Below are 57,671 nucleotides of genomic sequence, written 5' to 3' on the forward strand. Positions count from 1 at the left end.
CCTCGCTCACCGCCGGAGCCTCCCGCATCTTCGAAGGCGGCGCGGTCAACCAGACCGTCGTCGAGATGGAACGAGGCTTCCTGTTCATCATGTCCATCTCCGACGGCTCCTCCCTCGCCGTACTCGCCCACCCCGAGTGCGACATCGGCCTCGTCGGCTACGAGATGGCCCTGCTCGTCGACCGCACGGGCCGCGTCCTCACCCCGGACCTGCGCGCCGAACTGCAAGGCAGTCTTCTCAACTAGCAAACACAAAGATGCGTTTCGCGCCACCGCGCCGTTAGGGTGCGGTGGCGCGACCGGCAGACAGGCGAGTTGGAGGAGGAAACGTGGCAACGCCCCCCAGTGGATACCCGTACGGCCATGGGCAGCAGGCCGAGCCGCACGGAGATGCCCCGTTGAAGCGCTTCAACTTCCCCTCCACGCCAAGCCGCCAGGTCCGCTCGGCCCAGCAGCCCCCTGCGGCGCCTCAGGAGCCCGTTCAGCAGCCTCATGAGGCCCCGACCCCGCCCCTGCAAACGCAGCCCCTCCAGCAGCCGTACGCGCCCTCCTACGCGCCACAGGGCGGGCCGGCAGGGCTGTCGTCCGAGCCGCCGTCGCATCAGCCGCCCCCCAGCCGGCCCGCGCCGCCACCCGTGCGGCACACCCCGGAGCCGTCCTCCCTGGCCACCGGCCACAACCCGCTGGTGCGGCCGTACGCCATGACCGGAGGCCGGACCCGGCCTCGCTACCAGCTCGCCATCGAGGCGCTGGTGTCCACCACGGCGGACCCCGCTCAGCTCCAGGGCCAGCTGCCCGAGCACCAGCGGATCTGCCACCTGTGCCGTGAGATCAAGTCGGTCGCCGAGATCTCCGCACTCCTGACCATTCCCCTCGGCGTCTCCCGGATCCTCGTAGCCGACCTGGCCGAGGCCGGGCTCGTCGCCATTCATCAGCCCGGCGGCGACGAGTCCGCCGGCGGCCAGCCTGACGTGACATTGCTCGAAAGGGTGCTCAGTGGACTTCGCAAGCTCTAGCGGTGCAGCCCGCTCCACCACCTCCGCGAAAATCGTGGTGGCGGGCGGCTTCGGCGTGGGCAAGACCACGTTCGTCGGCGCGGTCTCGGAGATCAACCCGCTGCGCACCGAAGCCGTGATGACCTCCGCCTCCGCCGGGATCGACGATCTCACCCACGCGCCGGACAAGACCACCACCACGGTGGCCATGGACTTCGGCCGCATCACGCTCGACCAGGACCTGATCCTGTATCTGTTCGGCACGCCAGGACAGGACCGGTTCTGGTTCATGTGGGACGACCTGGTCCGCGGCGCCATCGGCGCCGTCGTCCTCGTCGACACCCGCCGTCTCTCCGACTGCTTCCCCGCGGTCGACTACTTCGAGAACTCCGGACTGCCCTTCGTCATCGCCCTCAACGGCTTCGACGGACACCAGCCCTACACTCCCGAAGAAGTCCGCGAGGCGCTGCAGATCGGCCCGGACGCGCCCATCATCATCACCGACGCCCGCCACCGCAGCGAGGCAAAGAGCGCGCTCATCACGCTCGTCGAGCACGCCCTGATGGCGCGTTTGCGATAGCGACGGACAGCGTCGGCGGCGCCCGCCGCCGAACGCACAAATCCCCCGCTCTCCGGGAGAGCGGGGGATTTGTGCGTTTCAGGCAGGCGTTTCCGGTTTCGGCTACGCAGTCTCAGCCCTGCCAGCTGTGCGGAGCGCGGAAGCCCCGCTGGCGCTCCAGCCGGCGCCAGCCCGCCGCGCTGCGGCCGGTGCGCCCCGAGGGGCGGCGGTGGCCTGCGTTGGCGGCCGCGCGGGCGAGGAGGACCGCGGTGACCGCGGCGAGCTCCTCGGCGTCGGCGTGGCCCTTCTCGACGCGGACGAGAGTGGCGGCGCCGACGGCGGCCGCGGTATCGGCGGGGGTGTCGGCGGTGTCCTGTGCGGTGCTCACGATGGCTTCGTCTCCAATACTCGCGTCAATGCTCGCGTTACTGCGGCGGGTTGCCGTGCTTGCGGGACGGCAGGTCGGCGTGCTTGTTGCGCAGCATCGCCAGGGACCGGATCAGGACCTCGCGGGTCTCCACGGGGTCGATGACGTCGTCGACCAGGCCGCGCTCGGCGGCGTAGTACGGGTGCATCAGCTCGGACTTGTACTCCTTGACCATGCGGGCGCGCATGGCCTCGGGGTCGTCGGCCCCGGCGATCTGCCGGCGGAAGATCACGTTGGCCGCGCCCTCGGCGCCCATCACCGCGATCTCGTTCGTCGGCCAGGCGTAGGTCAGGTCGGCGCCGATGGACTGGGAGTCCATGACGATGTAGGCGCCGCCGTACGCCTTGCGCAGGATGACCGAGATCCGCGGCACGGTGGCGTTGCAGTACGCGTACAGCATCTTGGCGCCGTGCCGGATGATCCCGCCGTGCTCCTGGTCCACGCCGGGCAGGAAGCCGGGCACGTCCAGCAGCGTGATCAGGGGGATGTTGAAGGCGTCGCACATCTGGATGAAGCGGGCGGACTTCTCCGACGCCTCGATGTCCAGCACCCCGGCCAGCGACTGCGGCTGGTTGGCGATGATGCCCACCACCTGGCCGTCCAACCGGCTCAGGGCGCAGATGATGTTGGTCGCCCAGCGCTCGTGGACCTCCAGGTAGTCGCCGTCGTCGACGATCTCCTCGATGACCTTGCGCATGTCGTACGGGCGGTTGCCGTCGGCCGGGACGAGGTCGAGCAGCGCCTCGCCGCGCCGCTCGGCCGGGTCGTCGGACTCGACGGTCGGCGGGTTCTCGCGGTTGTTCTGCGGGAGCAGCGACAGGAGGTAGCGCACCTCCTCCAGGCAGCTCTCCTCGTCGTCGTACGCGAAGTGGCACACGCCCGAGGTCTCGGCGTGCACATCCGCGCCGCCCAGTCCGTTCTGGGTGACCTTCTCGCCGGTAACCGCCTGGACCACGTCCGGTCCTGTGATGAACATCTGCGAGGTCTCGCGGACCATGAAGACGAAGTCGGTGAGCGCCGGGGAGTAGGCGGCCCCGCCCGCGCACGGGCCGAGCATCACGCTGATCTGCGGGATGACGCCGGACGCCTTGGTGTTGCGCTGGAAGATGCCGCCGTAGCCGGCGAGCGCCGAGACGCCCTCCTGGATACGGGCGCCGGCACCGTCGTTGAGCGACACCAGCGGCGCCCCGGCCGAGATGGCCATGTCCATGATCTTGTGGATCTTCGTGGCGTGGGCTTCCCCGAGCGCCCCGCCGAAGATCCGGAAGTCGTGTGCGTACACGAACACGGTCCGCCCGTGTACGGTCCCCCAGCCGGTGACGACACCATCGGTGTAGGGCCGCTTCGCCTCGAGCCCGAACCCGCTCGCGCGGTGCCGCCGCAGCGGCTCGACCTCGTTGAAGGACCCCTCGTCCAGGAGCAGATCGATCCGTTCGCGGGCCGTCAGCTTCCCCTTGGCCTTCTGGGCCTCGGTCGCCCGCTCGCTCGGCCCGCGCCGAGCCTGCTCGCGGATCGCGTGCAGCTCGGCGACACGCCCGCGGACGTCGCTCGCCTCAGCGGGCGCACCTTCGAGATTGGTCATGCAATGACGGTACGTTCCCGGACCCTCCGGGACGCATGTCAATTCCATACAACGTCGGGCGCGTTTTGGTGGGTAGGCAGAACAGAACTGGACAGCGGATTTCCTGCCACCGCATGGGCCACCCGGCGAACGGCGCTGTCGGCACCCCACAAACCCCGACGTGGCGCGCCCATGACCGGCGGACATGACCACCCGTATGGGCGCGCCCGGCCGGGGTCAGCAGCCGCCGCAGTTGTAGTAGACGACGTCCCAGTGGTTGCCCTCGAGGGCGTAGATGTTGCCGGAGTTGGCCTTGTACTGCTTGGCGCCGTCACTGCGAAGGCCGATGTAGGCGAAGTGGCCGGTGATGTAGTTGCTGACGCAACTGTTGAGGCCGTAGTCGAGCTTGTAGCCGTTCCAGTGACTGTAGGTGCCGCCGGCGTGCCCGGTCTCGGTGCCGCCAGTGATGTTCAGGGCGCAGCCGCTGGCGCTCTTGAGGGTCTGGGCGCCCTGTGCGGTGGCCAGGTTGAGCTGTTCGAACGAGGTGCAGGTGGCGTTGTTCCGGTCGGCGCAGCCGCCGGAGGAGGACCAGGTGACGCCGCTGGTCCGGAACATCGAGGTGGCCTGGGAGTGGCTGATCTTGGTGACCGCGAACGCCTCACCGGCGCTGCTGATCACCCCGACTCCGGGGGCGAAGAGCACACCGAGGACGAGGACGAGGGCCGTGACCGCGGCGCTGCCGACGGAGCGGAGCTTCATGGGACCTCCTGCTGTGGACCGTGGGACCGTGCTGGGAACCGTGCGGCGGTGCAGGTGGGGGGTGACAGCAGGATGATGGCGAACTTCTACGCGCGTCGGCCACCTTATTTGGTGAACCCTTGGGGCGATTATCCGGAGATTTTGTGTACGCGGGGATTGGAGTTAGGCTAAGCGACGTTGAAGATTCAACGGAACTTCGACAGGCCGGCCCCGGCGGAGCTACACCCCCCTAGGCTCCGCCGGGGCCGTGGCCACCAACCGCGCCCACAGCCCTGAGCGTCCCGGCCTACTCCTGCGGCTCCACGCCGGCCCGCAGCAGCCCGTAGACGTACGCGTCGTCCAGCGCCTGCCACGAGGCCGCGATCACATTCTCCCCGACGCCCACCGTCGACCACTCGCCCTTGCCGTCCGCCGTCGAGACCAGCACCCGCGTCGTGGACTCCGTACCGTGCTTGCCCTCCAGGATGCGCACCTTGTAGTCCACCAGCTCCATCGTGGCCAGCGGCGGGTAGATCCGCTCAAGGCCCAGCCGCAGCGCCCGGTCCAGGGCGTTGACCGGGCCGTTGCCCTCCGCCGTGGAGACGATGCGCTCGCCCTTGGCCCAGAGCTTGACCGTGGCCTCGTTGGCGTGGGTGCCGTCGGGGCGGTCCTCGACGATGGCCCGCCAGGACTCGACCTGGAAGTAGCGGCGGGGCCGCCCCTCGATCTCCTCGCGCAGCAGCAGCTCGAAGGACGCGTCGGCGGCCTCGTAGGTGTAGCCCGCGAGCTCGCGCTCCTTGACCCGCTCGACGACGCGGCCGACCAGCTCCCGGTCGCCGCCGAGGTCGACGCCCAGTTCCTTCCCCTTGAGCTCGATCGAGGCCCGGCCCGCCATGTCGGACACCAGCATGCGCATGGTGTTGCCGACCAGCTCGGGGTCGATGTGCTGGTAGAGGTCGGGGTCCACCTTGATCGCGGAGGCGTGCAGCCCGGCCTTGTGCGCGAAGGCCGAGAGGCCGACGTAGGGCTGGTGGGTCGAGGGGGTGAGGTTGACCACCTCGGCGATGGCGTGCGAGATGCGGGTCATCTCGGCGAGCGCGCCGCCCGGCAGGACCTTACGGCCGTACTTGAGCTCCAGGGCGGCGGCCACCGGGAAGAGGTTGGCGTTGCCGACCCGCTCGCCGTAGCCGTTGGCGGTGCACTGGACATGGGTGGCGCCCGCGTCCACGGCGGCCAGGGTGTTGGCGACGGCGCAGCCGGTGTCGTCCTGGGCGTGGATGCCAAGCCGGGCCCCGGTGTCGGCGAGGACGGTGCGCACCACCGCGTCGATCTGGGCCGGGAGCATGCCGCCGTTGGTGTCGCACAGCACGACGACATCGGCGCCCGCCTCGTGGGCGGCGCTGACGACCTGCTTTGCGTAGCCGGGGTTGGCGCGGTAGCCGTCGAAGAAGTGCTCGCAGTCGACGAAGACCCGGCGGCCCTGGGCGCGCAGATGGGAGACGGTGTCCCGGACCATCTCCAGGTTCTCTTCCAGCGTGGTGCGCAGGGCGAGTTCCACATGGCGGTCGTGGGACTTGGCCACCAGCGTGATCACCGGGGCGCCGGAGTCGAGAAGCGCCTGGACCTGGGGGTCGGCCGATGCCTGTACGCCCGCCTTGCGGGTGGCGCCGAACGCGACCAGCTGGGCGTGGGTGAAGTCGATCTCGGCGCGGGCCCGGGCGAAGAACTCCGTGTCGCGCGGGTTGGCGCCGGGCCAGCCGCCCTCGATGAAGCCCACGCCGAAGTCGTCGAGGTGACGGGCAATGGTCAGCTTGTCCGCGACGGTGAGGTTGATGCCCTCGCGCTGCGCGCCGTCGCGCAGCGTGGTGTCGAAGACGTGGAAGCTGTCGTCGGGTAGGTCCTTCATGGTGGTCTGGCTCCTGTGGGATCGATCTCGGTCTACCGGAATAACCGGTTCCGCGCCCTCCTATGATCCCTCGCGCTCCGCGTCCGGCGGGTGGTGGTCCGGAAAACGAAAAGACCCCTCGCGGGTGCGAGAGGTCTGCGCGCGGGTCTGGGGCACGGTGGCCGCGCCGTACTCGGGTCGTACGGGGCGGTCACTGCGGACCGGCGCGCCTGCTGCCAATAATCATGGCGAACGAGAACACGGAGGCAGTCAAGCACATCCCGCCTCCGCGCTCCCATCCGTCTCAGGATGCGAACCGCCGCGCGGATCGATATCGCAGTCACGTTCGGAGGGGCGGCTGGCACCGGTCGGATCGACCCCGTCCGGCCGTCGGTCCGTCCGTCCGGCCGGCCGTCAGCCCAGGCGGTGCATCCAGCCGTGGGTGTCCGTGGCGGCGCCCGTCTGGATGTCGAGCAGCGCCTTGCGCAGCTTCATCGTCACCTCGCCCGGCTGCCCGTCCGCCACGGTCCAGTCGGCCCGGGCGGACTTCACCGAGCCGACGGGGGTGATCACGGCGGCGGTGCCGCACGCGAAGACCTCGGTGAGGCTGCCGTCCGCGTTCCCCTCGCGCCAGTCGTCGACGCTGATACGGCCCTCGGAGACCTCATGGCCCAGGTCGGCGGCGATCCGCAGCAGCGAGGCGCGGGTGATGCCCGGCAGCAGCGAACCGGACAGCTCGGGGGTCACGATGCGGTCCCCGTACACGAAGTACAGGTTCATGCCGCCCATCTCCTCGATCCAGCGGCGCTCGATCGCGTCCAGCCAGACCACCTGGTCACAGCCCTGCTCGGCGGCCTGCGCCTGGGCGACCAGCGAAGCGGCGTAGTTGCCGCCCGTCTTGGCGGCGCCGGTGCCACCCGGGGCGGCGCGCACATACTCCTCGGAGAGCCACACGGAGACCGGCTTGACCCCGCCGGGGAAGTAGGCGCCGGCCGGGGAGGCGATGATGATGAAGAGGTATTCGTTCGCGGGCCGCACGCCGAGGCCGACCTCGGTCGCGAACATGAAGGGCCGCAGATAAAGGGACTCCTCACCGCTGCCCGGCACCCACGCCTTGTCCTGGGTGACCAGCGCGTCGCAGGCCGCGATGAAGGTCTCGACCGGCAGCTCCGGCATGCCCATGCGGCGCGCGGAGGCGCGGAAGCGCTCGGCGTTCGCCTCGGGGCGGAAGGTGGCCACGCCGCCGTCGGGCTGCCGGTACGCCTTGAGCCCTTCGAAGATCGTCTGGGCGTAGTGGAGGGTCATGTTCGCCGGGTCGAGCGAGAGGGGCGCGTACGGCACGAGCTGGGCGTCGTGCCAACCGCGGCCCTCGGTCCACTTGATGGTCACCATGTGGTCGGTGAAGTGGCGGCCGAAGCCGGGGTTGGCCAGGATCCGCTCCCGCTCCTCGTCGGAGAGGGGATGGGAGGAGGGCTTGAGCTCGATCGTGGGCGTCGTCATGAGTGGTAGTCCTTCACCGTTGGTTGTAGCGGACCGCGCCCGCGCCGTCCCGGCCCCCGAGGGGTACTAGGACGTCCGAGCTTCCTCTCATACGACGGCCCCACGTCCGATTATCGCTCGGAGTGGGGCCGGGGTAGAGATGCGTGCGTGCGCTTACGCGGCCCAGGTCGATGGTCGCACCCAGCCGCGCGTCGGCACAGGCTGGGGTCAGCCGGATACTCGCGCCGCGAGCGCGTCGCCGATCTCGTCGGTGGTGCGCGGCGTGTCGCCGCTGCGCTCCGCGAGGTCCTGGGCGACGGCGGTCTCGACACGGGCCGCCTCGGCCTCGTATCCCAGGTGCCGAAGCAGCAGGGCCACCGACAGCACGGTCGCGGTCGGGTCGGCCTTGCCGGTGCCCGCGATGTCCGGCGCGGAGCCGTGGACCGGCTCGAACATCGACGGGAAGGTGCCGGAGGGGTTGATGTTGCCGCTCGCGGCGAGCCCGATGCCACCGGTGACGGCGGCGGCCAGGTCCGTGAGGATGTCACCGAAGAGGTTGTCGGTGACGATGACGTCGAACCGCTCGGGCTGGGTGACGAAGAAGATCGTCGCGGCGTCGACATGCAGATAGTCGGTGGTGACCTCGGGGAACTCCGCGCCGACCCGGTCGAAGATGTTCTTCCACAGGTGGCCCGCGTACGCCAGGACGTTGGTCTTGTGCACGAGGGTGAGCTTCTTGCGCGGCCGGGCGGCGGCCCGGGCGTACGCGTCGCGCACCACGCGCTCGACGCCGTACGCGGTGTTCACGCTGACCTCGGTGGCCACCTCGGCCGGGGTGCCGGTGCGCAGCGATCCGCCGTTGCCCGTGTACGGGCCCTCGGTGCCCTCGCGGACGACGACGAAGTCGATGTCGGGGCGGCCGGCCAGCGGGGTGGCGGTGTTCGGGAACAGCTTCGACGGACGCAGGTTGACGTAGTGGTCGAAGACGAAGCGCAGCTTGAGCAGCAGCCCGCGCTCCAGCACGCCCGAGGGCACGGACGGGTCGCCGATGGCGCCGAGCAGGATCGCGTCGTGGTTCTTCAGCGCCTCCAGCTCCGCGTCCGGCAGGGTCTCGCCGGTCGCGTGCCAGCGCCGGGCGCCGAGGTCGTATTCCTGGGTCTCGAGCTTCACGTCCTGCGGAAGGACGGCCGAGAGGACCTTGAGACCCTGCGGCACGACTTCCTGGCCGATACCGTCACCGGGGATCACTGCGAGACGAATGCTGCGAGACATACCGGGACCCTACCCCTCGTCCCACTGAATGACATTCGCCGTCCGACATATGGACGGACGCTCATCCGGATGGCTCACGTTCACCCGGAGTACCGCGTGAAGTCGCCTTCTGGGGGCAGATTCCGGCACATGGCTGACTTCTCCCGGGGCACGCCCCGCGGCTCCTCCGATGTCCCACGAGTCGGCATTCCCGAGCGCCTGGCGCACCGGATGACCATGGCCGAGCAGCACGAGTATCTGCGGACGAAGCTCTCCCGGCGCGGGGTGCTGCGCGGCGGCGCCGCGGGGGTGGGGACGGTGGCGGGGGCCGGCCTGCTCACCGGTTCGGCGAGCGCCGTGGCGGCGAGCCCGTCCCCGGCGCTGTTCACCGGGCCGTCGCCGACGCTGCTCACCGCTCCGGCCTCGCGGAAGGTGGACGGCGCGCTGGTCGCGCCCTTCGGCCGCCATCTCGCCTTCGGCGCCGACCCCAGCACCCAGATGCGGATCTCCTGGCAGGTCTCCTTCGCCGTCAAGGCGCCGTATGTGCGGATCGGCCTCAAGCCCTGGGAGCTGAGCCGGAAGATCGAGGCCGAGGTCCGCCATCTGCACACGCCCGCGCTCAGCGACAAGCTCCCGGCCGTCGACCAGTACTACCTGCACGCCGCACTCGACGGGCTGACCCCCGGCGTCACCTATTACTACGGCGTCGGCCACGACGGCTTCGACCCGGCCGACCCGCGCCACTTCGCCGCCCTTGGCACGTTCCGTACGGCGCCCCAAAAGGCCGAGTCCTTCGTCTTCACGGCCTTCGGCGACCAGGGCGTCAGCTATGACGCGCTCGCCAACGACCAGTTGCTGCTCGGCCAGCACCCCGCCTTCCATCTGCACGCCGGGGATCTGTGCTACGCCGACACCACCGGCCACGGCCAGAAGACGGACGTCTTCGACGCCCGGGTGTGGGACTCCTTCCTCGCCCAGACCGCCTCGGTCGCGGCGAGCGTGCCGTGGATGGTGACCACCGGCAACCACGACATGGAGGCCTGGTACTCCCCCGACGGCTACGGTGGCCAGCTGGCCCGCTGGTCCCTCCCCGGCAACGGCCCCGATCCGCGCAAGGCGCCCGGCGTCTACTCCTTCACCTACGCCAATGTGGCGGTCGTCGCGCTGGATGCCAACGACGTCAGCTACGAGATCACCGCCAACACCGGATACACCGGCGGGGAGCAGACGCGCTGGCTGGACCGGCGCCTCGGACAGCTGCGCGCCCAGCCCGGCATCGACTTCGTCGTGGTCTTCTTCCACCACTGCGCCTTCTCGACCACCAGCGCCCACGCCTCGGACGGCGGGGTGCGCGACGCCTGGGTGCCGCTGTTCGAGAAGCACCAGGTGGACCTGGTCATCAACGGCCACAACCACGTCTACGAGCGCACCGACGCCATCCGGGGCGGCCGGGTCGCCAAGCGGGTGCCGGTCGGCGGCAGCGCCGACGCGGTGCGCGACGGCATCGTCTACGCGACGGCGGGCGGGGCCGGGGCGCATCTGTACGAGTTCCCGGTGCCCGACAGCTACGAGGGCCATGTGAAGGACCTCGACGAGGTGAAGACCTTCCACTGGGCGAAGGACGGATCGAAGAACAAGGACACGGTGGAGTGGTCGAGGGTGCGCTACACCGGCTTCTCGTTCCTCGCGGTGGAGGTGCGGCCGGGCCCGAGCCCGAAGCTGACGGTCACGACGCTGGCCGAATCGGGCGAGCGCGTGGATTACTTCGAGGTGGTGCGCACGCCCGGGAGCTGACCGGCGCCTCTTTTGCTGGTGTCAGTGGCCCGTCGCGCCGCCGTTGTCGCGGCGGTCGAGGGCGCGCTGCAGCGCGGCGGCGGCGTTCTTGCGGTCGGTGTTGTCGGTCTTGCGGCGGGTCCTGCGGACAACCGTCTCAGCCATGATCGCGTCTCCCTGTGTCCCGAGAGGTGCTGCGGAAGATGCCGGAGGGGCGGGGGCCTCAAGTGCGGCAGGGGTCACCTGCGCATGCGCACCGGCCGCGGCCGCCGTCGCTCGATCGAGCGAGACGTTCGGCTTCCACAAAAATAAGGCCTCGGAGCCGGACTGTCCGCACAATTACTCGGACGTCCTACTATCTGAGACGCAGAAACGCGCATGGGCTGGTCGAGGCCAACCCCCGTTCGGCCCCGACCAACCAGTATTCGCGCCGTTCAGAAGGTGCTTACTCGTTGGTTAGCTTCGTAAACTGCCGTGAATAACGGCTACTTGGCTGTCAGACGCTAGCACCGCCGCGCCTCCGCCGTCCACGACTTTTCGGCTTGCCACACGCGCCCCGCATACGGCAACGGCCGCCGTACGTGCCTTGGCACATACGGCGGCCGTAGGGGGCCGTCTGGGGGTCTCAGCCCATATGCGGATACCGGTAGTCGGTCGGCGGGACCAGGGTCTCCTTGATGGAGCGGGTGGAGGTCCAGCGCATCAGGTTCTGCTTGGCGCCCGCCTTGTCGTTGGTGCCGGAGGCCCGCCCGCCGCCGAACGGCTGCTGGCCGACGACGGCCCCGGTCGGCTTGTCGTTGATGTAGAAGTTGCCGGCCGCGAAGCGCAGCGCCTCGCAGGTGGCGGCGGCCGCGGCGCGGTCCTGGGCGATGACGCAGCCGGTGAGGCCGTACGGCGACGCCGACTCCATCTGCTGCAGCATCGCGTCGTACTCGGCGTCCTCGTACACGAACACCCCGAGGATCGGGCCGAAGTACTCGTCCTTGAAGATCTCGTTGTCCGCGTCGGTGGAGACGAGGACCGTCGGGCGGACGAAGTAGCCCTCGCTGTCGTCGTACGTGCCGCCGGCCACGATCTCGATGGTCGGATCGGACTTCGCCCGGTCGATGGCCGCCTTGGACTTGGCGAAGGCGCGCTCGTCGATGACGGCGCCGATGAAGTGCGACAGGTCCGTCACATCGCCCATCGCCAGGCCCTCCACCTCGGCGGCGAACTCCTCCTTGAAGCCGCTCTCCCACAGCGAGCGCGGGACATAGGCGCGCGAGGCGGCGGAGCACTTCTGGCCCTGGTATTCGAAGGCGCCGCGGGTCATCGCCGTCTTCAGCACCTTGGGGTCGGCCGACGGGTGGGCGACGATGAAGTCCTTGCCGCCGGTCTCGCCGACCAGCCGCGGGTAGGTCTTGTACGTCTCGATGTTGGCGCCGACCGTCTTCCACAGGTACTGGAAGGTGCGGGTCGAACCGGTGAAGTGGATGCCCGCGAGGTCCGGGTGGGCCAGGGCCACCTCGGAGACGTCCTTGCCGTCGCCCGTGACCAGGTTGATCACGCCCTTGGGCAGCCCCGCCTCCTCCAGCAGCGCCATCAGCAGCACGGCGGCGTGGGTCTGCGTCGGGGACGGCTTCCAGACCACCACATTGCCCATCAGGGCCGGGGCGGTCGGGAGGTTGCCCGCGATGGCGGTGAAGTTGAAGGGCGTGATCGCGTAGACGAACCCCTCAAGCGGCCGGTGGTCGCTGCGGTTCCAGACCCCAGGGGAGTTCGTCATCGGCTGCTCGGCCAGGATCTGGCGGGCGAAGTGGACATTGAAGCGCCAGAAGTCGACCAGCTCACAGGGGGTGTCGATCTCCGCCTGCTGCACGGTCTTGGACTGGCCGAGCATGGTCGAGGCGGCCAGCGTCTCGCGCCACGGGCCGGAGAGCAGATCGGCGGCCTTGAGGATGATCGCGGCCCGGTCGTCGAAGCTGAGCGCGCGCCATGCCGGGGCGGCGGCCAGGGCGGCGTCGATCGCGTCCCGCGCATCGGCCTGGGTGGCGTTGGCGTAGGTGCCCAGGCACGCCGCGTGGTTATGCGGCTGCACCACGTCGAAGCGCGTCCCCCCGCCCATCCGCTTCTCGCCGCCGATGGTCATCGGCAGGTCGACGGGGTTCTGGGCGAGCTCCTTGAGCTTGGTCTCGAGGCGTGCGCGCTCGGGGGTGCCGGGGGCGTAGGTGTGCACCGGCTCGTTCACCGGCACGGGGACCTGGGTCACGGCGTCCATAGTGGCCTTGTCTCCTTCGAGCGTCGGGGTCGATCGTCGTGTACGCGAGGGGGTGGGGGAGGTTGCCGCTGGTCAGCCGCGGCCGACCAGCGAGCGCAGGAAGAACGCCAGGTTCGCGGGGCGCTCCGCGAGGCGCCGCATGAAGTACCCGTACCAGTCTGTTCCATACGGGACATAAACCCGCATACGGTGCCCCTCGGCGGCAAGCCGCTCCTGCTCGGCCGGGCGGATCCCGTACAGCATCTGGAACTCGTACTCGTCGAGCTTGCGGCCGAAGCGGCGCGCCAGCTCCTGGGCGATGGCGACCATCCGGGGGTCGTGGGAGCCGATCATCGGGTAGCCCTCGCCCGCCATGAGGATCTTCAAGCAGCGCACATAGGCCAGATCGACCTCGCGCTTGTCCTGGTACGCGACGCTCACCGGCTCCTTGTACGCGCCCTTCACCAGCCGCACCCGCGAGCCTTCCCCGGCCAGCGCCCGGCAGTCGTCCTCGGTGCGGAAGAGATACGACTGGAGGACCGCGCCGGTCCTCGGGAACCGCCGGCGCAGCTCGGCCAGGATCGCGAGGGTGGAGTCCACGGTGGTGTGGTCCTCCATGTCCAGGGTGACGGTGGTGCCCGCCGCGTCCGCCGCCTCCACCACCGGGGTCACATGGGCCAGGGCCAGATCGTGGCCGCCGGGCAGCGCCTGCCCGAAGGCCGACAGCTTCACCGACATCTCCGCCCGCCCGGCCAGGCCCCCGGCGGCCAGCGCCTCGGTCAGGGCGAGATAGGCGTCCCGGTTGCGCAGCGCCTCGGCCGGGTCGGTGATGTCCTCGCCCAAGTGGTCGAGCGTGACCTCCAGGCCGCGCTCGGTCAGGGCGCGGACGGCCGGGATCGCCTCGGCCAGGCGCTCGCCGGCGACGAACCGGTCCACCGTCGGGCGGGTCACCGGGGCGGCCGAGACGATACGGCGGATGGCGGCACTGCGGGAAGCAGCGAGCAGCACGGGACCCAGCACGGGGCACCTCCACGATGACGGCCGTCGGACGGCTTTGTTGACTCACCGTGAAATTTAAGGATCGCTCGCATCCCCGGCCATCGACAGCTGTCACGCATCCGTGTCCGGGATCTCAGACATATGTATGAGAATGGGAGCCGTGGAGGCCTTGGAAAGGAGGCGGGCCGGTGCTCGACGACTATCAGCAGCTTGTGGACGAGATCTCGGCGGCGCTCGGCGCGCCCGCGACGCTGGAGAACCGTGACTTCGAGCTGATCGCCTTCGGCGCCCATGACAGCGGGGGCGACCCCGACAAGGGTGACGAGGCCGACGAGCTGGCGCTCGACCCGGTGCGGACCCGCTCCATCCTGCGCCGCCGGTCCACGGCGGCGGTGCGCGCCTGGTTCGAGGGCTTCGGCATCGCCCGGGCCCAGGCCCCGCTGCGGATCCCGCCGGACCCGGGAGCCGGGGTCTTCATGGGCCGGATCTGTCTGCCGGTGCGCCACCGGGGCGTGGTGCACGGCTATGTGTGGCTGCTCGACGACGGCCATCTGTCCGACCTGGAGCTCGGCGGACCGTCCGGCCCGCCCGACCCCCGGCTCGCCCGCGCGATGGAGACGGCGGCCCGGATCGGGGCGCTGCTGGCGGCGGAGGTGCAGGCCGACGAGGAGCTGGGCGGGCAGCTGCGCGAGCTGCTGACCGGGCCGCCGGGCGGCCGCGACACCGCGCGTACGGCCCTGCGCGCCGCGCTGCGCGGGGCGGCCGACGGGCCGCTGGCGCTTGTCGCGGTGACCCCGTGGACCCCAGGGGACGCCGCGAACGCCGAGGCCTACCCCCCTACCCGGCTGCCCAGCCCGCCCGGGGTGGCCGCCGTCTGCGTAATCCCGGTGCCACCCGGACCGGGCCCGGCGGCGGGTCCGGCGGACGGGCGCTCCCCGGCGGCGGGCCTGGCCGCGCTGGTCCGGCTGCGCGCCTCGACGGCCCTGGACCCGGCCCGCACCGCGGCCGAACAGCTGCTGCGCTCCGCGGGGGCCGGTCCGGGCGGCACAGTCAGCGCGCGGGCCGACGCCGCCCGCGCTCCGGAGCGCCCCGGGACCGTACGGGACGGGGGATCCGCGGGCGTCAGCGCACCGCGCCGCGGCCTGGACGACCTGCCCGCCGCCTGGTCCGAGGCGCTGGCCGCCGCGCGGGCCGCTCGGGCGGACGCGCGGCTGGGGCCGGTCGCGGAGTGGTCGGCCATCGGCCCGTACCGGCTGCTGACCGAGCTGCCCGCGCAGACCGGCCCCGACCCCGTCGTACAGGCCCTGCTGAAGCCCCCGCACGCCGAACTCGCCCGCACCGCCGAGGCGTTCCTGGACTGCGCGGGGCAGGCGAGCCGCACCGCCCAGGCGCTCGGCATCCACCGGCAGACGCTCTACTACCGGCTCTCCCGCGTCGAGCAGCTGACCGGACTCGACCTCGACTCGGGCGAGGACCGGCTGCTGCTGCACATGGCGCTGAAGTCCGCGCGGCTGTGAGCGGCGCCCGCACCCTGGGCGCGGCCCGTTGTCGGTGGCGGGTGGCACAGTGGGCACCACCGGTCGGGAAGGCGATCGGGGACCCGACGACGATGAGCGACAGGGGGCGGCCATGGGCGACTACTTTCAGCGGATCGTGGACGTGGAGGCGGACGAGCGGGAGGCCGGGCCGCTCGCCGAGCGGATGGTCGACCGGCTGGTCTCCGAAGGCGTGATCACGCGCGAGACGTCCGGCGAAGGGGTGTACAGCCAGACCGCCGATGAGGGATTTGTGCCGGGCCCCCGCTGGGACCGGGCCGTGGTGGGTTCGGCGGAGACGACGTGGCAGCCCGGCCCGGTGGCGGTCATGGTCGGGCGGGACTACTACGTCGGGGGCCAGGGCCAGGACGAGGCGGACTCGGCGAGCTGTCCGCGCTGCGCCGCCACGACCGTGATCATCGACTATCCGGAGAAGTTCGAGGCGGACGACGAGGTCTGGCGGCCGTACCGGGAAGCCATCGCCGCCTGGAAGGAGACAGGCGAGGGAGGAAGCGTGGCCTGCTCCGCGTGCGCGGCGGCCGTCCCGGTCACCGAGTGGCGGTTCGGCTCCGGCTTCGCTCTCGGGGGGCTCGCATTCGACTTCTGGGGGTGGCCGCCGCTCGACGACGCCTTCCTCGAGGAGTTCTCCAAGCAGTTGGGGCACCGCACCGAGGAGCAGATGGGCAAGTTCTGAATCGCCGTTCGCCGGGTCGGCCGCTGTCGGCGGGCAGCTGTTGCTGAGCAGGCCGGCGGGCGCGTCTGGGCCCTCGCGGAGGCGGCCCGGCAGCGGTCCATGGCGCTGGACCCGCCGGCCGAGGTCACCCTCGCTCCGCAGGCAGCCCACGGTCTGCGGTCGCTGGTGGACCTGGCCATGCACCGCAGCAGCTGACCGGCCGGCGTCGGCCGGACCACCGACCGGCGCCCGCCCCACGACGCCCGTCGGCGCCGACCACCGCAGCCCGCGGAGCGGCCCAAGGGTGACGCGGGGTCAGTCGGCCGGGGCGGGGGTCGGCCCGGTGAGGATGCGGCGCATCGCCTCGGTCAGATCCCCGGCCACGGGTGTGGCGTCGGGGTCGATGGCCATCTGGACGGCCATCCCGCCCACCAGGGTCATATAGAACGAGCCGAGGACCCGGGCGCTCTCCTCATCGACCTCGTCCTCCGGGATCCCGTGGAAGAGGGCCACCAGCCCCTTCCGCCCCTCCGGCTGCGCCTGCCCGAACGCCGCGCGCAGCTCCGGGTCGCCCTCGACCCGCATGACCGCCTCCAACTGCACCCGCCACAGCGCCTGGTGCTTGCCGAACAGTTCGAGCATCCGGGTCCACCCCGCCTCGAACCGCGCCGCCTGGCCGGCCTCGGAACGCTCCACGGCGGAACCGGCTGCCGCACCCGAGCCCTCGCGGCTCCGGGCCTCTTCCCTCAGGGACCGCTCGACGTCATCCGCCCATTCGCCCATGGCCGCGAACAGGGCCTCTCTCATCAGGGCGTCCTTGGAGCCGTAGTGGTAGCCGATGGACGCCAGATTGGCGCCCGAGGCCGCCACGATGTCCCGCGCGGTGGTGCGCGACCAGCCCTTTTCCAGCAGGCAGCGCTTGGCGCCCGCCAACAGATCCTCGCGATGTCCCATGGCGTCAGCCTATCCCGACACCCGTACAACCGTCCAAGACGCTCGTCTCACACACCCGTCTTACACGGTCGTACTAGACAAGCGTTTAAGACGCTCGTATATTCCTCGACATGACTTCGACTCCCGCCAATTCCCGTGCCGGCCGCAGGGAATGGACCGCCTTCGCGGTCCTGATGCTTCCGCTGCTCCTGGTGTCCATGGACGTATCGGTGCTGTACTTCGCGCTCCCGGAGATCAGCGCGGAGCTGCGTCCCAGTTCCACCCAGCAGCTGTGGATCTTCGACATCTACGGCTTCGCCCTCGCCGGACTGCTCATCACGATGGGGTCGCTCGGCGACCGGATCGGGCGCCGGAAGCTGCTGATGCTGGGCGCCACGGCCTTCGGCGCCGCCTCGGTCGCCGCCGCGTACGCGAACAGCGCCGAGACGCTGATCGCGGCCCGCGCGCTGCTGGGCATCGGAGGGGCGACCCTGATGCCCTCGACCATGGCGCTCAGCCGCAATCTGTTCCAGGACCCGAAGCAGCGCGCCACCGCGATCGGGATCTGGTCCGGTGCCATGGCCGGCGGGGTGGCGCTCGGCTCGGTACTGAGCGGGGTCATGCTGTCCCACTTCTGGTGGGGCTCGGTCTTCCTCGTCAACACCCCGGTGATGGCGCTGCTGCTGATCCTCGTCCCGGTCCTGGTGCCCGAGTTCAAGGACCCGGCCCCGGGGAAGTTCGACCTGCTGGGCGTTCCGCTGTCCATGGGCGCGGTGCTACCGGTGATCTACGGCCTGAAGGAGTCGGCGGCGCACGGGTTCAGCGGGCCGCGGGCGCTGTGGATCGCGGCCGGGCTGCTGATCGGCCTCGTCTTCGTACACCGTCAGCGCACCCACGCACACCCCATGATCAGCCCCGAGCTCTTCCGCCGCCGCGGCTTCGGCGCCTCGATCGGGCTCAACCTCATGGCCTCGTTCGCGATGATGGGCTCCGCCCTCTTCACCACCCAGTACCTGCAGTCGGTTCTCGGCAAGGGCCCGCTGGAGGCCGCACTGTGGAGCCTGCTCCCGTCCGTCATGGTGGGCGCCGCCGGCCCCGCGTCGGCCGCGATCGCGCAGAAGGTGAACCGTGCGTACGTCATCGGCGGCGGATTCCTCGTCGCGGCCGCCGGGTTCGGGCTGCTGACCCTCGCCGGCACCGACTCGCTGTGGCTGGTGCTGATCGCGGCGGGCGTCCTCGCCTCCGGCATCGTCACCGTGATGTCGCTGGTCACCGACATGGCGATGGGCACCGCCCCGGCGGAGAAGGCCGGTTCCGCCTCCTCCCTGCTGGAGACCGGCCAGGAGTTCGGCGGGGCGCTCGGGATGGCGCTGCTCGGCGTCGTCGGCAACGCCGTCTACCGCCACGACATGAGCGACAAGCTGCCCGCCGACCTGCCGTCCGGTCTGCCGTCCGGCCTCCCGGCCGAGGCGCTGGACGCGGCTCGCGAGACGCTGGGCGGCGCGGCGGCGGTGGCGGACCGGCTGAGCGGACGGGCCGGGGACGAGATGCTGGGCGCGGCGCGCGAGGCGTTCACCCACGGTATGCAGGTGGCCGCGGTGGCCGGGGCGCTGGTCCTGGTCGCGGCCGCGGCCGCGGCGGCCGTCGCCCTGCGCCACGTACGGGTCGAGGCCCCCGCGGTGGAAGAGGCCGGCGCGGGCGCGGAGTCGGACGTGGCGCCGACCGCTGGGCCGACCGACGGACCGTACGGGATCGGTGCCGAGCCGGGGAAGGCACCGGGCGAGGTCCAGCCTGAGCCGGTGGCGAGCCGCTGACGGTACCCGCAGCTCTCGCCGACGAGACCCCGCCCGGGACCCGGGCGGGGTCTCGTCATGCCGGGCGCCGCCAACGACCTGAAGATCTCTGGAACTTGACTCGAATTCTCGCCTCTCCGACGGCAACCTTCGACCCGCTCGGCGGCAACCAGAAGCAACAGAACGCTACTCGTTTCGCACTGTCATCTGACGTATCAGAAGTCCCCAAAGTCCCCTAATCCCCTCGAGAGGACTGATGCACCGTGCGCCTCCCCCGAGCGTTTGTGACCGCCGCGCTCGCCACCGCTTTCCTGGTGGGGGCGGGCCATGCGCCCCAAGCCGTCGCGGGTGAACTGCCCGGCGACACCGCGTTCTTCACCGACTCCGAATCCCAGGTCAACAAGTGGGTCGCCGCCAACCCCGGCGACTCGCGTCAGCCACGCATAGCCTCCCGCATAGGCAGCCAGCCGCAGGCCGTCTGGTTCGCCCGCTACTCCCCCTCCACCGTCACCGCGGACGTCCGCAGAGTGACCTCCGCGGCCGCCGGCAAGAACCAGGTCCCCGTCCTCGTCGCGTACATGATCCCCAACCGCGACTGCGGCGGCGCCTCCGCCGGCGGCGCCCCCGACCTCGCCGCCTACGACACCTGGGCGCGCAACTTCGCCGCCGGGCTGGGCAGCGGGTCCTCGATCGTCATCCTCGAACCGGACTCGATCGCGCTCATCAGCTGCCTGTCCGCCGGCGAGCTGAGCGGCCGCTACGCCTCGCTCGCCCGGGCCGCGAGCGCCATCCACGCCGCGAACCCCAAGGCCCGGGTCTACTTCGACGCCGGCCACTCCACCTGGAACAGCGCCTCCGTACAGGCCTCACGGCTGCGCTCGGCGGGCGTGGTGACCAGCGGCGACGGCATCTACAGCAATGTCTCCAACTACAACCGCACCGCCAACGAGGTCGCCTTCGCCAAGAGCGTGCTCAGCCAGCTCGGCGGCTCGGGCCTGACCGCGGTCATCGACACCAGCCGCAACGGCAACGGCCCCGCCCCCGACAACGCCTGGTGCGACCCGCACGGCCGCAAGCTGGGCGAGAACCCGACCGCGAACACCGGCGACCCGGCCATCGACGCCTATCTGTGGATCAAGCTGCCGGGCGAACTGGACGGCTGCGCGGGCGCCGCGGGCAGCTTCTCGCCCGACTACGCGTACGAGCTGGCGGGCTAACCGTGCGCGCACGCACCTCGTACGCCGTGGCGGCGGCACTGCTGTGCGGGCTCCTGTCCGCACCCGGCGGGGCCGCCGCCGCGACGGGGCCCGCGTCGCCCCAGGCCCGGCCCACCAGCTCGGCCACCGGCTGGGCCACGGCGGGTCCGGGCACGACGGGCGGCGCGGGCGCCGCGCCCGACAGCACGTATGTCGTCCGCACCCGGGCCGAGCTCAAGGCCGCCCTGGCCAACCACGGCGACCCAACAGCCCCCAAGGTCATCACCGTCCGCGGGACCATTCACGGCAACCAGACCGACGACGGCCGCCTCCTCGACGCCCAGGACTACGCCCCCGGCTGGGACCTGACCCGCTACATGGACTGCTTCGGCCCCGACGGCACCGCCTGGAGCGATGACCGCTACGAGTGGTGCAAGCGCATGCGTACGCTCCGGATCACCGGCTCGAACGCCCAGAAGCAGCAGATCCAGCTGACCGTCCCCAGCAACACCACGATCCTCGGCGCCGGCGATGACGCGGCGCTCCTCGGCGTCGACCTCACGGTCAACACCGGTCAGAACATCATCGTCCGCAACCTCAACTTCGAGGCGCCCATCGACCACTTCCCCAGCTGGGACCCCGGCGACGGCGACCAAGGTGCCTGGAACGCGCGCTTCGACGCCATGTCGGTGGTCACCGGCCGCAACCTCTGGATCGACCACTGCGCCTTCGGCGACGGCCGCTACCCCAACGGCCAGGCCCCGACCGGCTTCCACGGCAAGCCCGTCGAACGCCATGACGGACTGCTCGACATGGAGGACGCCACCGATTTCGTCACCGTCTCCTACAGCCGCTTCACCGACCACGAGAAGGCCGTCCTCATCGGCTCCGGCGACGGCAAGGGCGACCGCGACCGCGGCCATCTGCGGATCACCTTCCACCACAACCTCTTCGCCGACACCGCCCAGCGCTCCCCGCGCGTGCGCTTCGGCCAGGTCCACTCGTACAACAACTACTTCCACGGCTCGACCGACGACCCCGACTACCCGATGCGCGGCCCTGGGCTCGGCGGCAGCTCGTACTTCCTCGGCGTGGGCCTCGAATCGAAGCTCGTCTCCGAGTACAACGCCTTCGACCACACCGGCCCCGGCGCCTCCCCGGACATCGTGCTGGCCAACTTCCACGGCCACCAGTTCACGGACACGGGCTCCTGGTACCGGGGTCGGCGAATCGATGTGACCGCCCTCGCCCGCCGCACCTTCGAGACCGCCGCGGCCAAGGCCCGGGACGAGGCCCAGTCGTCGGGCACCGAACCCCCGGAGTGGGCGACCCGCACCTTCACCACGGACGTCGGCTGGTCCCCCGCCGACGTCTACCGCTACCGCCCACTGCGGTCGGCGGCGGCCGTCAGGCATACGGTCCTCCGCGAGGCAGGTCCGACGATCTCGAACCAGATCAACTTCCCGCCGATCCCGAACAGTTCCTCGCCGATCGCGTAGCCGTCCCAGGCGTCGGCACACAGCTGGACGAGCGCCAGGCCCCGCCCACGGTCCTCGTCGTCCCCCGCGACCTGCGCGCCGTCCAGCACTGGCAGCTTGGGGTTCGTGTCGCACACGCTGATACGCAGCCGTCCCCCGGCCCAGAGGACCCGGACCGACGCCGGGCCGTCGGAGTAGCGCATGGCATTGGTGACCAGCTCAGACGTCAGCAGTTCTGCGGTGTCGATGAGTTCGTGAAGCCCGTGTTCCGCCAGGATCATCCGCACGGTGTGGCGGGCGATGCGGGGGGCGCGGAGCTGGTGCGGCATGTCGAGGGTGTACTGCCAGGCGTCATCGCTCATGCGGATCTCCTGTGGGCATGTGCTTCCGGCGCGTCTGACGCCGTAGCGTGAGTGACACGCGACACACCGTAGGGGTTCCGGCTGCACACTTTCCACTCGATCGGCAAAATTCACTATTCCGCTGGACCCTGTGGCGGCAGGACGACAGACTGAGCGCGATCGGGAAGAGAGAGTCCATGGCGCAGAGAACCGCACCAACAGCCCGTCAACAGCGCCTGGGAACGGAGCTGCGCAAGCTCCGCGAGAGAGCCGGAATGACCGCCCGCGAGGCAGGCGAACTGCTGGGCGGCAACCAAGCGCGGATCAGCAACATCGAAGCAGGGCGCTCGCCCGTGAGCGCAGCCATGGTTCGCACCCTCGCGTGTAACTACGACTGCTCGGACGAGCCGCTTCTTGAGGCGCTGGCAGGGATGACTGGTGAGCGCAGGCGCGGCTGGTGGGAAGAGTATCGGGGCATTCTCCCGACGGGGCTGCTCGACCTCGCCGAACTGGAACACCACGCCACGGGTTTGCGTATCGGGCATACCGTGCACATCCCTGGGCTGTTGCAGACTATCGACCACGCGCGAGTGGTCTTCCAACAAGGCGTACCCGCTCTCCCGCCGCCGGAGGTGGAACACCGGCTCTCACACCGGATCAAACGGCAGGCCGTCCTGTACCGCGACGAGCCACCCACCTTCACCGCTGTCCTGCACGAGGCCGCCCTCAGGATGCAGTTCGGCGGCCCGGCGACAACGCGGGCGCAACTGCAGCACATTCTCGACATGAGCGAGCGCGATCACATCACGGTTGTGGTCATCCCCTTCGCCTCCGGCGCGTTCCCCGGGTCCGGACAGTCGGTCTGCTACGCCTGCGGGCCAGTACCGCAGCTCGACACCGTGCAACTCGACCAATCCCATGGGTCCGTACTGCTCGACGCAGAAGCACAATTGGTCAAGTACCGAACACTTCTTGACCGGATGGAAGCCGCAGCCCTCAAGCCCAACAAGTCACGCGACTTCATCCACGAGATCGCACGCAGCCTCTGAAAGGCAGGAACGTTGTCCACGCTGGCCTGGCAGAAGTCCTCCTACTGCGCCGAGGGGAACAGCTGCCTCAACCTCGCCGTCGCCCCCGACCGCACCATACGACTCCGCGAGAGCGAAGCCCCGGAGGTCACCCTCACCACCACCCCCGCCCGCCTCGGCACCTTCATACGCGCCGCGAAAGCCGGGGCCTTTGACCACCTCGCGTCCTGAGTCCCGCAGATGCCCGGCTGGGGCCCTGGCTGCGCTTCGCTCCGCCTGCGCCTGTGCGCCATCTCGCGGCATTCGGCTCACGCGGGCAGGGCTTTCGTCTCGGACCCTGCGGGTCCAAAGCGCCGGCAGCGGGAAGGAAGGGGGCGGCCGACCCGGTGTCCCGGCACCTCGGCCCGGCGGGCGGCTGAGCTCAAAGAGGCTCCGCTGCGCTCCGCCGCAGCTGCTGCCGCGCGGTGGCCGGGCGGTCAGTCCAGCGGTGCGCCCGGCTTGGGGTGCGCGAGCGTGACGTACGGGACAGCGATCGCTGGTCGGTATGGTCCGGACGCCGCGCTCGCGTATCGTCTCGCGCCTTCGGCGCACAGCGGCCAACAGCGGGAAAGGGGAGGGGGCGCCGGAGGCATCGTCGCCGTCTTGCGCAGGGGGTCGTCACCGAGTCGTTGACCGGACTACGGAAGGCAATCCCGTGACGTCCGCGCCATCCAGCTTCCGCAGTGGGGGCGGGTGGCTACGGACTCAGGTGTCGTGCCCTGGCTGGTCTTCGATGAGGAGGGGAAGGCCGTGCAGCCGGTCCGCAGGTTCCTGATCGACTTCATCGCCCGGGACAACCGGACCGGCAGCGTGCGCAGCTAACGCCTACGACCTGCTGCGTTGGTGGCGGTGGCTGCGGGTGATCGATGTCGAGTGGAACCGCGCGACCTCGGCGGAGGTGCGGGACTTCGTGCTGTGGCTCAGGGCCGCGACGAAGCCGCGCAGGTCGGCGCGTACACATTCCGCGTCGACCGCGGGCACCACGAATCCGATCACGAAGAAGACGTACCTGGACGACCGCTACAAGCCGCGGACGATTCGGCGCAGCAACACGGTGCTGCGCAGCTTCTACGACTTCTGGATCGAGTCGGGCGGCGGCCCGCTCGTCAACCCGGTGCCGCTGGCGCGATCCGACCGGCGCCGGCCGCATGCCCATCACAACCCGCTGGAGCCTTTCCGACGGAGCGAGGGACGGCTGCGCTACAACCCGAAGGTGCCCCGGCGCAAGCCCCGGCAGATGCCGGACGAGCGGTGGAACGAGCTGTTCGGGGCCCTGCGCTCGAACCGGGACCGGGCGATCCTGGCGCTGGCGGTCAGCAACGGCGCCCGCGCGTCCGAGCTGCTGGGTGTCCGCGGAGTCGACCTCGACTGGGGCGACCAGCTCATGCGGGTCGTGCGCAAGGGCACCTAGGACGGAGCCGGTGGCGGTCGACGGGCCTGGTCCGCGGCCCGGAATCGCGGTTGTCGACCAGATCACTCCGTTACGGTCAGGCACTCGGCGAGCAGGTCGACGACGTCGTGCCAGGCTCGCTGCGCGTGCCGTGGGTGGTAGCCGACGCCGGGGACCACGGGGTGGTCGACCGGCGGGTGGTGGAAGGCGTGCAAGGCGCCGCCGTAGACCACGAGGCGCCAGTCGACGCCCGCGGCCTGCATCTCGGCGGTGAACGCGCCCCGTTGCGCGGGCGGCATGATCGGATCTTCCGACCCGACCCCGGCCCACACCGGGCAGCGAATGCGCGCCGCCTCGCCTGGTCGGCCCGTGGTCAGCGCGTTGACTGTCCCGATCGCGCGCAGGTTGACGCCGTCGCGCCCCAGTTCCAGCCCGACGGCGCCCCCGGTGCCGTAGCCGACGGCGGCGATCCGGTCGGGGTCGGTCCGCGGCTCGGCGCGCAACACGTCGAGCGCCGCATGACCGATGCCCCGCATCCGGTCGGGGTCGGCGAGCAGCGGCATGCAACGGGCCAGCATCTCCTCGGGGTCACCCAAATAGCGCCCGCCGTGAAGGTCGAAGGCCAGCGCTACGTATCCCAGCTCGGCGAGAGCATCGGCCCGGCGGCGCTCGACGTCGCTGAGCCCCATGCCCTCTGGCCCGAGCAGCACCGCGGGCCGGCGATCGACTCCGGCCGGGAGTGCGAGGTGCCCGATCATCGTCAAACCGTCGGCCGGGTACTCAACCGTGCGCGTTGTAATCGTCGTCATGCGACTGGACAGTAGTGATCGTCGAGTCCGGCCGGGCCGCTGTTCTGCCGCTGGCAGAACAGCGCGGGTGTTCCTCTGGAATGCGGCGATGGCTCATGATCCGCCACAAACCCCGTTCCTGCGGCAGCGGTTTCGGATCACCTGCCCTGGCCACGGTGCTGGAGGTGGACCTGCCGGTTCTTCCGCCGGGGGCATACCCCGCGCCGGACGAGCAGCCATCGGATGCGCCTTCGGTCGCTACAGGGCGCACGCCCTCACAAAGGGCTCTCCCTCCACCCCCTCTCGGAAAACCACTTGATGCGGTATTTGATGTAGAGCAAGTACTTTTTTAGGAGCAGGTGGGTGGAGGGCCCGAACCGGACCGGCACCCACCGCTTCGGGCGCCATCCGCCACCGCCACCGCCCGCGAGCCGGGGACAGCCACTCGGGCAAGACGGCGACGATGCCTCCGGCGCCCCTCCCCTTTCCCGCTGTTGGCCGCTGTGCGCCGAAGGCGCGAGACGATACGCGAGCGCGGCGTCCGGACCATACCGACCAGCGATCGCTGGCCCGTACGTCACGCTCGCGCACTCCAAGCCGGGCGCACCGCTGGACTGACCGCCCGGCTACTGCGCGGCAGCAGCTGCGGCGGAGCGCAGCGGAGCCAGTCGTAAGCTCAGCCGCCCGCCGGGCCGAGGTGCCGGGACACCGGGTCGGCCGCCCCCTTCCTTCCCGCTGCCGGCGCTTTGGACCCGCAGGGTCCGAGACGAAAGCCGCGCCCGCGTGAGCCGAATGCCGCGAGATGGCGCACAGGCGCAGGCGAAGCGCAGCCGTCGCGAAGCCCTCCGCTCAGCGCAGCGGAGACCGAGAAAGTCCCCTTCCGGATAATCCACCACGGATCGAATTGTTACCCTGGCACCCATGACCGCCATGGCACCCAAGCGCAACGAACCGGACCTGTCGTTCCTGCTCGATCACACGAGCCACATCCTGCGGACCCAGATGTCGGCGGCGCTCGCCGAGATCGGGCTGACGGCGCGCATGCACTGCGTACTGGTCCACGCCCTGGAGGAGGAGCGCACCCAGGCTCAGCTCGCCGAGCTCGGCGATATGGACAAGACCACGATGGTGGTGACCGTGGACGCCCTGGAGGCGGCCGGGCTCGCTGAGCGGCGCCCCTCCAGTCGGGACCGGCGGGCCCGGATCATCGCGGTCACCGAGGAGGGCGCCCAGATCGCCGGGCAGAGCCAGGAGATCGTCGACCGGGTACACCGGGAGGCACTGACATCGCTCCCCGAATCCGACCGGTCCACCCTGCTGCAGGCCTTGAACCAGCTGACCGAAGGGCATCTGGCCACACCGGCGGAGAGCCCCCGACCGGCCCGGCGGGCGCGCCAGTAGAGCGAACCAGAACCAACAAGAACCGAAAGAGATCGTCTGCAACAGAACTATCTGCTACGGTCTCTCCTGTCGCCATCACCTGAGGCCATCTGACAGGCCGTCCGACAGGAGAGCCCGCATGTCCGCCATATCCGCTTCCCCTCCCGCCCTTTCCCGCTCACGCCGGCTGGCCCTGGGCGTCATCGCCACGGGAATGCTGATGGTCGTCCTGGACGGCTCCATCGTGACCGTGGCCATGCCGGCCATCCAGGACGACCTGGGCTTCTCCCCCGCCGGCCTGAGCTGGGTGGTCAACGCCTACCTGATCGCGTTCGGCAGCCTGCTGCTCCTCGCGGGACGGCTCGGCGACCTGATCGGCCGTAAGCGCATGTTCCTGGCCGGTGTCGCCGTGTTCACCGCGGCCTCGCTGCTGGCGGCCGCCGCCACCTCCCCCGCGGTGCTGATCGCGGCCCGGTTTCTGCAAGGGATCGGCAGCGCCATGGCCTCCGCGGTCAGCCTGGGCATTTTGGTGACGCTGTTCACCGAGCCCCGGGAGCGCGCCAAGGCGATCGCCGTGTTCAGCTTCACCGGAGCGGCCGGTGCGTCGATCGGGCAGGTGCTCGGCGGTGTGCTGACCGACGCGCTCAACTGGCACTGGATCTTCTTCATCAACCTGCCGATCGGGCTCGCGGCCCTCGCCGTCGCCGTGCCCGTCCTGCCCGCCGACCGAGGGCTCGGTCTGGCCGCCGGGGCCGATGTCATCGGCGCCCTGCTCGTCACGGCGGGGCTGATGCTGGGGATCTACACCGTCGTCAAGGTCGAGGAATACGGCTGGACCGGGGCGCCCACCCTCGGCTTCGGCGCCCTCTCGCTCCTCCTGCTCGCCGCGTTCATCGCCCGCCAGGCCACGGCCCGTACGCCGCTGATGCCTCTGCGGATCTTCCGGTCACGCAGCGTCGTGGGGGCCAATCTGATCCAAGTCCTCATGGTGGCCGCCCTGTTCTCCTTCCAGATCCTCGTCGCCCTCTATCTGCAGAAGGTCCTGGGGTACGGCGCCGCCAAGACCGGCCTGGCCATGCTCCCGGCCGCCGCCGTCATCGGCGCGGTGTCCCTCGGTGTCTCCGCCCGGCTCAACGCCCGCTTCGGCGAGCGCAAGGTGCTGCTCACCGGGATCGTGCTGCTCATCGGCACCCTCGGGCTGCTGATCCGCGTGCCGGTGCACGCGAACTACCTCACCGACCTCCTTCCCGTGATGCTGCTCGCCGCCGGTTTCGGTCTCGCGCTCCCCGCGCTGACCACCCTCGGCATGTCCGGTGCGAAGGAGGACGACGCCGGGCTGGCCTCCGGACTGTTCAACACCACCCAGCAGATCGGCATGAGCCTGGGCGTCGCGGTGCTCTCCACCCTGGCCGCCTCCCGCAGCGACGGTCTGCTCGCACAGGGCAAGAGCCGGGCCGAGGCGCTGACCGGGGGCTACCACCTGGCCTTCGCCGTCGGTACGGGGCTGCTGGTCGCCGCCTTCGTGGTCGCGTTCACGGTGCTCGCCCAGCCCGCGCCGAAGCCCACCGCCACCGTACGGAAGAACGCCGACCCGGCCGCCTCGCCCGCCCCGGTTGCCTGACCCCTCCCCCCTCCCCCATCACCACCAGCGAAAGGCCCGCCCCATGAACACGAACGTGGCGAACGAAGAAGAGCAGAAGCCGGGCGCCGGACCCGCGCCGCGGGTGCTGACGGACGAGGAGCTGTCCCGGCTGCTTCAGGAGCAGCAGTTCTCGGTGCTCGCCACGGTCAAGCGGAGCGGTCACCCTCATCTGTCGACCGTGCTCCACCGCTGGAGCCCTGAGGAGCGCGTGGTTCGGATCTCCACCACGGCCGACCGCCTCAAGGTGCGCCAGCTGCGCCGCGATCCGCATGCCGCCCTGCACGTCCACGGCCCGAACGTCTGGTCGTTCGCCGTCGCCGAGGGCGACGCGGAGATCTCCGAGGTGACGACGGTGCCCGGGGACGCGGTCGGGCGGGAACTGCTCTCCCTGACGCCAGGGTTCGACGATCCGCGGGACGAGGCGGCGTTCCTGGAGCAGGTGGTGGCGGACCGGCGGGTGGTGATCAGGATCCGGGTGTCCCGCCTGTACGGAACGGCCCTCGACATCCCCGGCACTGACTAGTCAGACGACCGACAGCCGCCGCAGCGCCGGACCGATGTCCGGCGCTGCGATCGCGCCGTAGCCGAAGACGAGGCCCGGGCGTACGGACCGGCTCATGGCGACCTCGGACAGGGTGTAGAGCGCCAGGCCCGAAGCACGGGCCCGAGCCGCCGACTCCGCCGGGTCGTCGGTCGTGTAGGCGGTGATATGCAGACCGGCCGCGGACGGGATGACGTCGAGCCGGTCCGCGAAATGCTCGGCGAGCCCGGTCGTGATCAGCTCGTGCCGGGCCGCGTACTCCTGTCTCATCCGGCGGATGTGGCGGGCGAGCAGACCGTCGTCGATGAACCTGGCCAGCGCCGCCTGGGTGGGGAAGGAAGTGCTCCAGTCGGTGACGTACTTGGCCGCGCGCAGCGCGTCCCGTAGCGGGGTGGGCGCGACGAGGAAGCCGATCCTCAGCGAGGGCAGCATGACCTTGGAGAAGGAGCCCACGTAGATCACATGGCCGGCCCGGTCGACGCTCTGCAGGGGGTCGATCGGCCGGCCGCCGAAGCGGAACTCGCTGTCGTAGTCGTCCTCGATCACCACGGCACCGTGACGTTCGGCCCATTCGACGAGGGCCATCCGGCGCCGCAGCGACATCGGCATCCCCAGCGGGAACTGGTGGGAGGGCGTCACATAGACGACGCGGACGTGGTCCGGGAGGGCGTCCACACACAGGCCCTCGTCGTCCACCGGAACATCCACGACCGTGGCGCCCAGCGAGCGGAAGAGCATCCGGGCCGGCGGATAGCCGGGGTCCTCGACCGCGACGCCATCGCCCGGCTCGACCATCACCCGGCAGATCAGATCGAGGGCCTGCTGAATGCCGTTGGTCACGACCACGTCGTCGGCGGCGGCCCGCACCCCCCTGAACAGGCCGATATGGCGCGCGATCGCCGCGCGCAGTCCGCCGTGGCCCGCCGGATGGCCGGAGCCTCGCGCGATCGCGGCCGGAGGGCGCAGCTCGCGCGCGACCAGCCGCCGCCATGTCTGGTACGGGAACAGCCGGGCGTCCGGCAGGCCCACCCGCAGGTCGTATGCGACGGAGGTCAGCTCGGCGTCGATCGGGCCGAGCCATGGGGTGACCACCCCGTCCCAGACGGCGCGCGGCTTGAGCGCCGAACGGGTGCTCGCTCCACCCGGCGTACGGCCGACCGCCCGTACGAACGTGCCCGCGCCGACCCGGCTCTCCAGATAACCCTCGCTCGCCAGCCGGTCGTAGGCGACGCCGACCGTGTTGCGGGCCACTTCGAGGCGCCGGGCCATCTCCCGGGTCGGCGGCAGCGGATCGCCCGGGCGCAGCCGTCCGTCGAGGATGGCGGCACGGACTTGCCGGTAGATCTGGCCGGACAGGTCGCGATGCCCGTCGAGGCTGACGTGGACCTCCATATTGGCTCAATCATATGCGGGGTTATTGGACCTGGTGTTGGGCCATTGCCCGTTTCTAGGCTTCGGATCATGGTAATTCGCGAGCTGGACATCCAAGAGCTCGACCGCCGGTCGCTGGCGCTGTTGGGCGATGTCGTCGCCCAGGTCAAGGACGATCAGCTACGTCTCCCGACGCCGTGCCCGGACTGGACCCTGCACGGCCTGATCCGCCATCTCGTCAGCCAGAACGAGGGGTTCGCCGCGGCGGCGCGCGGCGCGGGCGAGGCGCTGTCCGACTGGCGCGGCGGCGACCTCGGCACCGATGCGCGCGCCGCGTTCGCCGCGTCGGCGGCACTGGTCAACGACGCGTTCGCGCAGGACGGCGTGCTCGACCGGGGGTTCGCCCTCCCGGAGGTCCGAAACGGCGGCGCCTTCCCCGCGCCCCTCGCGATCAGCTTCCACTTCGTCGACTGCGTCGTCCACGCCTGGGACGTCGCGGCCACGATCGGCGTCCCCTGGGAGCCCGGCGAAGAGCTGACCGCCGCCGCGCTACGAGTCGCCGAACAGGTCCCCGACCAGGGCCGCGGCCCTGGCGCCGCCTTCGAACGGCGCGTTCCGCCTACGGCCGACGCAACCCCGCACCACCGGCTGCTCGGTCTGCTCGGCCGCGTCCCGTCCTGGACGGGCCGTCCGTGCTGAGATCGCACTGGCGCCCGGGACCGGCGGCGGGCACGGAAGGCTCCGTGCTCGTCAGCGTCACCGACTTCACCTTCACCAAGCGCCTGGACCTCCCCGGCATCGCCCGCGCGGCCCTCGGCCTGCGCCGCACCTGGCCCACCCTCGACGGGGCGGTCGGCCTCTGGCTGTGGACGGCCCCACGAACCCGGCGCTGCGGCGCGGTGTCCGTATGGACCGGTGAGGAGGCGCTGCACGGATTCGTGGCCCGCCCGGACCACGTCGCGATCATGCGCAAGTACCGCACCCGCGGCGTGGCCAAGGCGACGACCTGGGTCTCTCCCGAACTCGACGAGACCGCCATCTGGCGGGACGCCTATCGCGTGCTCATGGGATCCGGCACTACAGCCGCCGGTCGATCCCGGTGAGGAAGACCTGAACGACCGGGCGCCGGCCCTCGCCCTGCTCGATCGGCCAGCAATGCGGGACTGGGCGGACGCGAACGCCGGAGCCGCCCCTCACACGGGGGAGGGGCGGCTCCGGCGTTGACGGTCGCGTGTGGGGCTAGCCCAGGTGCACCGGAAGCGGCTCCGTCTCCTTCGCGCCGGGCTGGCGGCTCGGGCGTGGGGTGTTCATCAGCAGGCCGACCAGGACCGCCGCCGCTGCGAGGATCACCGAGGACCAGACGAACGCCTCAGAGAAGCCCTCGACCAGCCCCTCCTTGGCCAGCTGCGGGGTCACCTCATGCGTGCGCATCGCCGGGGCCAGGTAGTCCTTGGTCGTGCTGGCGGCGATCGTGTTGAGCATCGCCGTGCCGACCGAGCCGCCGATCTGCTGGGCGGTGTTGACCGTCGCGGAGGCGATGCCCGCGTCCTGGGGCTGGACGCCGTGGGTGGCGTAGTTCATCGACGGCGCCATCGTCAGGCCCATGCCGAAGCCGACGAGGAGTTCGGCGGGCAGGATGCCCGCCGCGTACGAGCTGTCGGGCTCCAGGGGAATCAGCAGCGCGACGCCGACGGCCGCGATGAGCAGGCCAGGGACCATGAGGACGCGGGGTGGCACCTTGGGGAGCAGCCGGGTGCCGATGCCGGCCGCCGAGACCAGCACGGCCGCGGTCATCGGCAGGAAGGCCACGCCGCTGACCAGCGCCGAGTAGCCCTTGACACGCTGCATGTAGTACGTGAGGAAGAGGAACATCGCGAACATGCCGACCACCGCAAGACCGACCGCGAGGTAGGCGCCGCCGCGTGTGCGGTCCGTGATCACCCGCAGGGGCAGCAGCGGGCGCGGGACGACGCGCTCGGTCAGGACGAACGCCGTCAGCAGGACCACGCCCAGAGTGAGCAGCCCGGTCACGGTCAGCGAGTCCCAGCCCTCGGACTCCGCCTCGCTGCATCCGTACACCACCGCGACAAGACCGGATACGGCCAGCAGCGCGCCGGGCAGGTCGAAGCGGACGCGGTCGCCGTCGGCGCGCTCGTCGGCGGGCAGGACGTACCAGCTGAAGACAGCGACAGCGGCGACGGGCACGTTCACATACAGGCACCAGCGCCAGTCCAGATACTCGGTCAGCAGCCCGCCGAGGACCAGGCCGATCGCGCCGCCGCCCGCCGCGATGGCGCCGAAGACGCCGAAGGCCTTGGCGCGCTCGCGCGGCTCGGTGAAGTTCACCGCGAGCAGGGACAGCACCGTGGGGGCGAGCAGCGCGGCGAACACGCCCTGCAGCGCGCGGGCCGCGAGGAGCATCTCGAAGCCGGAGGCCGCGCCGCCGAGCGCGGAGGCCGCGGCGAAGCCGATCAGACCGATGAGAAAGGAGCGTCGGCGGCCGGTGTAGTCGGCGATCCGACCGCCCAGGAGCAGCAGGCTGCCGAACGCCAGGGTGTAGGCGGTGATGACCCACTGCCGGTCACCGTCGGAGATGCCGAGGTCCTGCTGGGCCGAGGGCAGGGCGATGTTCACGACGGTGATATCGAGGACGATCATCAGCTGGGCGAGGCCTATGAAGAGCAGTGCCAACCAGCGCCGGGGGTTGACCGCGGGCTGCGTGTCGAGGGGCTGGGCCATGATGGTGCCTTTCTGAGGCTTATCTGGAAATTTCAGGCTTTGAGAGGCCTTCCCCGTCCGGGTTTGCCGGGCGGGGGGATTCCTCCGGAAGCGACCGGACGGGTCAGCCGTCAGTCGGATCCGGCGCCCATCGCCCCTCCTCTGAGGCGCTTGAACGTGGCGGCGTCCAGGGCCGGTCCTGACAGCCGGGTGTTGGGCCGGGCGCTGTCGTCAGGGCGCAGGCCATCGATGTACACGTCCAGGTGGCGGTGTGCCAGCGCCTCGTCGTCCGGCATGACCCCGCCGGGCAGCGGACGGGACAGCCGGATGATCATCAGGGTGATGTCACCGAAGACGGCGTCGGGGCGGATCAGCCCGGCCTCGTGGGCCCGTCCGAGCAGTTCGTCCACGGGGTCGGCGACGTCCTGGCGGACGGCGCCCAGGATCTCGTCGACAGTGACCCGGCCGAGGAGGGCGGGCACCACCGAGCCGAGCTTGAGGTCGAGGGCCGCGTGCATAAAGCGGCGCAGTGCGTCCATCGGGTCGCGCTCCGCCTCGGTCGCCTCGTGCGCGGCCTCGACCAGGGCAGTGAAGACGTCGATCGCCACCGCGCGGATCAGGTCGGCGCGCTTGGGAAACCGCCGGTAGAGGGTCGCGATGCCGACGCCCGCCCGGCGGGCGATCTCGTCGAGGGGGGCTTCGGGGCCCTGGTCTGCGAAGACCGCGCGGGCGGCGTGCAGGATCTGCTCGCGGTTCTGCCGGGCGTCGGCCCGCATCCGGGGCATCCGGGGCGTCCGGGACGCGGGGCCGCCGGGGCCGTCGGGGGCGTCGGCCGGATCGGCCTCATCGGCGTCGGGGGCGATGGTGGACACGGCGAACCTCCCGCGAGCAGGGCGGCACAGCAGAGCTAGGTGGAGAGTTTTTCTCCACTTAGTGATATCAGCGTATCCACTGCGGTCAGGATATTCAACACGTGATGAAAAAGATCGGACGGGTCCCGAACGCAGACGCGGACGCGTACGCACACACACGTACGCACACACACGTACGCACACACGCGTACGCGCACACGACAAAGCCCGGCCCCCGCCGAAGCGGGGGCCGGGCCCTGTGCTTGCTGTTCTGTGCCGCGCTCAGTCCACCAGGTTGACCGAGTGGGCCGACGACGCCCCGATCTCCTCGGCGATCTCGGTGAGGACCGGCTGCGGGATCGTGTCGTCCACGGTCAGCGCCACCAGCGCCGCCCCGCCCACCGCCGAACGCGAGACCTGCATACCGGCGATGTTGATCTCCGCCTCGCCGAGGATGCGGCCGAGCGTGCCGACCACACCCGGGCGGTCGGTGTAGCGCAGGAAGGCCATGTGGTCGGCGAGCGCCAGGTCGACGTCGTACTCGCCGACCGCGACGATCTTCTGCTGATGCTTGGGACCGGCCAGCGTGCCGGAGATCGAGACCTCGTCACCGCCGGAGAGGGTGCCGCGCACGGTCACCACATTGCGGTGCTCCGAGGACTCCGAGCTGGTGGTGAGGCGGACCTCGACGCCGCGCTCCTGCGCGAACAGCGGGGCGTTCACATACGACACGGTCTCGTCGACGATGTCCTCGAACACGCCCTTGAGCGCGGAGAGTTCGAGCACCTTGACGTCGTGCTGGGTGATCTCGCCGTACACCTCGACGTCCAGCCGGACCGCGACCTCGCCCGCGAGCGCGGTGAAGATCCGCCCCAGCTTCTCGGCCAGCGGCAGCCCGGGCCGTACCTCCTCGGCGATGACGCCGCCCTGCACATTCACCGCGTCCGGGACCAGCTCGCCCGCGAGGGCCAGGCGCACCGAGCGGGCGACCGCGATGCCCGCCTTCTCCTGGGCCTCGCCGGTGGATGCGCCCAGGTGTGGGGTGACCACCACGTTGTCGAACTCGAAGAGCGGGGAGTCCGTGCACGGCTCCTTGGAGAACACGTCCAGACCGGCCGCCGCGACCCGGCCCTCCTTGAGGGCCGCCGCCAGCGCCTCCTCGTCGACGATCCCGCCACGCGCGGCGTTGACGATGCGGACCTCGGGCTTGACCTTGTGCAGCGCCTCGTCGCCGATCAGGCCGACGGTCTCGGGGGTCTTGGGGAGGTGGACCGTGATGAAGTCGGAGACCTCGAGCAGCTCGTCGAGCGACAGCAGCTTGACGCCCATCTGGGCGGCGCGCGCGGGCTGGATGTAGGGGTCGTACGCGACGATCTTCATGCCGAAGGCGGACATCCGCTGGGCGACCAGCACGCCGATACGGCCGAGGCCGACGACGCCGAGGGTCTTCTCGCTCAGCTCCACGCCCGTGTACTTGCTGCGCTTCCACTCGCCGTTCTTCAGCGCCGCGTTCGCCTGCGGGATGTTGCGGGCCGTGGCGACCAGCAGGCCGCATGCCAGCTCGGCCGCGGTGACGATGTTGGACGTCGGGGCGTTGACGACCATGACGCCGGCCTTGGTGGCGGTGGGCACGTCCACATTGTCGAGGCCGACGCCCGCGCGGGCGACGACCTTGAGGTTCTTGGCCGCGGCGATGGCCTCGGCGTCGACCTTGGTGGCGCTGCGCACGAGGATGGCGTCCACGTCGGCGATGGCGGGCAGCAGCTCGGCCCGGTCCGCGCCGTTGCAGCTGCGGATCTCGAAGTCCGGGCCCAGGGCCTCCACCGTGGCGGGCGAGAGCTCTTCGGCGATGAGTACGACGGGTTTACCCGTGGAAGCAGTGCTCACGTGGTCTTCAGTCCTCACTAGTCCTATGCGGACGGCCGTCCCGACGGCCGCAGGCGTGAAGGGGGGGCAGCCGCGTGAAAGACGCACGACGCTGTGAGCCCTGACGCGCTTATTCCCTGCAGTGTAGTAGCGCCGGGTAGGCGTTTTGCGCCATAGCGGCGGGATCACCCGCACGTGGTCTTGCATGATGGACAAGTCGCGGACCGGGCCCCCCGAGGTGCGGGCTCGGGGGGCCGGTCCCTGAGGCTTACGCCTCGTCGTCGACCCAGCTCATCAGCTTGCGCAGCTCCTTGCCGGTGGTCTCCAGCAGGTGGTCGGCGTCGGCCTTCTTGTACTCGTTGTACTTCGGCAGACCCGCGTGGTACTCGGCCATCCAGTTCTTGGCGAAGCTGCCGTCCTGGATCTCGGCGAGGACCTTCTTCATCTCGGCCTTGGTCTGGTCGTTGATGATCCGCGGGCCGGTGACGTAGTCGCCCCACTCGGCGGTCTCGGAGATCGACCAGCGCATCTTCTCCAGGCCGCCCTCGTACATGAGGTCCACGATCAGCTTCAGCTCGTGGAGGCACTCGAAGTACGCGATCTCCGGCTGGTAGCCGGCCTCGACCAGGGTCTCGAACCCGGCCTTGACCAGCGCGGAGGTGCCACCGCACAGCACCGCCTGCTCGCCGAAGAGGTCGGTCTCGGTCTCCTCGGTGAAGGTGGTCTTGATGACGCCGGCGCGGGTGCCGCCGATGCCCTTGGCGTACGACAGGGCGAGCGCGAAGCCGTTACCGGTGGCGTCCTGCTCGACGGCCGCGATACACGGCACGCCGCGGCCCTCCTCGTACTGGCGGCGGACCAGGTGGCCCGGGCCCTTGGGGGCAACCATGCAGACGTCCACACCGGCCGGGGGCTGGATGAAGCCGAAGCGGATGTTGAAGCCGTGGCCGAAGAACAGCGCGTCGCCGTCCTTCAGGTTGGCCTTCACCGACTCCTCGTAGACCTGGGCCTGGATCGGGTCCGGGACCAGGATCATGATCACGTCGGCCTCGGCGGCCGCCTCGGCCGGGGTGACCACGCGCAGGCCCTGCTCCTCGGCCTTGGCCTTGGACTTCGAGCCCTCGTGCAGCCCGACCCGGACGTCGACGCCCGAGTCGCGCAGCGACAGCGCGTGGGCGTGGCCCTGGCTGCCGTAGCCGAGGACCGCGACCTTGCGGCCCTGGATGATGGACAGGTCGGCGTCGTCGTCGTAGAACAGCTCGGCCACTTCGGGATTCTCCTAGCGTTTTCGGGTTGTGCGTCCCACCGTATGACGGGCGGGCGGGTGAAGGTTTCGGGGTCTCGCCATACGGGCCCCCGGATCCCCCGGATCGGCCATGATCGGCCGCCCGGTGCCCGGTGCCCGGTGCCGCTGGTCAGGCGGTCCGGTCGAGCGCGCGCAGGCTCCGGTCGGTGATGGAGCGGGCGCCACGCCCTATGGCGATGGTGCCGGACTGGACCAGCTCCTTGATGCCGTACGGTTCCAGCATCTTGAGCATGGCCTCGAGCTTGTCGCTGCTTCCGGTGGCCTCGATGGTCACGGCCTCCGGGGAGACATCCACGGTCTTGGCGCGGAACAGCTGGACGATCTCGACGATCTGGGAGCGGGTCTCGTTGTCGGCGCGCACCTTCACCAGGACCAGTTCCCGCTGGATCGCGTGGCTGCCTTCCAGCTCGACGATCTTCAGGACGTTGACCAGCTTGTTGAGCTGCTTGGTGACCTGCTCCAGCGGGAGCTCGTCGACATTGACCACGATGGTGATCCGGGAGATGTCGGGGTGCTCGGTGACGCCGACCGCGAGCGAGTCGATGTTGAAGCCGCGGCGGGAGAACAGCGCGGCGATCCGGGCCAGGATGCCGGGGGTGTTCTCCACCAGGACGGAGAGCGTGTGCTTGGTGGACATGGGCTGAAGTCTCTCTTCTCTCTCGGTCCCGGCCTCAGTCGTCTTCGCTGTCGCCGAAGTCCGGGCGGACGCCGAGCGCCGCCTGGATCTCGTCGTTGGAGGTGCCTGCCGGGACCATCGGCCAGACCATGGCGTCCTCGTGGACGATGAAGTCCACGACCACCGGCCGGTCGTTGATCGAGTTGGCCTTCTCGATGACGGCGTCGAGGTCGGAGGGGTCCTCGCAGCGGATGCCGATGCAGCCCATGGCCTCGGCGAGCTTGACGAAGTCGGGGACGCGGGTGCCGGCGGGGGTGTCCGGGCCCGAGTGCAGCACGGTGTTGGAGTAGCGCTGGTTGTAGAACAGCGTCTGCCACTGGCGGACCATGCCAAGCGCGCCGTTGTTGATGATCGCGACCTTGACCGGGATGTTGTTCAGCGCACAGGTGACCAGCTCCTGGTTGGTCATCTGGAAGCAGCCGTCGCCGTCGATCGCCCAGACCGTACGGTCCGCGGCGCCGGCCTTGGCGCCCATCGCGGCCGGGACGGCGTAGCCCATGGTCCCGGCGCCGCCGGAGTTCAGCCAGGTCGCCGGCTTCTCGTAGTCGATGAAGTGGGCGGCCCACATCTGGTGCTGGCCGACGCCCGCGGCGAAGATCGTGTCCTCCGGAGCCAGCTGGCCGATCCGCTGGATGACCTGCTGCGGGGACAGGCTGCCGTCCGCGGGCTGGTCGTAGCCCAGCGGGTAGGTCTCCCGCCAGCGGTTCAGGTCCTCCCACCAGCCGGAGTAGTCGCCGGTGTGGCCCGCGTCGTGCTCGGCCTGGACGGCGACGACCAGGTCGGCGATGACCTCGCGGGCGTCGCCGACGATCGGCACGTCGGCGACGCGGTTCTTGCCGATCTCGGCCGGGTCGATATCGGCGTGGACCACCTTGGCGTTGGGCGCGAAGGAGTCGAGCTTGCCGGTGACGCGGTCGTCGAAGCGCGCGCCGAGGGCGACGATCAGATCGGCCTTCTGCAGGGCGGTGACGGCGGCGACGGTGCCGTGCATACCCGGCATGCCCAGGTGCTGGCGGTGGGTGTCGGGGAAGGCGCCCAGCGCCATCAGGGTGGTGGTGACGGGCGCGCCGGTCAGCTCGGCCAGCACCTTCAGCTCGGCGGTGGCCTGGGCCTTGATGACGCCACCGCCCACGTACAGCACCGGGCGCTCGGCCTGGGTGATCAGACGGGCGGCCTCGCGGATCTGCTTGGCGTGCGGCTTGGTGACCGGGCGGTAGCCGGGCAGATCGGTCTGCGGCGGCCAGGAGAAGGTGGTCCGCGCCTGCAGCAGGTCCTTGGGGATGTCGACCAGGACCGGGCCGGGGCGGCCGGTGGAGGCGATGTGGAACGCCTCGGCGATCGCCCGGGGGATGTCCTCGGCCCTGGTGACCAGGAAGTTGTGCTTGGTGATCGGCATGGTGATGCCGCAGATGTCCGCCTCCTGGAAGGCGTCCGTACCGATGGCCTTGGAGGCCACCTGGCCGGTGATCGCGACGATGGGGACCGAGTCCATATGCGCGTCGGCGATCGGGGTGACCAGGTTGGTGGCGCCGGGACCCGAGGTGGCCATGCAGACGCCGACCTTGCCGGTGGCCTGGGCGTAGCCGGTGGCGGCGTGGCCCGCGCCCTGCTCATGGCGGACGAGCACATGGCGGACCTTGGTGGAGTCCATCATCGGGTCGTAGGCGGGGAGGATCGTGCCGCCGGGAATGCCGAAGACGGTGTCGACACCGACCTCTTCGAGCGAGCGGATGAGGGACTGCGCGCCCGTGACGTGCTCGACGGGGGCGGGATGGGAACCGCCGTTTCGGGGCCGCGGCTGGGGATGGTGGGCCCCGGTGGCCTGCTCGGTCATCGGCATTCTCTTCTCGGATGAGGGTCTGTGCGGGGAGTGGGAGAGCGGAACGACATGTGCCAGTGCAACAAAAAACCCCTCGTGCCGTAAGGCAAGCGAGGGGAGCGCGCCGGAGAGGTCCGCAGGGCTTATGAGGTGGCCCTGCTCAGCCGACGCGCTTTCCAAGTACGAGAATTCGGGTGCGCATGGCTCCGACCCTCCCCCCGGCGCGTATCAGGTGTCAAGTGGGTGGGACGGGCGTCTCAGTATTTGAGCGGGACGGCGGATGTGTATGAGACTCCGCCCGCCGCGGCCCATGCCCCGCGCCATGCCCCGCCGGGTGCGCCGCGCCATGCACGGCGATATGACCGAGGTGCCGGGTCGGCAGCGGGCCGCCCACCAGGACGGGGCTTTCCGCCAGTACGGGGCTTTCCGAGCGCGTCACGGGGTACGAGCCGCGGTTGAGCGCGCGGCGCAGCCGGTGCTCGTCGAGCGGCCCGGAGAAGGCCGTCCCCTGGGCGTGGGTGCACCCCATGGCCCGCAGGGCGACGATCTGCTCGGGCAGATCGACCCCCTCAGCGAGGGACTGCATGCCCAGGTCGCCGGCGATCCGCAGCATCCCCGAGGTGATCTTGTGCAGCCGGGAGGACTCGACGACGCCCTCGACCAGCCCCCGGTCCAGTTTGAGCATGTCGATGGGGAGCCTGCGCAGCGCCCGGATCGCGGCATATCCGCTGCCGAAGCCGTCGAGGGCGATACGGACGCCCAGCCGCCGCAGCGCGCTCAGCCGGTGCTCCAGCTCGTCGAGCGACACTCGCGGATCGCTGTCGGTCAGCTCCAGGATCAGCGCGCCGGAGGGCAGGCCATGGCGGGCCAGCAGGGTCTCGACGCTCTTCGGCGGCATGGACTTGTCCACCAGGCGGCTCGAGGGGAGCCGTACACACACCGGGACCGGGAATCCGTCGCGGCGGCGCTCCGCGGCCTGCTCGACGGCCGCCTCAAGCGTCCAGCGGGCCAGCTCGGCGGTGCGGGCCGCGTCCTCGCCGCCGCCCCGGCCCCCGTCGCGCGCGCTGTCGCGTCCGCTGTCCCGACCGCTGTCGGCGACCCGCAGGAACTCGGCCGGGGTGAACAGGATGCCCTGCGCCGAACGCCAGCGGGGCTGGGCGGCGACGGCGGTGATCCGGCCGCCGCCGAGCTCGACGACGGGCTGGTGCAGCAGGACGAACTCGCCGTCGTGCAGGGCGGTGCGCAGCCTGGTGGCGAACTCGGCGCGGCGCGTCACATCGGCCTGCATCTGCGGCGCGTACAGCTCGACCCGGTTCTTGCCCGCGGCCTTGGCGCGGTACATCGCCAGGTCGGCGTTGCGCATCAGCTCTCCGGGGCCGATGCCTGGCTCGGCGAAGGCGACGCCGATGCTGGCGGCCACCCGGACCTCGGTGCCGCCCACGACCTGGTAGGGCTGGGAGAGCCGGGCGCGCAGGCGGTCGGCGATCTCCAGGATGCGGCATTCGCGGGCGGCGGGGTCCCGGTCGCCGTCGCCGAGGATCAGCGCGGCGAACTCGTCGCCGCCGAGCCGGGCCGCGCAGTCGCCGGACCCGGAGCGCACGGACTCCTGGAGCCGGCGGGCCGCCTGGACCAGCAGTTCGTCGCCCGCCTGGTGGCCGACGGTGTCGTTGACGGCCTTGAAGCCGTCGAGGTCGATGAAGAGCACGGCGGTGCCCGCGTCGGTGCGCCGCCGCCCGGCCAGCGCATGGCGGACCTGCTTGGTGAACAGGGAGCGGTTGGGCAGGTCGGTGAGCGGGTCGTGCTCGGCGCTGTGCTGAAGCTGGGCCTGCAGCCGCACCCGCTCGGTGACGTCCCGGCTGTTGAAGATGAGGCCGCCGTGGTGGCGGTTGATCGTCGACTCCACGTTGAGCCAGTCGCCGGAGCCGGAGCGGAAGCGGCACTCGATGCGCGTCGTGGGCTCCTCCCCCGGCGGGGCGGCCAGGAAGCGGCGGACCTCGTGGACGACCGAGCCCAGGTCCTCGGGGTGGATGAGGGAGGCCAGCTCGGAGCCGACCAGCTCGTCCGCGTCGCGGCCGTAGACCCCGGAGGCGGCCGGGCTGACGTAGCGCAGGATGCCGGTCGGCGCGGCGATCATGATGACGTCGCTGGAGCTCTGCACCAGGGAGCGGAAGTGGTTCTCCTTCTCCGCGAGCTCCTGGGTGAGCGTGATGTTGTCCAGCAGCATGATGGCCTGGCGGACGACGAGGGCGAGCACGACCGCGCAGGCGGTGAAGAGCATCACCCCGTCGATCGGCCGGCCGTCCATCACGTTGTAGAGGATCCCCAGGGTGCAGACAGCGGCGGCCAGATACGGCGCGAGGGCCGCGAGCGAGCCCGCGCTTGCGCGGCTGGGCTGCGCCGGGCGACGGATCGCGGCGGCGGGCGGGGCCTGAGCGGCCTCGCGCCGGGCCACCCAGGGGGCGTACGCGAGCAGTATGGAGCCCGCGAACCACCCGGCGTCAAGGATCTGTCCGGAGCGGTAGTGCTCGCGCAGCAGCGGCGAGGTGAACAGCGCATCGCACAGCACGGTCAGCGCGAAGGCGGCGATCGCGGTGTTGATCGCGGAGCGGTTGGCCGAGGAGCGCCGGAAGTGCACCGCGACGACCATGCTGATCAACACGATGTCCAGCAGCGGATACGCCAGCGAGAAGGCCCTGCGCGCCACGGGCTCGCCGCCCCCGCCGAACTGGGCGACGTGCGCGAGCGCCAGGCTCCAGGACAGGGTCAGCAGCGAACCGGCGATCAGCCAGGCGTCCAGGGCCAGACAGATCCAGCCGGCGCGGGTCACCGGGCGCTTGGCGAGCACCAGCATGCCGACGATGGCGGGCGGGGCGAAGAGCAGGAAGCAGAAGTCGGCGGCCGAGGGGCTGGGCACGGGACGGCCGAGCACCACCTCGTACCAGCCCCATACGCCGTTGCCCAGGGCGGCCATGAAGGAGGACGCCGCGAACAGCAGCCAGGCGGGGCGCAGTCGCCCGGAGCGCGCACGCCCGTACCACAGGCAGGACACGGCGGCGGCCAGGGCGGCGGCGCTCAGGCCGAAGTCACCCATGAACAGGGCCAGTTCGGGGGAGCCCCAGCCGAGCGCCGCACCCGCCGCGTACGCGCCGCACACAAGGGCGAGCAGGACCTGGGGCAGCAGACCCGCCCCGCCGCCGGACACCGACGGCCGGGCGAGCACCGCTCCGGTGGCGCTCACCGGACGGCCTTCGAATGCCGCGCGGAAACGCGGGAAGCTAGCAATCGACGCCTGAGTCGCGTCGGGTCGTCGGTCCATCGGCCATACATCGCCCGTCGCCCCCCTCGAGTTCCGGTCCATCGCTGACGCCGTCAGGTCAGTGGCGCAGCCCCCGCTCGGGACGATACACCAGACTGGTCACTCAGGGACATAGGTCATCTACGCACCGTAACCGACAACGGCGTTGTTTATACGGAGTGCAGTCATACCGTGTCTGTATGTGGCGCCACGGGCATTTCATCCGGTCGTTGTGACGATATGACTGAGCGGTTCACCGGCCGCGAATCGGCGCAGCTGGTCGCGCAGCAGCCGCTTCGCGCGGGGCAGGAAGGCCGACGACGGACCGCCCACGTGCGGGGTGATGAGCACTCCTGGAGCGTGCCACAGCGGATGCCCGGCGGGCAGCGGTTCGGGGTCGGTCACATCCAGCGCGGCCCGCAGCCGGCCCGTCTCCAACTCCGCGAGCAGCGCCTCGGTGTCGACCACCGGACCGCGCGCGACGTTCACCAGCAGCGTGCCGTCCTTCATCCGGGCCAGGAAGTCTGCCCCGGCCAGGCCGCGAGTGGCAGGGGTGAGCGGCGTGACGAGCACCACCACATCGGCTTCCGGAAGCAGTCGGGGCAGATCGTCGATCGGGTGCACCGGACCGCGCTCGGTCGTGCGCGGGGAGCGCGCGACGCGTAGTACCCGCTCGCACTCAAAGGGCACAAGCCGGTCCTCGATCGCACTGCCGATGGATCCGTAGCCCACGATCAGCACGGACTTGTCCGCGAGCGCGGGACGGAAGCCCTGCTTCCACTGCCCGGCGTCCTGGGCGCGCACAAAGCCGGGGATGCCGCGCAGCGAGGCGAGGATCAGGGTCAGGGCCAGTTCGGCGGTGCTCGCGTCGTGCACCCCGCGCGCGTTGCACAGCCGTACGCCGGGGGGCAGCTCCGCGATCGCGGGCTGCACATGGTCTATGCCGGCGGTGAGGGTCTGCACGACGCTCAGGTTCTTCATGGCCGGCAGCGGCCGCACGCCCTCCTTGTTCTTCATGTACGGCAGGCAATAGAACGCGCAGCGGGCGGGGTCGGTGGGGTAGTCGGACTCGCCGTCCCAGTGGGCGTATTCCAGACCGTCGGGGAGTCCGTCGATCTCGTCCGCGGGGAAAGGCAGCCACGCGAGGGGGCGCGAGGCGTCGGGCAGCGGGCCGGACAGCGGGCTGTCGGGGTGCGGGTTGTCGGAGTTGTCGCTGTGATCTGCGCTCATGCCTGGAGGCTATTGGATCAGGGGGCGCACTCAGACGTTAGTTTGGTGCGGGAAACGGGAGGGGTCAGGCCAGGTGGAGCGCAGGAGAATCGGAGCGGGGGCGCTCGAGGTGGGTGCGATAGGCCTCGGGTGCATGCCCATGAGCTGGGCGTACACCGCTTCGCAGCGTAACGGCGAGGGCTCGGTGCGCGCCGTGCACGCCGCGCTCGACGCGGGCGCGAGCCTGCTGGACACCGCCGACATGTACGGGCCGTTCACCAACGAGCGGCTGGTGGGGCGGGTGCTCAAGGAGCGGCGCCGGGACGCCTTCGTGTCCACCAAGTGCGGGCTGCTGGTGGGCGAGGCACACATCGTGGCCAACGGCCGCCCCGGCTATGTGAAGCGGGCCTGCGACGCCTCGCTGCGCCGGCTGCAGACCGACGTCATCGACCTCTACCAGCTGCACCGGGCCGACCCGGAGGTGCCGATAGAGGAGACCTGGGGCGCGATGGCGGAGCTGGTCGCGGCGGGCAAGGTACGGGCGCTGGGGCTGTGCGCGCTGGGCGCGCGGGCGCAGCGGCGGGCCGGGGCCGGGATGCACGACGCCACGGTGCGCCAGCTGGAGCGGGTGCAGCAGGTCTTCCCGATCAGCTGTGTACAGGCGGAGCTGTCGGTGTGGTCACCGGAGGCGCTGGAGGCGCTGGTGCCGTGGTGCGCCTCGCACGGGGTGGGGTTCCTGGCCGCGATGCCGCTGGGGAACGGCTTCCTGAGCGGGACGCTGACGCCGGGGCAGGGCTTCGAGCCGGACGACGTACGGGCCAGGCATCCGCGCTTCACGGCGGAGATGATGGCGGCGAACCAGCCGATCGTGGCCGGGCTGCGCCGGGTGGCGCGGCGGCACGGGGACTCGGTCACGGCGGCGCAGGTCGCGCTGGCATGGCTGCTGGGGCAGGGGCGGCATGTGGTGCCGGTGCCGGGGACCAAGCGGGAGCGGTGGGCGGCCGAGAACTGCGCGGCGGCCGAACTGCGGCTGACCGACGAGGACTTCGCGGAGATAGCGGCGCTGCCCCCGGCGCAGGGGTCGTGGGACTAGCGATGGTGTGCGGGAACCGGCGGCGGGGCTGCGGTGTATAAGAATCAGTGCCGTGCCAAGGCACATGTGCCCACGGAGAGGAACCGAAGGTGCGACGTCCTGGTGTGATCCCTGTGCTCGCCTCCGCTGCCGCGTTGCTGCTCGCGGCGGGCTGCTCGTCCGGTGACGGTGGGCAGGGCCCCTTCGGCCACCGCACAAGCGCGTCCGGCCCCTCGAAATCCGGGTCCGGTGGCGACTCCCCGCCCTCGGGAGGGCCTTCCTCCTCCCCCTCTTCCGCGCCCGCCGCCCCCAGCAAGGGCACGGCGAAGATGGTCCTCACGCTCACCACCAAGCTGGACTCACCGTGGGGGCTGGCCCCGCTGCCCGATGGAAATCTGCTGGTCGGCTCGCGCGACACAGGCAAGATCTTCAAGGTCGACGGGTCCAGCGGGCAGAAGACGGAGGTGGGCTCGGTCCCGGGCGTCCGCCCCGGCGGCGAGGGAGGGCTGCTCGGCCTGGCGGTCTCCCCCGACTACGGGGCGAATCCGATGGTGTACGCGTACTTCACCACCTCGTCGGACAACCGCATCGCCCGCATGTCCTACGACGACAAGCGCCCCGCCGGCGCCCAGCTCGGCGCTCCGGACACGATCTTCAAGGGCATCCCCAAGGGCGCGATTCACAACGGCGGCCGGATCGCCTTCGGCCCCGACAAGATGCTCTATGCGGGCACGGGCGAGAGCGGCGACCGCGGGCTCGCCCAGGACCAGGACTCGCTCGGGGGCAAGATTCTGCGGATGACCCCGGAGGGCGAGCCGGCCCATGGCAATCCCCAGGCCGACTCGGTGGTGTATTCCTATGGCCACCGCAATGTCCAGGGCCTGGCCTGGGACACGGACAAGCGGCTGTGGGCCTCCGAGTTCGGGCAGGACACCTGGGACGAGCTCAATCTGATCCAGCCCGGCAAGAACTACGGCTGGCCCGAGGCCGAGGGCAAGGCCGGCAAGGAGGGGTTCGTCGACCCGGTCGAGCAGTGGAAGCCGAAGGACGCCTCGCCCAGCGGTATCGCATACGCCAAGGGCTCGATCTGGATGGCGGGGCTGCGCGGGGAGCGGCTGTGGCGCATCCCCCTGGACGGCACCCGGCCCGCGGGGAAGCCACAGTCGTTCTTGGACGGGAAGTACGGGCGGCTGCGGTCGGTGGTGGCGACGGACGACGGCGGGCTGTGGGTGACGACGAGCAATACGGACGGGCGCGGGAAACCGGGGAAGGAGGACGACCGGATTCTGAAGCTGGAGATCTCCTGACGGGATGGTCCGTGACGGGAAGGTCCGCTGGGCGGAAGGTCACACAACGGGCCCGGGGGGATCAGCGGGGCAGCGCTTAGACTGGCGGGAGTCGTTTGCCCCTGGGGGTCGCCGTGTTCAACATCATCGAGGAACTGTTCTCGCCGGGCCGTAAGAACACCGAAGAAGAGCGCAACCGGCTGGAGTTGACCGTGGACGACGTGGGCAACGGCGACAACCCGTGGAAGGGGCCGATCGACCTGGAATCCGGCCAGGTGGTCATCCGTCCCCGCCAGGGCTGAGCTCCACCAGGGCTGAGCCCCGCCGAGCCTGAGCCCGGTCGAAGCTCAGCCGCCACGCCCCCGGCGCGCCCTCGGGAGCGGGTCGGCGCCCGTCGGCTCAGCGTGCGGCCGCCTCGTCCGCCAGACCGTCCACCAGCCTCAACCGGTGTGCCACCGCCGCCGCCTCGCCACGGCCCGAGACCTCCAGCTTGGCCAGGATGTTGGAGACATGCACGCTGGCCGTCTTCGGCGAGATGAACAGTTCCTCGGCGATCTGGCGGTTGCTGCGTCCCAGGGCCACCAGCCGCAGCACATCGCGCTCGCGAGGGGTGAGCCCAAGGGCCTCGGCGGGGTCGGTGGGCTCGGCGGCGGGGTCCGGCGGGCTGGTCGCGGTCGCGGGGAGGGCGGCGAGCGGGGTGGACGTCGGGCCGGAGCCGTGGCCGGAGCCTGATCTCGGGCCGGAGCCGGATCTGGGGCCGGATCTGGGGCCGGAACCGGGGTTGGAACCGAGGCCGGGGTTGGAACCGGAAGCAGGGGGCAGCGGGAGGCGGGCGCGGCGGGCCAGCAGTTCGATCCCCTCGCGCAGCGGGCGCGCCTCAAGCCGGGCCGCCGCGGTGTGGGCCGCCGCCAGCGGTTCGGCGACCCGCTCGCGGGCCGCGCCGGAGCTCAGCAGCGCCTCCGCCCAGCGGAAGCGGGCCCGGGCCAGGGGGTGCGGGCGGTCCAGCCGCTGGAGGGCGGTCACGGCGTCCGCCCAGCGGTCGGCGTCGTCGCGGCCCTCGGCGCGCGCCAGTTCGGCGTCCAGCAGCAGGCCGTAGGCCCGCCACACCGGCACCGGCTGCGCCAGCCGCTTGGCGGCCGCCCGGATCCGGGCCAGCGCCTCGGCCCGGCCGGGCTCGGCGGCAGGGAGGCCGCGGGCGTCCGCCTCGGCCGCGGCGGCGGTCACCAGCAGCGGCCAGGTGTAGCGCTGCATACCGATGCGGAGGCTGTCCTCCAGAGTCTGGTCAAGAAGCCGGCGGACTTCCAGGATCCGGCCGCGGGCGGTAGCGAGTTGGAGGAAGAGGTGGGTCAGCGGAATGGAGAACTGCGGCTCGGGGATGAGGTCCTTCTGCTGCTCCCGGGCCACCGTCAGCTCGTGCTCCGCGGTGTCCCAGTCGCCCCGGGCCAGCGCCAGCCGGGCGAAGCGGTTCAGTGCGATACGGCACGTCTTGTTGCCGGTCGCCAGGCGCCGGGTGGTCACCGCGGCCTCCTCCGCCTCGGCCCAGCGGCCCAGCGACAGCAGCGACTCCGCCATGTTCCCGAACACCCACGCCAGGGAGTCCGGCAGCCCGAAGCGGTCCAGTATCCGCACACCCTTCTCGGCGACCTCGACCGCCTCGGCCGACCGGCCGAACCCTTCGAGCCCGGAGGTCAGATTGACGAAGCAGCGCCCCACGAGGCTCACATCGCCCATCTCGATGGCGGCCTCACAGACCTCCCGCATCTCGGCGAGGCCGCCCTCGATGTCCCCGGACTCGGCCTTGAAGTAGCCCAGCGTCAGCCGGGCGTGGAGCTCGGTGCTCCGGGCGCCGACCAGCCGGGCCAGCTCCACGGCCCGCTCGGCCACCGCGAAGCCGTCCGGTCCGTGCTTGCGGACCATGCTCCAGCCCGCCGCCTGCGCCAGCACATCGGCGTGCACGGCGGACGGCGGCAGTCCACGTACCAGCTCCTCGGCCCGGCCGAGCTCGGCCCAGCCGTCGCCCCGCCCCAAAGCCCCCACCAGCTTGGACTTCTGGGTCCAGAACCATGCGGCCCGCAGCGGGTCCTTGCTGTCGTCCAGCTTGCGCAGCGCCCGGTTGGTGACGGTCAGCGCCCGCTCCCGCTGCCCGGATCTGTTCGCCGCCACCACCAGCTCGGCCAGCAGGTCCAGATGGCGCAGCGCCTCGTCGTCGCAGTTGCACGCCGGGTACGCCTCGGCGTAGTCGAGGGGACGCTGCGCCAGGCGCAGCTCCTCGGGGACGTCCTCCCACAGCTCCATGGCGCGCTCCAGCAGCCGCAGCTGCTCGGCGTGCGCATACCGCCTGCGGGCCTCGACGGAGGCCCGCAGCACGGCGGGCAGCGCCTTGGCCGGGTCGTGGGCGTGGTACCAGTAGCTGGCCAGCCGGGCGGCGCGCTCATCGGCCCGTACGAGCGCGGGCTCGGCCTCCAGCGCCTCCGCGTACCGCCGGTTGATCCGGGAGCGCTCGCCGGGCAGCAGATCGTCGGCCACCGCCTCGCGGACGAGGGCGTGGCGGAAGCCGTACCCGCTGTCGTCGCCCGAGGGCCGCAGGATATTGGCGCCGACGGCGGCGCGCAGCGCGTCAATGAGGTCGTCCTCGCCGAGCCGGACGGTCGCGCGCAGCAGTTCGTACTCGACGGTGGAGCCGCCCTCGGCGAGGATGCGCACCACCTGCTGGGCCTCCTCGGGCAGCGCCTCGACCCGCACCAGCAGCAGATCGCGCAGCGATTCGCTGAGCCCCGTGGCGCAGCCCTCGCTGATGCGGCAGGCGATCTCCTCGACGAAGAAGGCGTTTCCGTCGCTGCGCTCGAAGATGCGGTCGACCAGCGCCCGGTCGGGCCGGGCGCCCTGGATCCCGGCTATCTGGGCGCGGACTTCGGAGCGGTTGAAGCGGGGCAGCTCGATACGGCGCACCGCCCGCATCCGGTCGATCTCTGCGAGGAACGGGCGCAGCGGATGGCGGCGGTGGATGTCGTCGGAGCGGTAGGTGGCGACGACCAGCAGCCGGGCGCTGATCATGGAGCGGAAGAGATAGCCGAGCAGTTCGCGGGTGGAGCGGTCGGCCCAGTGCAGGTCCTCGATCACGACGACCAGCGTCCGGTCGGCGGCCAGCCGCTCCAGCAGCCGGACGGTGAGCTCGAAGAGCCGGGCGCGGCTGTCCTCCTCGCGCGACTCGCGGGCCGTCTCGCCCAGCTCGGGCAGCAGCCGGGCCAGCTCGCCCTCCTGCCCGGCGACGGCCCGGTCCAGCTCGGCCCCCAGCTTGCGGCGCAGCGAGCGCAGCACGGTGGACACGGGGGCGAACGGCAGGCCGTCCACGCCGATCTCCACACATCCGCCGACCGCGGCGGTGGCCCCGGCCGCGGTGGCCCCGGTCAGGAACTCGTCCACGAACCGGCTCTTGCCGACCCCCGCCTCCCCTCCGACGAGCAACACCTGCGGCTCGCCCGCGGCAGCGCGGGCGAGCGCGTCGGTGAGGGTGGACAGTTCCTCGGCGCGGCCGACGAACACCGGGCTGACTGAGGTGTGGTGCACGCCGTCGAGGATCGCATAGGGGGCCGACAGCGCGGTAAGGGTTTGTGCTGTGGCCTGCCCCTCAGTCGCGCCGACGACGGCGGTGCCCACGCCGTCAGGCCGTGGTGCCGCACGCCCGCGGCGCACGGCGGCCGCCGTCCTGCTGGTCCGCGGTCCTCACCCGCCTCTCGGGTTCATCGGCGGCGGATCGGCCGCTGCCCTCGCGCCGGGCCTGGCGGGCCAGCCGGTACGCGGCGGCCTCGCGCAGCGCCTCGGCCTCGCGGATCTTGAACAGTTCGTAGTGGAACATCGTGTTCTCCTCGGTGATGTAGCTGACCTCGGTGGCGGATTCCCGTAGGTGACGGGCTCTTCAGCACCCCTCAACTTTCGCCCGCAAGGGGGGTCCACCACATCGGGCGAGTGCCCGATGTTCGCCTGTGCCAGGGCCTTAGGCATCCTGAGCTTCGGCCGCCGCAGGGGCCTTAGGACGGCTCTCCGGCCTTAGGCCCGGGGCCAGCGCCAGGGTGACCGCGACAGAGGCCGCCGCTATGACGGCCATGGCCGTCGCGGGCGAGGTGTGCTGGGCGACGGCGCCCGCGAGGGTGGCTCCGACGCCCTGCATGGTGAGCATGCCCGAGGAGTGCAGCCCGAGCGCGTGCCCGCTCAGCTCCTCGGGCGTCAGCGCCATCAGCCGCTCCTGGAGCAGCAGGCTCGCCGCGTAGCCGACCGACGCGAGGGTGACCGCGGCCACGGCGAGCGGCAGCGCCGGGTGCAGGGCGAAGACCAGGTACGGGGCGGCGAGCAGCAGCCGCAGCGGGGCGCCGAGCCGCTCCCGCCACCGGGGCGGTACGAACCGGCCGGTCAGGGTGTCGCCGATGAGCATGCCGAGGGCGGCGAAGGCCAGCAGCAGCCCCGCGTTCCGGGGTGCGTAGGGGACGAAGAGGGATTCGCAGCCGACGATCAGCCCGTTGGGCACCCACAGCGCGAGATAGACATAGCGGCGCGGTACGGAGGACCACAGCCGGGCGTTGTCGCGCCAGGTCGCGGCGATCGACGGCCGCCCGGTGGCGCGCGGCGGCCGTCGGCTCAGCCCGTAGCGGGCGACGGCCGCGGCGGCGAGGTAGAGGGCGGCGGCGGTGAGCAGGGTGCCGCGCGCCGACAGGGCCGTCACCAGAACGCCACCGACCACGAAGCCGCAGATCTGGGTGGTGCCCGCGGACATGTTGAGCACGGAGCGGCCGAGCAGATAGCCCTCCCGCGCCAGGATCTCGTTGAGCAGCCCGGAACGCACCCCGCCGCCCAGCGAGGCGGTCGCCCCGAGGGCGAGGAGGACCGCGAAGAGGGCCGCCGTCGGCAGGCCGGGGACGGCCTGGACGGCGGTGCCGAGGGCGAAGAGCAGCGACAGGCCGCAGAGCGCCGCGCGCGGCGGCAGCCGGTCGGCGGCCGAGAGCAGCAGCGTCGCGCCGACCACCTGGGCCAGGTTGGGGCCGAACATGCTGAGGGCGGACAGCAGCGGTGAGCCGGTCGCCGCGTAGACCAGCGTGCCCAGGGCCAGTCCGCTCACCGTCGAACCGGCCACCTGAAGCGTGCTGGTGAGGAAGAGCGGTGTGAACTCCGGTGCTGCGAAGAGCTCTCGGTAGGTGCGCATGGCCCTAAGGCTCAGCGGTCCCCGCCCGCGGCCGTTACAGTTTCGCGCGCACGCGAAACGGTGACGCGAAACGACGGGGCGAAACGACGGGGCGGGCTGGGCGAAACGATGGGCTGGTGGCTGGTCAACGCGGACACGCTCGCCGGGAGCCGGTTCGTCGTCTCACCGCTCGCCGAGGCCGTCGCGGGCCTGATCTCCCTGGAACGGGGCGTGGCCGGGCACCCGGGCGAGCGCGCCTGGCTCGACGTCCATCTGCCCGCCTACCGGGCGCGGCTGGCCGGCGATCCGCTCACCGCGCTGACCGTACGGGCCGCCCTGGGGCACCGCTGGCTCGCGGACTTCCTCACCCCCACGCCCACCGCCGAGGGCGAGCCGGGCTTCGAGGAGGAGCTGGCGCGGATCCGCGAGACCCCGCCCGAGACCGCCCGCGCCAATCTGGCCGTATCGCTGCGCGGCCCGCTCCCCGACCCGCTGCGCCGCTCCGATCTCGCGGAGCGCTGCGCCGATGTCCTGGAGTGGGTGTGGACCGAGACGGTGCTGCCCACCTGGCCCCGGCGCCGGCGGATCATCGAGGCGGACGTGGTGGCGCGTACGGCGCGGCTGAGCCAGGGCGGCTGGGCGGCCGTGCTGAACGCCATGCGGCCGGGGATGCGGTGGCTCGGGGAGAGCCGGCTGCAGATCAACGTGTACGACAACCCGCCGCGGGAGATCTCGGGGGCGCGGCTGCTGTTCGTCCCGGTGACCCCGCACCAGGGCTGGGTCTCCTGGGATGCTCCGCACCGTTACGCGGTGGTCTATCCCTGTTCGGGCGCGCTGGCCGAGGCGGACCGGGCCTCGGTGCCCGAGTCACTGGGCAAGCTGCTCGGCCCGGCCAGGGCGGCCGTCCTCGTCCTGCTCGACACCCCGAAGAGCACCACGCAGCTCGTCGCGCTGACCGGCCAGGGGCTGGGGTCGGTGGGCCGCCATCTCAAGGTGCTGCTCGATGCCCACCTGGTGTGGCGGCGGCGTGCGGGGCGGTCGGTGCTCTACTACCGGACGGCCGCGGGTGAGGTATTGGTGACGGCTCAAAGGCAGGATCAAGGGCAGGGGCAGGGGCAGGGGCAGGGGCAGGGTCAACGGAGCTCGGCGCCTCGATGCTGATCCTCGGCAGCCACCGGTCCAGCCACCGCGGCAGCCACCAGTTGGCCCCGCCCAGCAGATGCATCAGAGCGGGCACCAGGAGCGTACGGAGGACGAAGGCGTCCAGGGCGACGGCGGCGGCCAGGCCGATGCCGAACATCGCGATGATCCGGTCGCCGCTGAGCACGAAGGCAGAGAAGACGGCGATCATGATGACGGCGGCGGAGTTGATGACCCGGCTGGTCTCGGCGAGGCCGACCCGCACCGCGACCCGGTTGTCGCGGGTGCGCCGCCACTCCTCGTACATCCGGCTGACCAGGAAGACCTGATAGTCCATGGACAGCCCGAACAGCACCGACACCATGATCACCGGCAGAAACGGCTCGATCGGACCGGCCCGGCCGAGCCCCAGCAGCTCGCTCCCCCAGCCCCACTGGAAGATGGCGACGACGACGCCGAAGGACGCGGCGACGGCGGCCACGTTCATGACCGCCGCCTTGACCGGGATGCCGATGCTGCGGAACGCGAGCAGCAGCAGGATGCTGCCGAGGCCCACGACCACGCCCACGAACAGCGGCAGCTTCCCGACGATCACCCTCGCGAAGTCGTCGTAGCCCGCGGTCAGCCCGCCGACGTACACCTCGAGCGAGGTGGCCCCCGCGGCCTGCGGCAGCACGTCATCGCGCAGCCGGGCGACCAGTTCGGAGGTGGCGCGCGACTGCGGGGCGGTCTCGGGGACCACCGTGATCAGCGCCGTATCGCCGCTGGTGCTCAGGACGGACCCGCTCACCGAGGCGACGCCCTCGATACCGCGCAGGGTCTCGGGGAGCTTGCCGAAGGCGACCCGGTCGGCGGCGTCGTCGATGCGGCCGACGAGCGTCAGCGGACCGTTGAAGCCGGGTCCGAACCCCTCGGCGAGCAGGTCGTAGGCGCGCCGGGTCGTCGCGGAGGCCGGGTCGTTGCCCTGGTCGGAGGTGCCCAGGCGGAGCGAGAGGGTGGGCAGCGCGAGGACCAGCATCACCACGACCGCGACGGCGGCGAGCAGCTTCGGGCGCCGCTCGACCAGGGCCGACCAGCGGGCCGCGAATCCGCCGCGGGCCCTGGTCCGCGGCCCGTGCGCGGCCAGCCGGCGCCGCTCGCGGCGGCTCAGGGCGCGGGAGCCGATCACCCCGAGCAGCGCGGGCAGCAGGGTGACCGAGGCGGCGACGGTGAGCAGAACGGTCAGCGCGGCCGCGACCGCCACTCCGTTCAGGAAGCTCAGCCGCAGCACCAGCATCCCCAGCAGCGCCATACACACGGTCGCCCCGGCGAAGATCACCGCCCGCCCCGAGGTGGCCACCGCGCGCCGGGCCGCCTCGTCGACCGGCAGCCCCGCCTTGAGCCCCTGGCGGTGCCGGGTGACGATGAACAGCGCGTAGTCGATGCCCACGCCGAGCCCGATCAGCGTGCCGAGCATGGGCGCGAAGTCGGCGACGGTCATGGCGTGGCCGAGCAGCCCGACACCCGCGTACGCGGTGCCTACGCCGACCACCGCGGTGGCGATCGGCAGCAGCGCCGCCGCGAGCGAGCCGAAGGCGAGGAAGAGTACGACGGCGGCCGCGGCGACCCCGATGGCCTCGCTGAGGTGAGCCGAGCCCGTCTGCTGGGCCGCGCCGATGCCCGCGCCGCCCATCTCCACCTCGAGCCCGTCGGCCGCCGCGGCGCGGACGGTGTCGGCCACGTCGCGGACCTGGGACTGGCCGAGTTCGGCGGCGGGCCGGTCGAAGAGGACAGTGGCGTAGGCGGTGTGTCCGTCGGCGCTGATCCGCGTCGTATCCGCGCCGCTGTCAGTGTTGTCGTACGGCCCGGCGACGTTGTCGTACGGCCCGGCGACGGAGACGACGCCGGGCAGCTTCTCCACCCGCTCCAGCGCCGCCGTCATGTGCTGCCGTACATCCACCGCGCGTACCGTGCCCGCGTCGCGCGCCGTATGCCAGACGATCGTGTCGCTGTCCCCGGCCTGCTTCGGGAACTCCCGCTCCATCAGCTCGGAGACCCGCGCCGAGTCCGTGCCCGGGATGCCGTAGTCGTTCGAGTACGCGGACCCCGTGACCGCGGCCGCGACGGATACGCCCGCGAAGGCGGCCAGCCACAGCGCGATGACGACAAAGCGGCGCCTGAGGCACCACCGGGCGAGTGCGGCCATGGCCTGCTTTCCGGGGTATCGCGCCGAACCCGCCGGGCTCGCGGCGGGGGGTGGGGCCGGGCCCGTGGCGGCGCACGCACTGATGAACATATGAAGGCCCGCCGCACGTCCAGGATCTGGACCGGCGGCGAACTCCTCATGCACTCTGACACCCGGAAAAGATCCTTTGTCCCCTTTGTGGACTTCCCCACACTGCTTACGGGAATGAGGCCCGCCACCTGTCAGCGGCCGCTCACCAGCGCCTCCCCCACGCTCGTGCGCGCGTACAGCACCACCCGCCCGGTGCGGTGCGCGCTCACCAGACCCGCCGCGCGCAGCGCCGTCAGATGCTGCGAGACACCGCCCGGGGACAGGCCGATGCGGCGGGCGAGGTCCGTGGTGGAGGCGGGGGCGGCCAGTTCGGCCAGCAGCAGGGCGCGGGTGCGGCCGAGCACACCGGCCAGGGCGTCGGAGCACGGCTGGGGACGCTGCTCCCACAGGGTGCCGACGCCACGCGGCGGATAGCGCAGATTGGGCTGCCAGTCCTCGCTGTCGAGGGTGGAGAAGATCCGCGGCCAGACGAACGCCGAAGGCACGAGCAGCAGCCCCCGTCCGTCCAGCCGCCGCACCCCGCGGAGACAGCGGTGGGCCATCTGCAAGGTGCCCGAGTCCCAGGTGAGCTGCGGATCGAGGTCGTCGAACAGGCGCCGGGCGCCGCCCTCCGCGAAACGCCTGGCCCGGTGCAGGATGTCGCTCTCGAACAGGGTGAGAATGCGCGGCCAGTACGGCGCGAGCGCCACCTCCCAGTACGCGGCGATCACCTCCGCCAGCCGGTCGAGACCGCGCCTGGGGTCCTCGCGCAGTGCGGCAACACCCGCTTCTGCCCCCGCTGAAGTCGTCCGCAGCAAGTGGGGCGGGGTGGCGCGCAACGCCGCCAGCTCCACTTCAAGGGCGGGCTGCGGGGTGGTGGGCGGCGGCACGAGGAAGCCGGGGATGCCCGCGGTGGGCACGGCGATCAGACGGGACAGCGGCGCCAGGTCCAGCCGCGCGGCCGCGAGCCCGGTCCGCACCTGCTCGGTCCACCGCCGGTGCATACCGTGCCCGTCGGCGCCCTTGAGGACGCGCACGCTGGCCACCACCTCCCACAGCGGGGATATGGCGAAGCGGGTACGGGCCACGTCCTCGGCCGAGAACTCGATCTCCAGCGTGTCGCCCGCGGCCCGCGGCTCATGCCTCATTCAGCAGAGGCTAAATCATTGCCACGCGGCGGCAGCACCCGGCAACGTACCCGTCATGCCCACGGAATCCCCTTGGCGGCTGCGCGACTTCCGGACCCTGTTCACGGCCACGGCGCTCAGCCAGCTCGGCACCAGCATCGGCTATCTCGCCATCCCGCTGGTCGCGGTGTCCGCGCTCGACGCGAGCCCCGGCCAGGTCGGCCTCCTGGCCACGCTGAGCACCGCCGCGTTCCTCGTCATCGGCCTGCCCTCCGGGGCCTGGGTGGACCGGATGCGGCACCGCCGGGTGCTGATCGCCGCGGATCTGACGAGGGCCGTTCTGTTCGCGTCCGTACCGGTGGCCTGGGCGCTGGACGCCCTCACCCTCCACCAGCTTTACGCCGTCGTCCTGCTGAACGGCGGCGCCACGGTGTTCTTCGACGTGGCCTCGCAGAGCTTTCTGCCGCAGCTCGTGGGCCGCGACGGGCTGGTACGGGCGAACGCCGCGGTGGTCGGCCTCCAGGCCGCGGGCAATGTGGCGGGCGGAGGCGTGGGCGGTGTGCTCGTACAGCTGCTCACGGCGCCGCTGGCCGTGGTCGGCGTGGGGGCGTGCTACCTCGCCTCGGCGCTCCGGCTCACCGGTATCCGGCGTACGCCCACGCCGCCGGCCGACCCCGGGCGGCGGCCCGCCCGGCTGGGCGCACAGATCGCCGAGGGGCTGCGCCACGTCCTGCGCGACCGGGAGCTACGTGCCCTCGCGCTCACCGCGTCCCTCACCAACCTCGGCTCGCAGCTGATCAACACCCTGCTCCCGGTGCTGTTCACCCGCGAACTCGGCCTGTCAGCCGGGGTGCTCGGCGCGTACGGAGCGGTGGGCGGGGTCGGCATCTTCCTCGGCGCGCGCTGCGCCCGCCCCGCCGCCCGGCGCCTCGGCTACGGTCGCGCCCTGTCCCTGGCCGGCCTCTGCCTGGCGCCGGCCGCGCTGGCCATCCCGCTCATCGGCCGGGGCCCCTGGCTCTGGGTGGCCGGGGCGGGCTGGCTGCTGGCCACGTTCAAGATCGGCCTCGACAACGTGCTGGGCGTCAGCCTGCGCCAGCGCCTGACGCCCGACCCGCTCCTCGGCCGCATGAACGCCACCTTCCGCTTCATGCTCACCGGCGCGGTCGCCATCGGCTCCGCCGCGGCGGGCCTGATCGGCCAGTTCGCCGGGGTGCGCCCCGCGCTGTGGGTCGGCGGCTGCCTGCTGGCGCTCGCCTTTCTGCCCGTCTTCCTCTCCCCCGTACGCACCCGCCGGGAACTGCCGCAACAGGCGGGCCTTCCCTCGCGGCACGACCCTCGCCCCCTGGTGAAGGAGTGACGTGCGTGAAGGAGTGACGCGTTCGCGGCTATTGTTCCGTAATAGGCGGTTGCCGCGCCAAGAGGTGGTTGCTGCGCTGTCGACCGCCGCCGCGCCGCGCGAGCCGGGAAAGGACCCCGCACACGCATGAGCACGCCCTCCCCCGCCGACCGCCGCCCGCGCATCGGCATCGGCGGCGTCCGCGCCCCGTCCAGCACCTTCAGCCCGCACCGCACCCGGTACGACGACTTCCGCGTCACCCGCGGCACGGAGCTGTGGGACCGCTACCCCTGGGCCCGGCCGGACGGCGAGCTCAGCGGCCCGGTGGAGTGGGTACCGCTGGTCCACGCCGAGGCCCCGCCGGGCGGACCGGTCGAGCCGGAGGCGTACGACCGCCTCAAGACCGAACTGATCGACCGCATACGGCAGGCAGGCCCCCTCAACGGCCTCGTCCACGACCTCCACGGCGCGATGAGCGTAACCGGCCTGGAGGACGCCGAGGCCGATCTGACC

At 71.2% G+C, this 57,671-nt stretch carries 48 protein-coding genes and 1 pseudogene (1 of these 49 running past the window's edge); 23 read left to right on the forward strand and 26 right to left on the reverse strand.

All coding sequences use genetic code 11. The features are described 5' to 3' along the window. The 3 genes from ACWDSL_RS08645 to ACWDSL_RS08655 all read left to right on the forward strand — a co-directional run. Positions 1-245: roadblock/LC7 domain-containing protein (locus ACWDSL_RS08645; RefSeq protein WP_450483088.1), on the forward strand; the 245-nt coding region annotated here is incomplete at its 5' end. An 83-nt stretch (positions 246-328) separates the two neighbouring features. Then, positions 329-1,015, forward strand: a complete 687-nt coding sequence (locus ACWDSL_RS08650) for a DUF742 domain-containing protein (protein WP_450483090.1) — start codon at positions 329-331, stop codon at positions 1,013-1,015. Beyond that, on the forward strand, positions 996-1,574 hold the full coding sequence (locus ACWDSL_RS08655; RefSeq protein ID WP_450483092.1) for a GTP-binding protein: 579 nt from the start codon (positions 996-998) through the stop codon (positions 1,572-1,574). Before ACWDSL_RS08650 ends, ACWDSL_RS08655 begins: the two co-directional genes overlap by 20 nt. A 112-nt stretch (positions 1,575-1,686) precedes the next feature. Here the strand turns inward: ACWDSL_RS08655 and ACWDSL_RS08660 are convergent, their stop codons facing one another. The 6 genes from ACWDSL_RS08660 to ACWDSL_RS08685 form a co-directional block, all read right to left on the reverse strand. Next, complete coding sequence (locus ACWDSL_RS08660; protein WP_450483094.1) at positions 1,687-1,941, reverse strand: acyl-CoA carboxylase subunit epsilon; 255 nt, start codon at positions 1,939-1,941, stop codon at positions 1,687-1,689. A 37-nt stretch (positions 1,942-1,978) separates the two neighbouring features. After that, positions 1,979-3,562, reverse strand: a complete 1,584-nt coding sequence (locus tag ACWDSL_RS08665; protein WP_014176122.1) for an acyl-CoA carboxylase subunit beta — start codon at positions 3,560-3,562, stop codon at positions 1,979-1,981. Between the two features lie 216 nt (positions 3,563-3,778). Beyond that, complete coding sequence (locus ACWDSL_RS08670) at positions 3,779-4,300, reverse strand: hypothetical protein (RefSeq protein WP_450483096.1); 522 nt, start codon at positions 4,298-4,300, stop codon at positions 3,779-3,781. A 286-nt stretch (positions 4,301-4,586) separates the two neighbouring features. After that, a complete protein-coding gene (cimA, locus tag ACWDSL_RS08675) occupies positions 4,587-6,185 on the reverse strand; it encodes a citramalate synthase (RefSeq protein ID WP_450483098.1) in 1,599 nt (532 codons plus the stop codon). A gap of 393 nt (positions 6,186-6,578) precedes the next feature. Further along, on the reverse strand, positions 6,579-7,664 hold the full coding sequence (locus tag ACWDSL_RS08680; RefSeq protein ID WP_450483100.1) for a branched-chain amino acid aminotransferase: 1,086 nt from the start codon (positions 7,662-7,664) through the stop codon (positions 6,579-6,581). A 207-nt stretch (positions 7,665-7,871) separates the two neighbouring features. Then, positions 7,872-8,915 carry a 3-isopropylmalate dehydrogenase gene (locus tag ACWDSL_RS08685; protein ID WP_450483102.1) on the reverse strand — a complete coding sequence of 348 codons (1,044 nt, stop codon included), beginning with the start codon at positions 8,913-8,915 and terminating at the stop codon, positions 7,872-7,874. 129 nt (positions 8,916-9,044) lie between these two features. On the opposite strand from ACWDSL_RS08685, the gene ACWDSL_RS08690 reads away from it, so the two are divergent. Then, positions 9,045-10,688, forward strand: coding sequence for a purple acid phosphatase family protein (locus ACWDSL_RS08690; RefSeq protein ID WP_450483104.1), 1,644 nt, complete (start codon positions 9,045-9,047; stop codon positions 10,686-10,688). Between the two features lie 21 nt (positions 10,689-10,709). Here the strand turns inward: ACWDSL_RS08690 and ACWDSL_RS08695 are convergent, their stop codons facing one another. The 3 genes from ACWDSL_RS08695 to ACWDSL_RS08705 form a co-directional block, all read right to left on the reverse strand. After that, entirely contained in the window at positions 10,710-10,832 is a 123-nt protein-coding gene (locus ACWDSL_RS08695) for a hypothetical protein (RefSeq protein ID WP_319693819.1), read from the reverse strand. A 460-nt stretch (positions 10,833-11,292) separates the two neighbouring features. Further along, positions 11,293-12,924 carry an L-glutamate gamma-semialdehyde dehydrogenase gene (gene pruA / locus ACWDSL_RS08700; RefSeq protein WP_450483106.1) on the reverse strand — a complete coding sequence of 544 codons (1,632 nt, stop codon included), beginning with the start codon at positions 12,922-12,924 and terminating at the stop codon, positions 11,293-11,295. A gap of 72 nt (positions 12,925-12,996) precedes the next feature. Then, positions 12,997-13,923 carry a proline dehydrogenase family protein gene (locus tag ACWDSL_RS08705; protein ID WP_450483108.1) on the reverse strand — a complete coding sequence of 309 codons (927 nt, stop codon included), beginning with the start codon at positions 13,921-13,923 and terminating at the stop codon, positions 12,997-12,999. Positions 13,924-14,090: 167 nt separating this feature from the next. Here ACWDSL_RS08705 and ACWDSL_RS08710 point away from each other — a divergent pair, with 167 nt between their 5' ends. Both ACWDSL_RS08710 and ACWDSL_RS08715 read left to right on the forward strand, forming a co-directional pair. Then, positions 14,091-15,419 (forward strand): PucR family transcriptional regulator, encoded by a 1,329-nt coding sequence (locus ACWDSL_RS08710; protein ID WP_450483110.1) that lies wholly within the window; start codon positions 14,091-14,093, stop codon positions 15,417-15,419. 112 nt (positions 15,420-15,531) lie between these two features. Next, a complete protein-coding gene (locus tag ACWDSL_RS08715) occupies positions 15,532-16,131 on the forward strand; it encodes a hypothetical protein (RefSeq protein ID WP_450483112.1) in 600 nt (199 codons plus the stop codon). Between the two features lie 294 nt (positions 16,132-16,425). On the opposite strand, the gene ACWDSL_RS08720 is transcribed toward ACWDSL_RS08715, so the two are convergent. Next, entirely contained in the window at positions 16,426-17,064 is a 639-nt protein-coding gene (locus tag ACWDSL_RS08720) for a TetR/AcrR family transcriptional regulator (RefSeq protein ID WP_450483114.1), read from the reverse strand. A 110-nt stretch (positions 17,065-17,174) separates the two neighbouring features. On the opposite strand from ACWDSL_RS08720, the gene ACWDSL_RS08725 reads away from it, so the two are divergent. The 3 genes and pseudogenes from ACWDSL_RS08725 to ACWDSL_RS08735 all read left to right on the forward strand — a co-directional run. Next, positions 17,175-18,857, forward strand: a complete 1,683-nt coding sequence (locus tag ACWDSL_RS08725) for an MFS transporter (protein ID WP_450483116.1) — start codon at positions 17,175-17,177, stop codon at positions 18,855-18,857. 242 nt (positions 18,858-19,099) lie between these two features. Continuing rightward, a complete protein-coding gene (locus tag ACWDSL_RS08730) occupies positions 19,100-20,053 on the forward strand; it encodes a glycoside hydrolase family 6 protein (RefSeq protein WP_450483118.1) in 954 nt (317 codons plus the stop codon). 419 nt (positions 20,054-20,472) lie between these two features. After that, positions 20,473-21,153: pseudogene (locus ACWDSL_RS08735) on the forward strand (pectate lyase family protein); the annotation flags it as partial. 257 nt (positions 21,154-21,410) lie between these two features. On the opposite strand, the gene ACWDSL_RS08740 reads toward ACWDSL_RS08735, so the two are convergent. After that, positions 21,411-21,872, reverse strand: coding sequence for an ATP-binding protein (locus ACWDSL_RS08740; RefSeq protein WP_450483120.1), 462 nt, complete (start codon positions 21,870-21,872; stop codon positions 21,411-21,413). A gap of 176 nt (positions 21,873-22,048) precedes the next feature. Between ACWDSL_RS08740 and ACWDSL_RS08745 the strand changes: the two genes are divergently transcribed. The 4 genes from ACWDSL_RS08745 (at position 22,049) to ACWDSL_RS08760 (ending at position 24,329) form a co-directional block, all read left to right on the forward strand. Beyond that, a complete protein-coding gene (locus ACWDSL_RS08745) occupies positions 22,049-22,900 on the forward strand; it encodes a helix-turn-helix domain-containing protein (protein WP_450483122.1) in 852 nt (283 codons plus the stop codon). Positions 22,901-22,912: 12 nt separating this feature from the next. Next, the gene (locus ACWDSL_RS08750; RefSeq protein ID WP_450483124.1) at positions 22,913-23,110 is read left to right on the forward strand and encodes a DUF397 domain-containing protein; all 198 of its coding nucleotides are present in this window, start codon (positions 22,913-22,915) and stop codon (positions 23,108-23,110) included. 501 nt (positions 23,111-23,611) lie between these two features. Beyond that, positions 23,612-23,740: a hypothetical protein gene (locus tag ACWDSL_RS08755; protein WP_450483126.1), complete on the forward strand. Its 129-nt coding sequence runs from the start codon at positions 23,612-23,614 to the stop codon at positions 23,738-23,740. A 37-nt stretch (positions 23,741-23,777) separates the two neighbouring features. Next, positions 23,778-24,329: a hypothetical protein gene (locus ACWDSL_RS08760; protein ID WP_450483128.1), complete on the forward strand. Its 552-nt coding sequence runs from the start codon at positions 23,778-23,780 to the stop codon at positions 24,327-24,329. Positions 24,330-24,391: 62 nt separating this feature from the next. Here the strand turns inward: ACWDSL_RS08760 and ACWDSL_RS08765 are convergent, their stop codons facing one another. Next, positions 24,392-25,117, reverse strand: a complete 726-nt coding sequence (locus ACWDSL_RS08765) for a dienelactone hydrolase family protein (protein WP_450483130.1) — start codon at positions 25,115-25,117, stop codon at positions 24,392-24,394. A 900-nt stretch (positions 25,118-26,017) separates the two neighbouring features. Between ACWDSL_RS08765 and ACWDSL_RS08770 the strand changes: the two genes are divergently transcribed. From ACWDSL_RS08770 to ACWDSL_RS08780, 3 genes are all read left to right on the forward strand, one after another. After that, entirely contained in the window at positions 26,018-26,497 is a 480-nt protein-coding gene (locus ACWDSL_RS08770; protein WP_450483132.1) for a MarR family winged helix-turn-helix transcriptional regulator, read from the forward strand. Between the two features lie 118 nt (positions 26,498-26,615). Further along, complete coding sequence (locus ACWDSL_RS08775) at positions 26,616-28,097, forward strand: MFS transporter (RefSeq protein WP_450483134.1); 1,482 nt, start codon at positions 26,616-26,618, stop codon at positions 28,095-28,097. Positions 28,098-28,140: 43 nt separating this feature from the next. Continuing rightward, positions 28,141-28,641 carry a TIGR03618 family F420-dependent PPOX class oxidoreductase gene (locus ACWDSL_RS08780; protein ID WP_450483136.1) on the forward strand — a complete coding sequence of 167 codons (501 nt, stop codon included), beginning with the start codon at positions 28,141-28,143 and terminating at the stop codon, positions 28,639-28,641. Here the strand turns inward: ACWDSL_RS08780 and pdxR are convergent, their stop codons facing one another. Next, positions 28,642-30,051: a MocR-like pyridoxine biosynthesis transcription factor PdxR gene (gene pdxR, locus ACWDSL_RS08785; protein ID WP_450483138.1), complete on the reverse strand. Its 1,410-nt coding sequence runs from the start codon at positions 30,049-30,051 to the stop codon at positions 28,642-28,644. A gap of 69 nt (positions 30,052-30,120) precedes the next feature. On the opposite strand from pdxR, the gene ACWDSL_RS08790 reads away from it, so the two are divergent. Together ACWDSL_RS08790 and ACWDSL_RS08795 are read left to right on the forward strand one after the other, a co-directional pair. Beyond that, positions 30,121-30,729 carry a TIGR03086 family metal-binding protein gene (locus ACWDSL_RS08790; protein WP_450483140.1) on the forward strand — a complete coding sequence of 203 codons (609 nt, stop codon included), beginning with the start codon at positions 30,121-30,123 and terminating at the stop codon, positions 30,727-30,729. Between the two features lie 44 nt (positions 30,730-30,773). Next, positions 30,774-31,133: a hypothetical protein gene (locus ACWDSL_RS08795; RefSeq protein WP_450483142.1), complete on the forward strand. Its 360-nt coding sequence runs from the start codon at positions 30,774-30,776 to the stop codon at positions 31,131-31,133. A 136-nt stretch (positions 31,134-31,269) separates the two neighbouring features. Here ACWDSL_RS08795 and ACWDSL_RS08800 read toward each other — a convergent pair whose 3' ends face one another. The 8 genes from ACWDSL_RS08800 to ACWDSL_RS08835 all read right to left on the reverse strand — a co-directional run bounded on the left by ACWDSL_RS08800 (position 31,270) and on the right by ACWDSL_RS08835 (position 43,791). Then, positions 31,270-32,769: an MFS transporter gene (locus ACWDSL_RS08800; protein WP_450483144.1), complete on the reverse strand. Its 1,500-nt coding sequence runs from the start codon at positions 32,767-32,769 to the stop codon at positions 31,270-31,272. Between the two features lie 110 nt (positions 32,770-32,879). Further along, the gene (locus ACWDSL_RS08805; protein WP_450483146.1) at positions 32,880-33,620 is read right to left on the reverse strand and encodes a TetR/AcrR family transcriptional regulator; all 741 of its coding nucleotides are present in this window, start codon (positions 33,618-33,620) and stop codon (positions 32,880-32,882) included. A 261-nt stretch (positions 33,621-33,881) separates the two neighbouring features. Then, entirely contained in the window at positions 33,882-35,486 is a 1,605-nt protein-coding gene (gene serA, locus ACWDSL_RS08810; RefSeq protein ID WP_450483148.1) for a phosphoglycerate dehydrogenase, read from the reverse strand. 247 nt (positions 35,487-35,733) lie between these two features. Beyond that, a complete protein-coding gene (ilvC, locus tag ACWDSL_RS08815; protein ID WP_089510967.1) occupies positions 35,734-36,732 on the reverse strand; it encodes a ketol-acid reductoisomerase in 999 nt (332 codons plus the stop codon). A gap of 148 nt (positions 36,733-36,880) precedes the next feature. Next, complete coding sequence (gene ilvN / locus ACWDSL_RS08820) at positions 36,881-37,408, reverse strand: acetolactate synthase small subunit (protein WP_014176151.1); 528 nt, start codon at positions 37,406-37,408, stop codon at positions 36,881-36,883. A gap of 34 nt (positions 37,409-37,442) precedes the next feature. Further along, on the reverse strand, positions 37,443-39,287 hold the full coding sequence (locus tag ACWDSL_RS08825; RefSeq protein WP_450483151.1) for an acetolactate synthase large subunit: 1,845 nt from the start codon (positions 39,285-39,287) through the stop codon (positions 37,443-37,445). A 214-nt stretch (positions 39,288-39,501) separates the two neighbouring features. Next, positions 39,502-42,504, reverse strand: coding sequence for a putative bifunctional diguanylate cyclase/phosphodiesterase (locus tag ACWDSL_RS08830; protein ID WP_450483153.1), 3,003 nt, complete (start codon positions 42,502-42,504; stop codon positions 39,502-39,504). 276 nt (positions 42,505-42,780) lie between these two features. Further along, entirely contained in the window at positions 42,781-43,791 is a 1,011-nt protein-coding gene (locus ACWDSL_RS08835) for a 2-hydroxyacid dehydrogenase (RefSeq protein WP_450483155.1), read from the reverse strand. Between the two features lie 73 nt (positions 43,792-43,864). Between ACWDSL_RS08835 and ACWDSL_RS08840 the strand changes: the two genes are divergently transcribed. The 3 genes from ACWDSL_RS08840 (at position 43,865) to ACWDSL_RS08850 (ending at position 46,430) form a co-directional block, all read left to right on the forward strand. After that, positions 43,865-44,863: an aldo/keto reductase gene (locus ACWDSL_RS08840; protein ID WP_450483157.1), complete on the forward strand. Its 999-nt coding sequence runs from the start codon at positions 43,865-43,867 to the stop codon at positions 44,861-44,863. Between the two features lie 89 nt (positions 44,864-44,952). Then, entirely contained in the window at positions 44,953-46,149 is a 1,197-nt protein-coding gene (locus tag ACWDSL_RS08845) for a PQQ-dependent sugar dehydrogenase (RefSeq protein WP_450483159.1), read from the forward strand. 95 nt (positions 46,150-46,244) lie between these two features. Further along, positions 46,245-46,430 (forward strand): DUF6191 domain-containing protein, encoded by a 186-nt coding sequence (locus ACWDSL_RS08850; protein WP_089510972.1) that lies wholly within the window; start codon positions 46,245-46,247, stop codon positions 46,428-46,430. A 97-nt stretch (positions 46,431-46,527) separates the two neighbouring features. Here ACWDSL_RS08850 and ACWDSL_RS08855 read toward each other — a convergent pair whose 3' ends face one another. The 5 genes from ACWDSL_RS08855 to ACWDSL_RS08875 all read right to left on the reverse strand — a co-directional run bounded on the left by ACWDSL_RS08855 (position 46,528) and on the right by ACWDSL_RS08875 (position 55,843). Next, complete coding sequence (locus ACWDSL_RS08855) at positions 46,528-49,785, reverse strand: helix-turn-helix transcriptional regulator (RefSeq protein WP_450483161.1); 3,258 nt, start codon at positions 49,783-49,785, stop codon at positions 46,528-46,530. Positions 49,786-49,789: 4 nt separating this feature from the next. Further along, positions 49,790-49,984, reverse strand: a complete 195-nt coding sequence (locus tag ACWDSL_RS08860) for a hypothetical protein (RefSeq protein WP_450483163.1) — start codon at positions 49,982-49,984, stop codon at positions 49,790-49,792. A 138-nt stretch (positions 49,985-50,122) separates the two neighbouring features. Then, complete coding sequence (locus ACWDSL_RS08865; RefSeq protein ID WP_450483165.1) at positions 50,123-51,322, reverse strand: MFS transporter; 1,200 nt, start codon at positions 51,320-51,322, stop codon at positions 50,123-50,125. Between the two features lie 967 nt (positions 51,323-52,289). Further along, a complete protein-coding gene (locus ACWDSL_RS08870; protein ID WP_450483167.1) occupies positions 52,290-54,626 on the reverse strand; it encodes an MMPL family transporter in 2,337 nt (778 codons plus the stop codon). A gap of 221 nt (positions 54,627-54,847) precedes the next feature. Next, positions 54,848-55,843, reverse strand: coding sequence for a helix-turn-helix domain-containing protein (locus ACWDSL_RS08875; protein WP_450483169.1), 996 nt, complete (start codon positions 55,841-55,843; stop codon positions 54,848-54,850). 55 nt (positions 55,844-55,898) lie between these two features. Here ACWDSL_RS08875 and ACWDSL_RS08880 point away from each other — a divergent pair, with 55 nt between their 5' ends. Both ACWDSL_RS08880 and ACWDSL_RS08885 read left to right on the forward strand, forming a co-directional pair. Further along, on the forward strand, positions 55,899-57,179 hold the full coding sequence (locus tag ACWDSL_RS08880) for an MFS transporter (protein WP_450483171.1): 1,281 nt from the start codon (positions 55,899-55,901) through the stop codon (positions 57,177-57,179). 126 nt (positions 57,180-57,305) lie between these two features. After that, on the forward strand, positions 57,306-57,671 hold the start of the coding sequence (locus ACWDSL_RS08885) for a M81 family metallopeptidase (RefSeq protein WP_450483173.1). 1,110 nt of this gene lie beyond the right edge of the window; only the first 366 of its 1,476 coding nucleotides appear in the window; its start codon is at positions 57,306-57,308; its stop codon lies beyond the right edge, outside the window.

This window comes from Streptomyces sp. NPDC000941 (genome assembly GCF_053599555.1).

Excerpts from the sequence above, each read along its gene's own strand:
- ACWDSL_RS08690 (WP_450483104.1), top strand. The coding sequence starts at position 9,045 with ATGGCTGACTTCTCCCGGGGCACGCCCCGCGGCTCCTCCGATGTCCCA.
- ACWDSL_RS08665 (WP_014176122.1), bottom strand. The coding sequence starts at position 3,562 with ATGACCAATCTCGAAGGTGCGCCCGCTGAGGCGAGCGACGTCCGCGGG.
- ACWDSL_RS08775 (WP_450483134.1), top strand. The coding sequence starts at position 26,616 with ATGTCCGCCATATCCGCTTCCCCTCCCGCCCTTTCCCGCTCACGCCGG.
- ACWDSL_RS08780 (WP_450483136.1), top strand. The coding sequence starts at position 28,141 with ATGAACACGAACGTGGCGAACGAAGAAGAGCAGAAGCCGGGCGCCGGA.
- ACWDSL_RS08680 (WP_450483100.1), bottom strand. The coding sequence starts at position 7,664 with ATGACGACGCCCACGATCGAGCTCAAGCCCTCCTCCCATCCCCTCTCC.
- ACWDSL_RS08880 (WP_450483171.1), top strand. The coding sequence starts at position 55,899 with ATGCCCACGGAATCCCCTTGGCGGCTGCGCGACTTCCGGACCCTGTTC.
- pruA (WP_450483106.1), bottom strand. The coding sequence starts at position 12,924 with ATGGACGCCGTGACCCAGGTCCCCGTGCCGGTGAACGAGCCGGTGCAC.
- ACWDSL_RS08745 (WP_450483122.1), top strand. The coding sequence starts at position 22,049 with ATGGCGCAGAGAACCGCACCAACAGCCCGTCAACAGCGCCTGGGAACG.
- ACWDSL_RS08800 (WP_450483144.1), bottom strand. The coding sequence starts at position 32,769 with ATGGCCCAGCCCCTCGACACGCAGCCCGCGGTCAACCCCCGGCGCTGG.
- ilvN (WP_014176151.1), bottom strand. The coding sequence starts at position 37,408 with ATGTCCACCAAGCACACGCTCTCCGTCCTGGTGGAGAACACCCCCGGC.
- ACWDSL_RS08790 (WP_450483140.1), top strand. The coding sequence starts at position 30,121 with ATGGTAATTCGCGAGCTGGACATCCAAGAGCTCGACCGCCGGTCGCTG.
- pdxR (WP_450483138.1), bottom strand. The coding sequence starts at position 30,051 with ATGGAGGTCCACGTCAGCCTCGACGGGCATCGCGACCTGTCCGGCCAG.
- ACWDSL_RS08770 (WP_450483132.1), top strand. The coding sequence starts at position 26,018 with ATGACCGCCATGGCACCCAAGCGCAACGAACCGGACCTGTCGTTCCTG.
- ACWDSL_RS08865 (WP_450483165.1), bottom strand. The coding sequence starts at position 51,322 with ATGCGCACCTACCGAGAGCTCTTCGCAGCACCGGAGTTCACACCGCTC.
- ACWDSL_RS08860 (WP_450483163.1), bottom strand. The coding sequence starts at position 49,984 with ATGTTCCACTACGAACTGTTCAAGATCCGCGAGGCCGAGGCGCTGCGC.
- ACWDSL_RS08835 (WP_450483155.1), bottom strand. The coding sequence starts at position 43,791 with ATGAGCGCAGATCACAGCGACAACTCCGACAACCCGCACCCCGACAGC.
- ACWDSL_RS08870 (WP_450483167.1), bottom strand. The coding sequence starts at position 54,626 with ATGGCCGCACTCGCCCGGTGGTGCCTCAGGCGCCGCTTTGTCGTCATC.
- ACWDSL_RS08875 (WP_450483169.1), bottom strand. The coding sequence starts at position 55,843 with ATGAGGCATGAGCCGCGGGCCGCGGGCGACACGCTGGAGATCGAGTTC.
- ACWDSL_RS08670 (WP_450483096.1), bottom strand. The coding sequence starts at position 4,300 with ATGAAGCTCCGCTCCGTCGGCAGCGCCGCGGTCACGGCCCTCGTCCTC.
- ACWDSL_RS08825 (WP_450483151.1), bottom strand. The coding sequence starts at position 39,287 with ATGCCGATGACCGAGCAGGCCACCGGGGCCCACCATCCCCAGCCGCGG.
- ACWDSL_RS08720 (WP_450483114.1), bottom strand. The coding sequence starts at position 17,064 with ATGGGACATCGCGAGGATCTGTTGGCGGGCGCCAAGCGCTGCCTGCTG.
- ACWDSL_RS08765 (WP_450483130.1), bottom strand. The coding sequence starts at position 25,117 with ATGACGACGATTACAACGCGCACGGTTGAGTACCCGGCCGACGGTTTG.
- ACWDSL_RS08715 (WP_450483112.1), top strand. The coding sequence starts at position 15,532 with ATGGGCGACTACTTTCAGCGGATCGTGGACGTGGAGGCGGACGAGCGG.
- ACWDSL_RS08685 (WP_450483102.1), bottom strand. The coding sequence starts at position 8,915 with ATGTCTCGCAGCATTCGTCTCGCAGTGATCCCCGGTGACGGTATCGGC.
- cimA (WP_450483098.1), bottom strand. The coding sequence starts at position 6,185 with ATGAAGGACCTACCCGACGACAGCTTCCACGTCTTCGACACCACGCTG.
- ACWDSL_RS08695 (WP_319693819.1), bottom strand. The coding sequence starts at position 10,832 with ATGGCTGAGACGGTTGTCCGCAGGACCCGCCGCAAGACCGACAACACC.
- ACWDSL_RS08740 (WP_450483120.1), bottom strand. The coding sequence starts at position 21,872 with ATGAGCGATGACGCCTGGCAGTACACCCTCGACATGCCGCACCAGCTC.
- ACWDSL_RS08725 (WP_450483116.1), top strand. The coding sequence starts at position 17,175 with ATGACTTCGACTCCCGCCAATTCCCGTGCCGGCCGCAGGGAATGGACC.